At 72.7% G+C, this 57671-nt stretch carries 50 protein-coding genes (2 of these 50 running past the window's edge); 21 read left to right on the top strand and 29 right to left on the bottom strand.

The features are described 5' to 3' along the window. Positions 1-503 carry the 5' portion of a response regulator gene (locus FXF68_RS38320; protein ID WP_148767719.1) on the bottom strand. The gene continues 160 nt to the left of window position 1, outside the view, so only the first 503 of its 663 coding nucleotides appear in the window; the start codon lies at positions 501-503; its stop codon lies beyond the left edge, outside the window. Further along, the gene (locus tag FXF68_RS38325; protein ID WP_148767720.1) at positions 478-1650 is read right to left on the bottom strand and encodes a sensor histidine kinase; all 1173 of its coding nucleotides are present in this window, start codon (positions 1648-1650) and stop codon (positions 478-480) included. The genes FXF68_RS38320 and FXF68_RS38325 overlap by 26 nt, the downstream gene beginning before the upstream one ends. A gap of 175 nt (positions 1651-1825) precedes the next feature. On the opposite strand from FXF68_RS38325, the gene FXF68_RS38330 reads away from it, so the two are divergent. Further along, on the top strand, positions 1826-4078 hold the full coding sequence (locus tag FXF68_RS38330) for an MMPL family transporter (RefSeq protein WP_148767721.1): 2253 nt from the start codon (positions 1826-1828) through the stop codon (positions 4076-4078). Position 4079: 1 nt separating this feature from the next. Here the strand turns inward: FXF68_RS38330 and FXF68_RS38335 are convergent, their stop codons facing one another. The 4 genes from FXF68_RS38335 to FXF68_RS38350 all read right to left on the bottom strand — a co-directional run bounded on the left by FXF68_RS38335 (position 4080) and on the right by FXF68_RS38350 (position 6381). Further along, on the bottom strand, positions 4080-4271 hold the full coding sequence (locus FXF68_RS38335; RefSeq protein WP_148767722.1) for a hypothetical protein: 192 nt from the start codon (positions 4269-4271) through the stop codon (positions 4080-4082). Between the two features lie 356 nt (positions 4272-4627). Continuing rightward, complete coding sequence (locus tag FXF68_RS38340) at positions 4628-5134, bottom strand: hypothetical protein (RefSeq protein ID WP_148767723.1); 507 nt, start codon at positions 5132-5134, stop codon at positions 4628-4630. A gap of 22 nt (positions 5135-5156) precedes the next feature. Further along, complete coding sequence (locus tag FXF68_RS38345) at positions 5157-5504, bottom strand: GntR family transcriptional regulator (RefSeq protein WP_148767724.1); 348 nt, start codon at positions 5502-5504, stop codon at positions 5157-5159. 256 nt (positions 5505-5760) lie between these two features. After that, entirely contained in the window at positions 5761-6381 is a 621-nt protein-coding gene (locus FXF68_RS38350; protein ID WP_148767725.1) for a hypothetical protein, read from the bottom strand. A 530-nt stretch (positions 6382-6911) separates the two neighbouring features. Between FXF68_RS38350 and FXF68_RS38355 the strand changes: the two genes are divergently transcribed. Continuing rightward, the gene (locus tag FXF68_RS38355) at positions 6912-9722 is read left to right on the top strand and encodes an AfsR/SARP family transcriptional regulator (protein WP_148767726.1); all 2811 of its coding nucleotides are present in this window, start codon (positions 6912-6914) and stop codon (positions 9720-9722) included. Between the two features lie 97 nt (positions 9723-9819). On the opposite strand, the gene FXF68_RS38360 is transcribed toward FXF68_RS38355, so the two are convergent. From FXF68_RS38360 to FXF68_RS38400, 8 genes are all read right to left on the bottom strand, one after another. Beyond that, the gene (locus tag FXF68_RS38360; RefSeq protein ID WP_148767727.1) at positions 9820-10314 is read right to left on the bottom strand and encodes a hypothetical protein; all 495 of its coding nucleotides are present in this window, start codon (positions 10312-10314) and stop codon (positions 9820-9822) included. Positions 10315-10791: 477 nt separating this feature from the next. Beyond that, positions 10792-11340 (bottom strand): RICIN domain-containing protein, encoded by a 549-nt coding sequence (locus FXF68_RS38370; RefSeq protein WP_187438324.1) that lies wholly within the window; start codon positions 11338-11340, stop codon positions 10792-10794. A gap of 211 nt (positions 11341-11551) precedes the next feature. Beyond that, a complete protein-coding gene (locus FXF68_RS38375) occupies positions 11552-12586 on the bottom strand; it encodes a threonine aldolase family protein (protein WP_148767729.1) in 1035 nt (344 codons plus the stop codon). A 10-nt stretch (positions 12587-12596) separates the two neighbouring features. Then, positions 12597-13346: an SDR family NAD(P)-dependent oxidoreductase gene (locus FXF68_RS38380; protein ID WP_148767730.1), complete on the bottom strand. Its 750-nt coding sequence runs from the start codon at positions 13344-13346 to the stop codon at positions 12597-12599. 15 nt (positions 13347-13361) lie between these two features. Then, a complete protein-coding gene (locus FXF68_RS38385; protein WP_148767731.1) occupies positions 13362-14081 on the bottom strand; it encodes an MBL fold metallo-hydrolase in 720 nt (239 codons plus the stop codon). Next, positions 14071-15009 (bottom strand): succinylglutamate desuccinylase/aspartoacylase family protein, encoded by a 939-nt coding sequence (locus tag FXF68_RS38390; RefSeq protein ID WP_148767732.1) that lies wholly within the window; start codon positions 15007-15009, stop codon positions 14071-14073. The genes FXF68_RS38385 and FXF68_RS38390 overlap by 11 nt, the downstream gene beginning before the upstream one ends. Positions 15010-15023: 14 nt before the next feature. Then, the gene (locus tag FXF68_RS38395) at positions 15024-16133 is read right to left on the bottom strand and encodes an alanine racemase (RefSeq protein WP_148767733.1); all 1110 of its coding nucleotides are present in this window, start codon (positions 16131-16133) and stop codon (positions 15024-15026) included. After that, positions 16130-16876 (bottom strand): IclR family transcriptional regulator, encoded by a 747-nt coding sequence (locus tag FXF68_RS38400; protein ID WP_187438325.1) that lies wholly within the window; start codon positions 16874-16876, stop codon positions 16130-16132. Before FXF68_RS38400 ends, FXF68_RS38395 begins: the two co-directional genes overlap by 4 nt. Positions 16877-16984: 108 nt before the next feature. Between FXF68_RS38400 and FXF68_RS38405 the strand changes: the two genes are divergently transcribed. The 8 genes from FXF68_RS38405 to lexA all read left to right on the top strand — a co-directional run bounded on the left by FXF68_RS38405 (position 16985) and on the right by lexA (position 27455). Next, positions 16985-18550, top strand: a complete 1566-nt coding sequence (locus FXF68_RS38405) for an N-acyl-D-amino-acid deacylase family protein (protein WP_148767735.1) — start codon at positions 16985-16987, stop codon at positions 18548-18550. 37 nt (positions 18551-18587) lie between these two features. After that, entirely contained in the window at positions 18588-19934 is a 1347-nt protein-coding gene (locus tag FXF68_RS38410; RefSeq protein ID WP_148767736.1) for an ABC transporter substrate-binding protein, read from the top strand. 2 nt (positions 19935-19936) lie between these two features. Further along, positions 19937-20911: a carbohydrate ABC transporter permease gene (locus FXF68_RS38415; RefSeq protein ID WP_148767737.1), complete on the top strand. Its 975-nt coding sequence runs from the start codon at positions 19937-19939 to the stop codon at positions 20909-20911. Continuing rightward, positions 20908-21795 carry a carbohydrate ABC transporter permease gene (locus tag FXF68_RS38420; protein WP_148767738.1) on the top strand — a complete coding sequence of 296 codons (888 nt, stop codon included), beginning with the start codon at positions 20908-20910 and terminating at the stop codon, positions 21793-21795. Before FXF68_RS38415 ends, FXF68_RS38420 begins: the two co-directional genes overlap by 4 nt. A gap of 3 nt (positions 21796-21798) precedes the next feature. Beyond that, on the top strand, positions 21799-22896 hold the full coding sequence (locus FXF68_RS38425; protein WP_148767739.1) for an ABC transporter ATP-binding protein: 1098 nt from the start codon (positions 21799-21801) through the stop codon (positions 22894-22896). Continuing rightward, complete coding sequence (locus FXF68_RS38430; protein WP_148767740.1) at positions 22889-24361, top strand: aldehyde dehydrogenase family protein; 1473 nt, start codon at positions 22889-22891, stop codon at positions 24359-24361. Before FXF68_RS38425 ends, FXF68_RS38430 begins: the two co-directional genes overlap by 8 nt. 17 nt (positions 24362-24378) lie before the next feature. Continuing rightward, the gene (locus FXF68_RS38435) at positions 24379-26670 is read left to right on the top strand and encodes a transketolase-like TK C-terminal-containing protein (RefSeq protein ID WP_187438326.1); all 2292 of its coding nucleotides are present in this window, start codon (positions 24379-24381) and stop codon (positions 26668-26670) included. A 122-nt stretch (positions 26671-26792) separates the two neighbouring features. Next, a complete protein-coding gene (gene lexA / locus FXF68_RS38440; RefSeq protein WP_148767741.1) occupies positions 26793-27455 on the top strand; it encodes a transcriptional repressor LexA in 663 nt (220 codons plus the stop codon). 100 nt (positions 27456-27555) lie between these two features. Here lexA and FXF68_RS38445 read toward each other — a convergent pair whose 3' ends face one another. The 8 genes from FXF68_RS38445 to sfnG all read right to left on the bottom strand — a co-directional run bounded on the left by FXF68_RS38445 (position 27556) and on the right by sfnG (position 37128). After that, entirely contained in the window at positions 27556-28806 is a 1251-nt protein-coding gene (locus FXF68_RS38445) for a cytochrome P450 (RefSeq protein ID WP_148767742.1), read from the bottom strand. 294 nt (positions 28807-29100) lie between these two features. After that, positions 29101-29988, bottom strand: a complete 888-nt coding sequence (locus FXF68_RS38450) for an LLM class flavin-dependent oxidoreductase (RefSeq protein ID WP_148767743.1) — start codon at positions 29986-29988, stop codon at positions 29101-29103. Further along, positions 29979-31331: an FAD-binding oxidoreductase gene (locus FXF68_RS38455; RefSeq protein WP_148767744.1), complete on the bottom strand. Its 1353-nt coding sequence runs from the start codon at positions 31329-31331 to the stop codon at positions 29979-29981. Before FXF68_RS38455 ends, FXF68_RS38450 begins: the two co-directional genes overlap by 10 nt. A gap of 95 nt (positions 31332-31426) precedes the next feature. Continuing rightward, positions 31427-32584 (bottom strand): LLM class flavin-dependent oxidoreductase, encoded by a 1158-nt coding sequence (locus tag FXF68_RS38460; RefSeq protein ID WP_148767745.1) that lies wholly within the window; start codon positions 32582-32584, stop codon positions 31427-31429. A gap of 23 nt (positions 32585-32607) precedes the next feature. Then, positions 32608-33801 carry an SfnB family sulfur acquisition oxidoreductase gene (locus FXF68_RS38465; protein ID WP_148767746.1) on the bottom strand — a complete coding sequence of 398 codons (1194 nt, stop codon included), beginning with the start codon at positions 33799-33801 and terminating at the stop codon, positions 32608-32610. Positions 33802-33916: 115 nt separating this feature from the next. Beyond that, positions 33917-34423: a flavin reductase family protein gene (locus tag FXF68_RS38470; protein ID WP_148767747.1), complete on the bottom strand. Its 507-nt coding sequence runs from the start codon at positions 34421-34423 to the stop codon at positions 33917-33919. A gap of 161 nt (positions 34424-34584) precedes the next feature. Beyond that, the gene (locus tag FXF68_RS38475) at positions 34585-35856 is read right to left on the bottom strand and encodes an acyl-CoA dehydrogenase family protein (RefSeq protein ID WP_148767748.1); all 1272 of its coding nucleotides are present in this window, start codon (positions 35854-35856) and stop codon (positions 34585-34587) included. Positions 35857-35985: 129 nt separating this feature from the next. Continuing rightward, complete coding sequence (gene sfnG, locus FXF68_RS38480) at positions 35986-37128, bottom strand: dimethylsulfone monooxygenase SfnG (protein WP_148767749.1); 1143 nt, start codon at positions 37126-37128, stop codon at positions 35986-35988. Positions 37129-37221: 93 nt separating this feature from the next. On the opposite strand from sfnG, the gene FXF68_RS38485 reads away from it, so the two are divergent. Continuing rightward, positions 37222-38136 (top strand): LysR family transcriptional regulator, encoded by a 915-nt coding sequence (locus tag FXF68_RS38485; RefSeq protein WP_148767750.1) that lies wholly within the window; start codon positions 37222-37224, stop codon positions 38134-38136. A gap of 83 nt (positions 38137-38219) precedes the next feature. Then, entirely contained in the window at positions 38220-38723 is a 504-nt protein-coding gene (locus FXF68_RS38490; protein WP_187438327.1) for a GNAT family N-acetyltransferase, read from the top strand. An 82-nt stretch (positions 38724-38805) separates the two neighbouring features. On the opposite strand, the gene FXF68_RS38495 is transcribed toward FXF68_RS38490, so the two are convergent. After that, positions 38806-40329 carry a beta-N-acetylhexosaminidase gene (locus FXF68_RS38495; protein ID WP_148767752.1) on the bottom strand — a complete coding sequence of 508 codons (1524 nt, stop codon included), beginning with the start codon at positions 40327-40329 and terminating at the stop codon, positions 38806-38808. 106 nt (positions 40330-40435) lie between these two features. Here FXF68_RS38495 and FXF68_RS38500 point away from each other — a divergent pair, with 106 nt between their 5' ends. Beyond that, complete coding sequence (locus tag FXF68_RS38500) at positions 40436-41596, top strand: MFS transporter (RefSeq protein ID WP_222870292.1); 1161 nt, start codon at positions 40436-40438, stop codon at positions 41594-41596. Here FXF68_RS38500 and FXF68_RS38505 read toward each other — a convergent pair. Then, positions 41569-44058: a tetratricopeptide repeat protein gene (locus tag FXF68_RS38505; RefSeq protein WP_222870293.1), complete on the bottom strand. Its 2490-nt coding sequence runs from the start codon at positions 44056-44058 to the stop codon at positions 41569-41571. The genes FXF68_RS38500 and FXF68_RS38505 overlap by 28 nt on opposite strands. 179 nt (positions 44059-44237) lie before the next feature. Between FXF68_RS38505 and FXF68_RS38510 the strand changes: the two genes are divergently transcribed. The 4 genes from FXF68_RS38510 to FXF68_RS38525 all read left to right on the top strand — a co-directional run bounded on the left by FXF68_RS38510 (position 44238) and on the right by FXF68_RS38525 (position 46429). Further along, on the top strand, positions 44238-44693 hold the full coding sequence (locus FXF68_RS38510; protein ID WP_148767753.1) for a carboxymuconolactone decarboxylase family protein: 456 nt from the start codon (positions 44238-44240) through the stop codon (positions 44691-44693). Between the two features lie 8 nt (positions 44694-44701). Further along, positions 44702-45133 carry an iron chaperone gene (locus FXF68_RS38515; RefSeq protein WP_148767754.1) on the top strand — a complete coding sequence of 144 codons (432 nt, stop codon included), beginning with the start codon at positions 44702-44704 and terminating at the stop codon, positions 45131-45133. 197 nt (positions 45134-45330) lie between these two features. Then, a complete protein-coding gene (locus FXF68_RS38520) occupies positions 45331-46002 on the top strand; it encodes a TetR family transcriptional regulator (protein ID WP_148767755.1) in 672 nt (223 codons plus the stop codon). Positions 46003-46039: 37 nt separating this feature from the next. Next, a complete protein-coding gene (locus FXF68_RS38525; protein ID WP_246179171.1) occupies positions 46040-46429 on the top strand; it encodes a phosphomannose isomerase type II C-terminal cupin domain in 390 nt (129 codons plus the stop codon). Between the two features lie 108 nt (positions 46430-46537). On the opposite strand, the gene FXF68_RS38530 is transcribed toward FXF68_RS38525, so the two are convergent. Continuing rightward, positions 46538-49333, bottom strand: coding sequence for a family 20 glycosylhydrolase (locus FXF68_RS38530; RefSeq protein ID WP_148767756.1), 2796 nt, complete (start codon positions 49331-49333; stop codon positions 46538-46540). Between the two features lie 195 nt (positions 49334-49528). Further along, positions 49529-50086 carry a VOC family protein gene (locus FXF68_RS38535; protein WP_246179172.1) on the bottom strand — a complete coding sequence of 186 codons (558 nt, stop codon included), beginning with the start codon at positions 50084-50086 and terminating at the stop codon, positions 49529-49531. Between the two features lie 157 nt (positions 50087-50243). On the opposite strand from FXF68_RS38535, the gene FXF68_RS38540 reads away from it, so the two are divergent. From FXF68_RS38540 to FXF68_RS38545, 3 genes are all read left to right on the top strand, one after another. Then, positions 50244-52451: an anthranilate synthase component I gene (locus FXF68_RS38540; RefSeq protein WP_148767758.1), complete on the top strand. Its 2208-nt coding sequence runs from the start codon at positions 50244-50246 to the stop codon at positions 52449-52451. Positions 52452-52681: 230 nt separating this feature from the next. Beyond that, entirely contained in the window at positions 52682-52828 is a 147-nt protein-coding gene (locus FXF68_RS42840) for a GPGG-motif small membrane protein (RefSeq protein ID WP_187438328.1), read from the top strand. A 64-nt stretch (positions 52829-52892) separates the two neighbouring features. Next, positions 52893-53855, top strand: a complete 963-nt coding sequence (locus FXF68_RS38545) for an SDR family oxidoreductase (protein WP_148767759.1) — start codon at positions 52893-52895, stop codon at positions 53853-53855. Positions 53856-53961: 106 nt separating this feature from the next. On the opposite strand, the gene FXF68_RS38550 is transcribed toward FXF68_RS38545, so the two are convergent. Further along, a complete protein-coding gene (locus FXF68_RS38550) occupies positions 53962-54933 on the bottom strand; it encodes a helix-turn-helix transcriptional regulator (protein WP_148767760.1) in 972 nt (323 codons plus the stop codon). Positions 54934-55042: 109 nt separating this feature from the next. Between FXF68_RS38550 and add the strand changes: the two genes are divergently transcribed. Next, complete coding sequence (add, locus tag FXF68_RS38555; protein ID WP_222870294.1) at positions 55043-56068, top strand: adenosine deaminase; 1026 nt, start codon at positions 55043-55045, stop codon at positions 56066-56068. Positions 56069-56091: 23 nt separating this feature from the next. Here the strand turns inward: add and FXF68_RS38560 are convergent, their stop codons facing one another. Beyond that, on the bottom strand, positions 56092-57336 hold the full coding sequence (locus tag FXF68_RS38560; RefSeq protein ID WP_148767761.1) for a DUF1266 domain-containing protein: 1245 nt from the start codon (positions 57334-57336) through the stop codon (positions 56092-56094). Between the two features lie 52 nt (positions 57337-57388). Then, positions 57389-57671 carry the end of a GAP family protein gene (locus FXF68_RS38565; protein ID WP_148767762.1) on the bottom strand. It continues 344 nt past the right edge of the window, so the window shows 283 of its 627 coding nt (coding positions 345-627); its start codon lies off the right edge, out of view; its stop codon occupies positions 57389-57391.

Genomic DNA, 57671 nt, shown 5'->3' on the forward strand with positions numbered 1-57671 from the left:
GCGACGGCGAGGAGCACCTGCTCCTCGCGGGCGGTGACCGGGGAGACCGGCTGGGCCGCGGGCCGGCCGGCGGGCAGGTCCGCGAATGCCTGGAGCAGGCGGACGGTGACGCTGGGCGCAATGAGCGCCTCACCGTCGGACGCCGACCGTACGGCCTGGGCCAGAAGGTCTGGTCCCGTGTCCTTGAGGAGGAATCCGCGGGCGCCGGCACGCAGGGCGCCGTAGACGTACTCGTCGAGGTCGAAAGTGGTGATGACGACCACGGCCAGCGGGTCGGCGACGCCCGGGCCGGCGACCAACCGGGTGGCCTCGAGCCCGTCGGTCACCGGCATGCGGATGTCGAACAGGCAGACGTCGGGGCGCAGTTCGCGGGCAAGACGTACGGCCTCCCGTCCGTCGGCGGCCTCGCCGACCACCTCGATGCCGGGCTGGGCGTTCAGCATGATCCGCAGCCCGGTGCGGATGATCGTCTGGTCGTCAGCGACGAGGACGCTGATGGGCACCGCTTTCGGTCCTCCCTTTCGGCAGCTCGGCTTCGACATGCCAGCCCTGGTCGGCGCCGGGGCCGGCCTGTAGGTCGCCGCCGAGCAGAGCCGCGCGCTCGCGCAGTCCGGCGAGTCCGTATCCGGCACGGCCTCGGCCGGCGCGTTGGCCGTTGTCGCGCACACTCACCCGTACCGTGTCCCGTTCGCCGGTGACCCGGACCACGACCTCGGTCGCGCTGACCGCATGGCGCATCGCGTTTGTCACCGACTCCTGCACGATGCGGTAGACGGCCGCGTCCACTGCCGGGGGCAGCGTGTCCAACTCGCCGTCGAGCCCCAGGTCGACCTTGAGGTGAACACCCGGCGTGCGCACCAGGCGCTCCAGATCCGCGACGCCGGCAGGCGGCGCCAGCTCGGCGCCGACTCCGCGGTCGCGCAGCGCGGCGACCATGGCCCGCATTTCCTCCAGCGTGCGCGCCCCTTCCTCCTCGACCCCCTCCAGCGCCTCGACGGCGGCGGACGGGTCGGTGGCCGCGAGCACCCCGCCCGCCTGGGCGCGGATCACCATGGCCGACACGTGGTGGGCCACCGTGTCGTGCAGTTCCCGGGCCAGCTGCTCACGCTCGCGGGAGCGAACCTGCTCCAACTGCCGCTCGCGTGCGGTCCCCCAGAACCGCACGGCGGCCCCGATCAAGCCAGGCAGCCACAGGAAGACGAAGCCCCCGACCTGTTCGGCTGCCGGGACGTCGTACGTGATGGCGCACAGCGCGAAGGTCGCCAGGATCACCGCGCCGCCCAGCACGATCTCCCGTCCCGAGCCCCAGCGGAGCAGCGCGTACACCAGCACGAGCACGACCACGCCCATGTCCAGGCCGACGGGCTCACGCGATGCGGCGACGAGCGAGGCCACTTGGAGCAGGCTCGTCGAGCCGAACGCCAGCGCGACCATCGCCAGCGGGCGCGTCCGGCGCCACAGGGGCAGCAGGCACAGCCACACGGCGAACACCACCGCCACCGGCCGCCACACGACGTCCTCGCGCAGGGCGGCCTCCAGCACCACACCGCCGAGGCCCGCGGCGAGCAGCGCCCAGTCCCGCCACACCCGGGCGGGCGCGCCGGGCGGCCGGGGTTCGGTCCACAGGGTTCGCAGGTTCTCTCGCAGCACGGTTCTCAGCCTAGGGACCGCGCCGTGCCGCGCATCGGCCGAAAGGACGGGACGTCAGTCCGCCCTGGGGCCGACGAATCCGCAGCCCACGAGCCGATGCCGCAGAGCGCCGTGGCGACGAACCTCGGCATCGGCGGCCGTACAAGGACGGCCGACGAGGTGGTTGGAGGACCCGATGCTCTCGAAGGCCCTGTTGCGCCTGGGCGCAAGCGCCGCCCGCCATCCCTGGCGGGTGATCGCGGCATGGCTGATCGCCGCCACGCTCGCCGTCCTCGCCGCGAGCGCCATCGGCGGGCGGACCGCGGACTCGATGACCGCTCCGGGGCTGGACTCCCAACGGGCCGCGCAACTGATCGAGCGGGCCGGCACCGGCCAGGAGGGGATGACCGCCCAAGTGGTCGTCACCCCCCTCGACGACGGTGCGACGTTCTTCGACCCCGGCAGCGCGCGCATGGCTCTCACGCGGCTGCAGGCCGAGGTGCGGCGGCTGCCGCACGTGCTCGGCACGAGCGACCCGGCGGGGGTACTCGACGCAGGCGGGGACACCACCGCGCGCGGCGGCCTTGTCTCGGCTGACGGGCGGATCGCGGTCGTCCGGGTGCAGTACCCCGACCAGAGCCGGCTGTCGGCCAAGGACCTCGACGCCCTCGTCGATCTCGGCGACCGGCTGCGCGGCGAGCTGCCCCTGCGCATCGAGATGGGCGGAAACCTTTTCTACGCCTTCTCCGACCCCGACGGCGGCGCGAGCGAGCTGATCGGCATCCTCGCCGCGGCCGCGATCCTGTTCCTGGCGTTCGGCTCGCTCGTCGCCGCCGCGCTGCCGATCGGCATGGCGGTCTTCGGGCTGACCGTCGGGGTCGCCACGATGACGGTACTGGCGGGGGTGACGGACGTCCCGACCTTCGCCCCCGTCCTGGGCAGCATGGTCGGGCTCGGAGTCGGCATCGACTACGCGCTGTTCGTTCTCGCCAGGCACCGGGAGTACCTCGCGCGCGGGTTCGATCCCCGCGAGGCGGCGGCGCGAGCGGTGGCCACGGCAGGCAGGCCCGTGGTCTTCGCCGGCGGCACCGTCGTCGTATCGATCCTCGGCCTGGCGGTCGCGAACGTGCCGTTCATGACAATGGGCGGGCTCGCCGTCTCGATCGTCGTTCTCACCATGGTGGTCGCGTCGGTGACGCTGCTGCCGGCCTTCCTCGGCGCGGCCGGCCCCCGCCTGGCCCGGCCCGGCCGGATCGGCCGGGCTCTGCGGACCGGGACCCCGGGCCGGCTCGCGCGGCGGCGGGACCCTGACACCGCCCCGGCCGCCGGGTGGCGGCGCTGGATCGGGCACGTCAGCCGGCACCCGGTGCCGTACGCGGTCGGCGCGGCGGGACTGCTGCTGACCGCGACGCTGCCCGTGCTCGGCCTGCGCGTCGGCCTGCCCGACGACGGCTCAATGCCCCGCAGCCGCACCGAGCGCCGCGCCTACGACCTCGTCGCCGAGGGGTTCGGCCCGGGCACCAACGGTCCCCTCGTCATCGCCGCGGACCCCGCCGGTGATCCTGGGGTGCTGGACCGACTCGTCGCAGCGGTCGCGGCGGATCCGGGCATCGCATCCGTCGCGCCGACGCATATCGATCAGGCCACCGGCATCGCGACCCTCGCGGTGTTCCCGACCTCCAGCCCTCAGGACAAGGCCACGACCGACACCATCGCCCGGCTGCGCGCCGACGTGCTGCCCACGGCGATCGGGCACGGCCCGGCCAGGGCCCACGTCGGCGGCGCCGCCGCGAGCCTGTCCGATGTGGGCCAGCGCACCAGCCAACGCCTGCCGCTGTTCGTCGCCGCCGTGCTGGCGATGTCGTTCCTGCTGCTGATGCTGGTCTTCCGCTCGGTACTCGTACCGCTCAAGGCGGTACTGCTGAACCTGCTGAGCATCGGAGCGGCCTACGGCATCATGGTCGCGGTCTTCCAGTGGGGCTGGGGAGGCGCACTCATCGGGCTGGAAGCGACGGTTCCGATCGTGTCGTTCATCCCGATGTTCCTCTTCGCCATCCTGTTCGGCCTGTCGATGGACTACGAGGTGTTCCTCCTGTCCCGCGTGCGCGAGGAATACCTGCGCACCGGCGACAACGGCACCGCGATCGTCGAGGGCGTCTCGGGCACCGCCCGGATCATCACCTCGGCCGCTCTCATCATGGTGGCGGTCTTCCTGTCCTTCGCCGTCGCCGATGACCCCTCCGCCAAAATGTTCGGGCTCGGCCTGGCCACCGCGATCCTCATCGACGCCACGGTCGTCCGCATGGTGCTTGTACCGGCGACCATGACACTCCTCGGCCGGACCAACTGGTGGCTGCCGAGGTGGCTGGACCGGATGCTTCACCGCGGCCCGGTCGGCACCGACGACACCGACGCGGAATCCACGCGTCCACGGCTGGTTGACCGTTGACTCAACTCCCGCCCGCCCTGGGCGTCCAGATCATCGAGGCGCGCAGGTGGAGGCCGGCGAGGCCGGTCTTCTTCAGGCGGGCGGCGAGCAGTTCGTTGAGGATCGGCACCGGCGATGTCGGCGCGATGGCGAGCTGTTCGTCGAGGGCTGTCTCCCAGCGCTCCCGGAGCCGCGCCCGCAGTTCCTCGCGCATAAGCGCGGAGACGTGTGCGCGATCCCCGGCATCGAGTGGCCGAACCGGTCGTGAGCGAGAATCGCGTAGGTGCCGAGCTCGTCGATCACGACGCGGTGCGAGTGGCGGAGTTTGCGGGGGATGAGGTCTTGGCCGATCGCGAGCCACGACGCGATCTCAAGCCTGCGAACGGCCCGGCGGCGAGGGCGTCGCAGTGGGGGAGCCCGCCGCCCGGGCGTCCACGACCGGCTGGTCGTTGCGGGGAATGCCACGCACATGGGGGAGGTGGTGGCCGCCCTCTTGTTGAGGAACAGGAACCTGTCGCCGTCGCAGCCGTCTCTTGTGGGGCAAGGCGTTCTCGATGTCGAGTCGCGTTGTCAGGCGGAATTCGCCTCGCGGATGATCGCGATCGCGGCATGGGGGTCCGGCACGGTGATCGTCACGCTTCGGCCGGTACGCGTGGTCAACCGCAGGGCGGGTCCGGTCCGGACCGTGAAGTAGGTGTGGCGAGGGGTCCACCAGTAGCCGAGGGACATTCGCCACAGCGACGGCGACAGGTCGATCACCTCGGCGCGTTCGATCTCCTCCAGGCGGTAGGTGCGGCGGGGCCATCCGACCGCCCCGCATTGGACCGAGACCCCGTTGGGCCCCGCCGCCGTCTTGACGCTCAGCCCGGTCAGCATGGTGATAAGCGCAACCACGGCGCCGACCAGCAGTGGGATCGCCGGCCCGGCCGGGTCGAGCCAGCTGCCGTGCGACAGGCTCCCCAGGAGCAGCAGCGGCGCCAGCAGAGCGACGTGGACGGCCACCGCCAGCGGCCAGTTCGTCACTCGGCCGGTATAGATCGAGTAGCGGCCTGGGTCGGGTAGTGCGGATGCCGTCATCGGGCATCATCCTCTCGATGTGTCACGTCAACCTCTCGATAAGGCGAAGCAGGTCCTGGCTCCCCACGCCGTGCCGACGGGCGACGGCCACGAGCGCCTGAGCCGCCTCGACAACCGGAGCCGGCTCCGTGACGGCTGACGCGACCCGTGCCCCGCGACCCCGACGGAACTCCAGCACACCCTCGTCGCGCAGCCGCCGATAGGCGGCCAACACCGTGTTGCGGTCGACTGACAACGCCTCCGCCAGCTGGGCGGCAGGCGGCAGTTGCTCGCCGACGGCGAGCTCCCCCGAAGCCACGCCCCGGCGTACACACGCCGCGATCTGGAGCGGCAGCGCCTCCCGCGACGAATGATCAATCGCCCATCTCATAGTGCTAGTATTATTAGCACCATCTCGCCGGGTGGTCAACCGCACCGGGCTGCGGCCGGGCTTCGGAACCGTGCTCATCATTCCGCGGAGCCGGTACGCACTCTTCTCGGCATGAGGGAGCGCGACCGGCCGCCACACGCTGGGCGTCCAGAACGAGGCAGCTTGATCCATCATTCGGATCGCGGACGCCAATACACTGGTTTCCGGTACGCCTTAGGTCGAATACGCGGCGCTACGGGTCCATTTTTCGGGCGGCTCAGGTGAGTTCTTTATAGAGGAGCTGGGTCAATCCGTTGGGATCGGTGATGATCTGGCTTTTGCTCACTGTGCCCGCGTCCCATGCCTGCATGGCTTCCAGGCGGATGGTCGTGGGCCCGTCGATGTCGATGAAGGCGCGGCCGCTGGCGGTGGTGCCGTAATCGCGATTGATGGCGGGCGGGTGGTTGGCACTGCTGACGACCAGGAGATTGCTTTCCTTGACCGGGACGCCGGCGGTGAGGTTGAACACACGGGAGATGATCCAGGCGTGAGTGGGCCGGTTCCGTGCGGTGACGAACTGGCCGCGGACCTGTTGCGTCACCTCGTACGTCCCAGGCTTTTTCAAGGTGACGGTGGTGTGGGCGACAGGAGTCCATCGGCGGGTGGTGGTCGTCAGCGCGGTCGTGTGACCGATCGCTCTGCCGTGGTCTGGCACGGTGGCGGTCCTTTCGGCTGCGGCCGGCTCGCTGTCGTTGGCGGGGCCGATCAGGGAGGCCAATGGCGCGGTGATGACGGGCATGAGAGCCAGTCCGAACAGGAGGGCCACCGTTTCCAGTGCGGATCTGTCGCCGCGTATCAGCGGGCGGCCGGGAGCGGCGTGACTGTCGTGAGTGGTCATCGCGCTGTCAGGCCGCGGCCCGTTGCCGAGGAGGTCAGTGAGCGGTCGCCGGGCCGGTCGCAAGGGCGCGGACCGATGATGGCGACGGCGTTGGAGCGGCCGGGGGCGAAGGCCACGGCCAGGCACGTGAGTGGGAGCTGCTGGGGCCTTTCCATGCGAGAAGCTTGGCGGGCGCCGTCCATGTCCCGTCCATGCCCGGTCCATAGCAGTCAGGGGGCGGGACGACTAATGGTTCGGCGCGGCATTGGCGTAGATGCCCGAAGGGTGGACGAAATTACGCAATGAAATGAGATCTACAAAAGAAGAATTCTTCGCTTCCAGGTCTCCATACTGACGCCGCCAAGGCGGCGGTCTTCGCGCGCATGAGTTCGGCGGGTCACGGAGAGTCGTGAGGCGAGTCAGACCCTTGCCGTGCAGGTGAAGAATGCATTCATTCGCCTGCCGCGAAACCCGCAGTATTGTGTTCGAGGTCAGTGTCGAGTTGGGCGGCGACCGACCTTGCCTGCCGAGATGCCGAGAGTTGATGTCGTATGGCTGCAGAGTTCAAGATCTTGGGCCCGCTGGAGGTTTGGACGAGTGGGGAGCCGCTGCGCCTGAGCGGTGCCGGGCAGCGGAAGGTGCTGGCCGCATTGTTACTGTCAGCAGGTCAGGTGGTGCCGCTGAGCCATTTGGTGGATGCGGTCTGGCCGCAGGAGCCGCCTCCCACCGCGGAGAAACGCGTCCGCAATCTGGTGTCCGAGCTGCGGAGGCTGCTCGCCGACGGGGGCCTGGCAGGGCCGGTGGCGGCGGGCGCCGGGTACCGGCTGGACGTCGGAGAGGGCGAGCTCGACGCCGCCGTGTTCGACGGCCGGGTGGGGCGGGCCCGCCGGCATGCCGCCGACGGGCGACCGGCGGAGGCGGTCGCCGAGTTCCGCGCGGCCCTGAACCTGTGGCGGGGGCCGGTGCTCGCGGGGCTGGAATGCCCGGCGCTTCAGCCGCAGGTGGCCAGCTGGGAGGAGCGACGGACGGCGGCGCTGGAGGAGGACATCGGGCTGGAACTGGACCTCGGACGCCACCACAGCGTGATCAGCGAGCTGAGCGAGCAGGTGGCCGCGCACCCGCTCCGGGAACGGCTGGCCGGGCAGCTGATGCTGGCATTGCACCGAGCCGGTCGGCGGCCGGAAGCGCTGCGGGTCTTCCACGACACCCGCGAGACGCTGGCCGAGGAACTGGGCCTGGACCCCGGCGACCAGTTACGGCGACTGCACCAGCGGATCCTTTCCGATGACCCCGGCCTCGCGGCGTCGCCGCCGGATCGACGCGGGCGCGTCCACCAACTGCCTCGCGACCTCGCTGACTTCACCGGCCGCGCCACTGAGCTGAACCGGCTCGTCTCCGCCCTGCCGGTGGAGGGGGAGCCGACCACCGCGGTGGTGATCAACTCGATTGACGGGATGGCGGGGATCGGCAAGACCGCCCTCGCGGTGCACGCCGCACACCGGCTGGCAGAGCGCTACCCCGACGCGCAACTGTTCGTCGACCTGCACGCGCACACCGCCGGAGACGAGCTCGGCACCACGGCCGCCGCCTTGGAGACGCTCCTGCGCGCGGTGGGCGTGCCGGGGGAGCGGATCCCCGACGACCTGCATCAGCGGGCCGGGCTGTGGCGGGACGAACTGGCCGGCCTCAAGGCCCTGATCGTCCTCGACAACGCCACCAGCGCCGAACAGGTGAGGCCGCTGCTGCCCGGCGACCCGGGCAGCCTGGTGCTGATCACCAGCCGCCGCCGGCTCACCGATCTGGAGGCCGCCCGCACGCTGTCCCTGGAGGTGCTGCCGCCCGCCGACGCCGCCGCGCTGTTCACCCGGATCGCCGACGACGCGCGCGCCGTCACCGAACCGCGGGCCCTGGACGAGGTGGTGAGGCTCTGCGGCCTGCTGCCGCTGGCGGTCCGGATCGCCGCCGCCCGGCTCCGCACCCGCCCCACCTGGACCCTCGCCCACCTGGCCGAACGCCTCGGCGACCAGCGGCGGCGGCTGGGCGAGCTGGCCACCGGCGACCGCAGCGTCGCCGCCGCGTTCGCCCTCTCCTACCGGCAGCTCACTCCCGTCCAGCAGCGGCTGTTCCGGTTGCTGAGCCTGCACCCGGGTCCCGATTTCGACGCTCACGCCGCCGCCAGAGTCGCCGACATCCCGCTCCCGGAGGCCGACCGGCTCCTGGAGGACCTGCTTGACGTGCACCTGCTGCAGCAACGCACCGCCGGCCGGTACCGCTTCCATGACCTGCTGCACACCTACGCCGCCCACCTCGTCCTTGAAGAGGACACCGAGGCCGACCGTCGCGCCGTCCTGGACCGTCTCCTCGACCACTATCTCGCTTCAGCCCGGAACCTCTACCGGCTGATGCGCAACGGCTGCAAGCTCGCCGACGCGATGGCGGCCACCCACTCGGCAGGGGTCGCGTTCGCCGATGCGGCCGAGGGACAGACCTGGGTGCTGAACGAACTCGACGGCATCCTCGGAGCCGTCCGCGGTGCCGCCGTGGACCCGGGCGCGCCGATCGCCGTCGCCGCGGACCTGCTGCTCGCCCTCGATCCCCTGGGCGACGTCGCGTTCCTGTGGCCGCGGCTCAACGGTCCCGCCGCCGAGATCGCCGACGCCGCGGAAGCGCGCGGTGAGTTCCCCGCCGAAGCCCGGGCCCGTTACATGCTCGGCGGCGGGCTCTGGCAGGTCGACAGGCTGGACGGGGGCGAGAAGCAGATCCGCCGCGGCGTCCGGGCCGCCCACGACGGCGGGGACGAGGCGATCCTGGACCGGCTGCTCAACGTGTCCGCCCTGCTCGCCTTCCACCGGCACGACCATGAGGAGGCGCTCGCGATCTTCCAGGAGAGCCTGGCGGTCGGCGGTCGCTCCGGCGACTGGTGGTCGCAGCTGGAGGTGCTGAACAACATCGCCGCTCTCTACATCATCGGGTTCGGGCGTCCCCTGGAGGCGCTGCCGTGGCTGGAGCGCGGGCTGGCGCTGGCGGACAGGGTCGGAGGACGGCAGTCCGCCTGGCAGTACCTGATGATCAACCGCGGCCGGGCGAAGCGGGCGCTCGGCCGTCCGGACGAGGCCGTCGAGGACTTCCGCGCCGCGCTCGCCGCCAGCCGCGCGCTCGCCTCCCCCTTCCAGGAGGCGATGGCCCTGCAGGAACTGATGGTGACGACGCGTCGGCTCGGACGCCCGGAGGAGGCCCTCGAACACGCCGAGGCGAGCCTGGCCATCTGGCGGCAGCTCGGCCAGGAGGCCAGGGAGGCCGAGGTCAGGGCCGAGCAGGAGACGATCCACGCCGAGCTGGACGGATCGCGTCCATTGGCCTGAGCCGCTGCCGGGCCGGACCATGGCCGGGGTCGCGGGCGCTGTGCCGCGATCCCGGCCGAACCAGGCGCGAGAGGCGCGGACGGGGCGGGCCGCCGGGTCAGGCTCCGACGGTGTTCAGCGACATGTCCACGAAAATGGACTGGCCCTGGGACGAGGTACCGCAGATCCAGATGGAGCCGGGCAGGTTCGCGTCGCCCGCAGGCACTGTGACCTGGAAGCGGGCGGTGTGCTCGGAGCGGATGACGGTGGCGGCGGTGAAGAAGCTCGTGCCGCCCTGGGAGGTGATGACGTCGCCACGCCGGACCGTCCAGTCGATGGCGATGCCGCCAGGATTGTTGCGGTTGAAGGCGAAGCCGTTGGCCGCCAGGAACGATCCCGTGTCCGGGTGGACGTTCACCGGTCCGGCGCAGACGGTGGACCCTCGGGTGACGGTGCCCTGGGCGCTGGCCGCGTCCGAGCCGGTGGCGGCCGAGGAGACGGTCCCGAAGGCCAGGACGGCCGCGGCCGCCGTGACGCCGGCCGAGGCGGTGGCGATGGCCGCCTTGTGCCGGGAAGCGGTCGGCCGGAGCCGAGAGACTAAGCCAGGACGCATGATCGCGTCCCCCTTTCATGATGGAAACGGATGGGTTCGTGGAACCGCATCCCTTCACCACCTCCACGGGGCCCGAGCGGCCCGGGTTCGCCGCACCCGTTGTCCGGACGCGGCCACCGCCCGAGCCCCGCCGCCCCCATTCACCGAGGGCGGCGGCGCCGTCAGCCTCGGCATCGTCGTCGCCGTGCTCCGCAGCGTCCGAACCCGCGATGCGATTCTGAACCCCTGATCAGCCCGCGGGATGGCGGCCGACGATGAGTTCTCGACACTGCCGTGGTCGGTACCGGTGACGCATCGCCGTACGTGCAGGGAGGACGCCATGACGCTGAACCTGTTCGCTGGTATCCCCGTCACCGACTACGCCACGGCGTTGCCGTGGTACGAGCGGTTCCCCGGGCTGACGTCGAGACCGGGCGCCGAAGCCGCCTCTCGCTCCACGACGGCTTGCCGTGGGTGTGTTGTGGACGCTGTCAGCCCTTACTGCCACCATTGCTGGTTCCATGGACCGCAGTCCCACAGTTGGACTTTGCCGCCGTTTCCGCCCGTGTTGGTGTCGGCGTCTAGGCACCGCTGGAAGCGCACGTTGTAAAGGGAGCCGTCCGCGCGGATGACCCACCATTGCTGGTTCCAAGGGCCGCAGTCCCACAGTTGGACGATGCCGCCATTGCCGCCGGTGTTGGTGTCGGCGTCCAAGCATCGCTGGAAACGCATGTTGTAGATGGAGCCGTCCGGTCGGACCTCCCAGTCCTGCTGGTTCCAGGGCCCGCAGTCCCAGAGTTGGACTTTGCCGCCGTTCCCGCCGGTGTTGGTGTCGGCGTCCAAGCACCGTTGGAAGCGCACGTTATAGAAGTGCCGGACTGCCTGCGTCGCCTTGGCGGGCTGCTCGGCGGAGACGACCGAAGAGGCCGCTGAAGCAGATGAGACGGAGCTCAGCCCACCGAGCATGGTGATGGTCGGTAGGAGCACTAACGCTGTCGACCTACGCATCCTGGTCAGGCGTGTACGCGTGGAACTGGAGTAGAGCATCGGCATCCTCCTCTGGCGGATGTGTCCTGGGAGCCGCAGACCGCATCCACAGACCGCCGGTCGCGGCCGCATACCCTGTCGGATATCGACCGAATTGCGACCGACTGTCTGGAATCAACCGATTTCTAGACCCTGGGAGAGCGGCCCGCAAGGGGAGCGGCCGGGGTCGGCCGTTTCCCAGCCTCCGCCGGGGCCCGCCCGGGTCTGCGGTTCAGCCGGTGGTCAGGGCCTTCAGGGTGCGGGACGCGGCGGTGCGGACGTCCTCCTCGGAGCGTCCGATGAAGGTGACCGCGCGCAGCACGCCCGGATGATGCGCGTTCGACCACAGGACGCCGTGGGAGCGGAGCCGCTCCAGCGCGGCGCCGCGGTCAAGGCCGAGGGACGCGACGTCCAGGAAGACGAAGTTGGTGTCCACGTCGGCGGGGTCGACCGGTAGTCCGCCTTCGGCGAGCAGCGTGGCGAGGATGCGGGCGTTGGCGTGGTCGTCGGCCAGCCGGGCGATGTTGTGCTGGAGGGCGTAGCGCGCGGCGCCCGCGAGGACGCCCGCCTGCCGGAGCGAGCCGCCGAGCATCTGCCGGATCCGGCGGGCCGGGGCGAGGACGTCGGCGCGTCCGACGAGCGCCGCACCGGCCGGGCAGCCGAGGCCCTTGGAGAAGCAGACGGCGACGGTCCGCGCCCGCGCGGTGATCCGGTCGGGCTCGGCGTCCAGCGCCACGGACGCGTTGAACAGCCGCGCCCCGTCGATGTGGACGGCGAGCCCCAGCTCGTCGCAGGTGTCGTAGAGCTCGTCCAGGGCGGCGATGGGCCAGGCGCGTCCGCCGGAGACGTTGTGGGTGTCCTCGACCAGGGCGAGCGCGGTGCGGGGCCGGTGCTCGGAGTCGCCGAGCTGGGCGATCTCGCGGACCTGCGCCCCGGTGAACACCCCGGCCGTCCCCGGCAGCCCGGTGACGACGGCTCCGGCGAGGAAGGCGGGGCCGCCCGCCTCGTAGCGGAACATGTGGCTGTGCCGCTCGCCGACGATCTCCTGGCCGCGCTCCACCTGGCACAGCATCGCGATCTGGTTGGCCATGGTCGCCGACGGGACGAACACGGCCGCCTCCTGGCCGAGCATGCCGGTCAGGTCGTCCTCCAGGGCGCGGACGGTCGGGTCCTCGCGCACCTGCTCGTCGCCGAGCGGGGCGGTGGTCATCGCGCGCAGCATGCCCTCGGTGGGCAGCGTCATGACGTCGGAGCGAAGGTCGATCATGTGAGGGCCCCTATCCGGCGAGGTATCCGCCGTCGACGACGATCTGGGTGCCGGAGACGAACGACGCCTCCGGGGAGCAGAGGAACGCGACCACCTCGGCGATCTCCTCGGGACGTCCGCGCCGCCCGACCGGCGGCAGCCCCGAGACGCCCGACCGCGCCTCGTCGGCCTCGATGAGCTCGACGAGCCGGTCGCTGCCCGGCGTGCTGATGTCGCCCGGGTCGACTTGCACGACCCTGACGCCGGACGGCCCGAGTTCCATGGCGAGGGCGCGGGTGAGCCCGGTCATGGCCGACTTGCTGACGGTGTAGGCGGACGCGTCCAACTGCCCCCGGTGCGCGGCGATCGACCCGATGTTGACGATGACGCCGCCGCCCGCCGCGACCATGTGCCGTGCCGCCTCCCGGGCGCACGTGAAGGGCCCGACGGTGTTGACGGCGAGGATGCGCGCCAGCAGGTCGTCGGAGGTGTCGAGCAGGGGCGCCTTGGCCGGGACGCCCGTCACCGCCGCGCAGTTCACCAGGATCTCCGGCGGCCCGTGCTCGGCCGCGACCGCGGCGACGGCGGCGGTGATCGCGGCCGGGTCGCCCGCGTCGACCGTCCGCACCTCGGCCGCCGTCCCCAGCTCGGCGCGGGCGCGTTCGACGGCGCCCGGCCCGGCCTCGAAGACGACGACGGTCCGGCCGGGGGCGGCGAGCCGCCGGGTGATGGCGGATCCGATGCCGCCCCCGCCGCCGGTGACGATCACGCTTCTGCTCATGGGAGATTCCTCGGGTCAGGTGAAGGAGGTGGGCAGGCGGCCCAGCTCGAAGGCGGCGAGGGCCTGCTCGATGTGCCAGGACGCGTCCGCCATGACGGGCGTGCCGTGGCCGGGCAGCAGGACGTCCGGACGCGCGTCGCGGAGCCGTTCCAGCGACCGCCGCAGCTGCTGGACGTCGGCGTCCGCGGCGCCCGGCAGCACGATCCGGCCCCGGCCGAACAGCAGGTCGCCGGTGCAGGCGTAGGTCGTGCCGCCCGCGGTGAACAGGTAGGAGGTGTGGTCGGCGCTGTGCCCCGGCGTCGGCAGCGCGCGGAGCGGGCCGAGGTCGGCCGAGCCGGTCGCCCGCACCTCCGGGCAGGGCGCGAACCGGTAGTCGGAGGGGTAGATCCCGGCGCGCAGCGCGGCCGTGAGCCCGAGCGGGCCGGGGTCGCCGTCCCGCACCAGCTCGGCCGTGCGCGGACCCGCGACGACCGTGACGCCCCGCGCGGCGAGCCCGGCGGCGCCGCCCGCGTGGTCGGCGTGCGCGTGCGTGATCACGGCGCCGCGCAGCGGCCGCCCGCCGAGCGCCTCCCGGACGCGGCCGAGCAGCACCGCCTGGTCGAGGCCGCTCCCGGTGTCGACGAGCCAGCCGCCCCCCTCGCCGTGCAGCAGGTAGACGTTGGAGTCGTAGGCGTTGCTGAGCCCCGGTCCGAGCCGTCCGCCGCCGACCAGGTCGACCGACGCGTCAAGCCGCACGGCGGCCCGCTCCGGCGACGATCGCGGCGACCTCGCCGGGCGCCACGCGCAGCTCGTGGCGCAGCATCATGACGATGCCGGACGACGCGGCGCGCACGACCTCCGTCCGCCGCCCGGCGTCGTCGTACACGGCGCCGATCGGCTGCCCGGCGGCGACCGCGTCCCCGGCCGCGGCGGACGACGCGAACGCCCCCGCCGTGGTGAACAGGACGCCGGTGTCGGTGTCGCCGTCCCCGCCCGTGACGATCGTCTGGCGTCCGGGCGGCGGGCCCGCGAAGGAGACCGGCTCGACCGCGCCCACCGCTTCCAGGAGGCGCAGTACCCCTCGCACGTAGCGGTCGAGGTCGGCCTCGCGCAGCGCGCCGCCCCCGCCGCTCTCGAAGTAGGCCCACGGCTTGCCGAGCGCGTCGGCGTGGCTGACGGACCGTCCGGGCGCGACCGACGCGTGCGCCCACAGGTACGGGAACGGCGTGGTGCGGGCCGCGTCCAGCAGCGGACGGCCGCCGAGCGTCCGGTCCGCGCCGAACCCGCACATCGGCGGCATCCGGTAGCGGCGCCCGGCGGAGTGCAGGTCGATCAGCAGGTCGCAGGGCTCGATCAGCTCGCGGGCGATCGCGTGCGCGATGCGCGCGCTGACGTCGCCGCCGGGGTCGCCGGGGAAGACGCGGGCGAGATTCACGTCGCCCTCGCCGTGCCGGGTGCCCGCGGCGAGCGCGGGCGGGTTGGCGCGGGGCAGGACGGTCACCGTCCCGTGGACGTTCGCCGACGCCAGCTCGTCCGCCACCCGGTACGCGGCCAGGACGCCTTCCAGCTCGTCGCCGTGCACGCCGCCCAGGACCGTCACGGCCGGGCCCCCGCCGGAGCCGAACCGGACGACGTCGAGGTCCAGGCCGGGCCCGGCCGCGAGCCGCTCTTTCACCGCTGTCATGGTGGGTGCTCCTCTCAGACCCGGCGTGCCCGGATGGGCCAGGTGTCCACGAACGACGTCCCGTCGTACACCGCGTACTGGGCGAACAGGTTCACCGTCGTGCAGGCGTGGTTGGGCACGATGGCGACGCGGTCGCCGGGCGCCAGCCCGTGCGGCTCCGCCGACCCGGCGAGCCCGTGCTCCTCGTAGAGCTTGTCGATCACGATCCCCGGATGGCCGTCCACCAGCCCGAAGCCCGGCGTGAGCGGCGTCATCCGCTCGGCGGGAAGGCTCTTGGAACCGGCGTCCAGGACGAGCCGGTCCGGCGCCGGGACGTCCACCACCGTGCTGATCACCGCGAGCGCGCACTCGGCCGCGGCCGGGCCGCCGAGCGCGACCTGCGTCGCGTCGTAGAAGACGTAGTTGCCGTAGCGGTACTCGTCCGCGCGGCCGGACTCCAGGCGGGCCAGCGGGGTGACGCCGACGCTGAGCACGGGCGCCTCGGCACCGCGTTCGGCGAGACCGCGTTCGGCGAGCGCCTCGCGAGTGCTCTCCAGGGCGTCGTCCTGCTGGTCGCGGACGGCGGCCAGCCCGGCGGCGTCGGCGGCCGCGTAGGCGTGCCCGGCGAAGGTCAGCAGCCCGCGCAGCCGGACGCGGCCGCCGAACGCCGAGGCCGCGACCGCGTCGGCGGTGGCCCGGCCGGGCGCGGTGCCGAGCCGCCTCGTCCCGGAGTCGATCTCCCAGTAGACGTCGAAGTCGGCGCCGGTCGCCGCGAGCGCGGCGACGTGCTCGGGACGCGAGCACGTGACGGCGACCTTCCCCCGGTCGGTCAGCGCGGCCAGCGCCCGCGTGCGCTCGCCCGGGACGGGCGGGTACGCGACGAGCACCGACCCGAACCCGGCGTCGAAGGCCAGCCCGGCCTCGGCGGCGGTCGCGGCGGTCGCGCGGCTCGCCCCGACCGCGACCTGCGCCTTGGCGATCTCGGCGCTCTTGTGGGTCTTCTGATGGGGCGTGGACCGCCCGCCGTGTGCCGCCACCCGCGCGGCCACGTCGCCGATGTTCGCCAGCAGCCGCGGGTGGTGCAGCGCGAGGAACGGCGTCGGCGGCCCGCCGTCCGCGCACGCGGCCGTCCAGCCGCCGGTCACGAGCCCGCTCCCGGCAGTGCGGCCTTGCCGGTGATCTCCTTGGCCAGCTCGCTGACCGCGCGTCCCATCTCGCGCTCCAGGCCGGGCGACATCCGCTCGACCGACACGATCAGGCTGAGCGCGGCGGCCGGCTCTCCCGGCGGGCCGAGGGCCGAGGCGACCCCGGCGATGCCGTCGAAGAACTGGCCGCGGTCGACCGAGTAGCCGCGGGTGATGGACTGCTCGACGTCCTCGGTGATCTGGGCGCGGACGTCCGCGGGCAGCGCCGACCACCGGGGACCGGCGCACAGGTCGCGCCTGCGGGCGGCGTCCAGCCGGGCGAGGACGGCGCGGCCGGCCGCGCCCTCCCAGATCGGCGCGGTGCCGCCGAGCCGGGCGCTCGGCGCGAACGGGATGCTGCTGTCGGTGCGCTCGACGTAGACCATCTCGTCGCCGTTCGGGACGGAGAACGCGGTGGCGGCGTCGAACCGCCGGCCGAGCTCGACCAGCGCGGCGACCGCCTCCCGCCGCATGTTGCGGTGCGACAGCCGGATCGCGGCCAGCCGCAGCGGCAGCTCGCCGATCTGCCAGTTGCCCGCGGGGTCGCGCTCCACGAGCCCGATCTCGGCGAGCCCGCTCAGCAACCGGTGCGCCGAGCTCTTGCTGAGCCCCGCCCGCTCGGCGCATTCGGCCAGGCCGAGGACGGGTTCCTCCTGACTGAACGCGGCGAGCAGCGCACCGACGCGATCGACCACTTGCACCACGGACGCCTCCAAAGAATGCCTTGACCGGGGACCGGCAGCGACATTAGGTTGCCACAACATCCCATTGAGTGGAATCCGAAACCACAGAATGGAACGCAGAGGACAGTGGTGAAGATCATCCGTGGTGGTCGCGTGGTCGACCCCGGCACCGGGACGGACGCGGTGCTCGACCTGCTCATCGAAGGTGAGCGGGTGACGGCGCTGGCGGCGCGCGTCGAGCCGCCGCCCGGCGCCACGGTATTCGACGCCACGGGGCTGCTCGTCCTGCCGGGGTTCGTGGACATGCACACCCACAGCGACTTCACGCTCCAGCACGACCCGGACGCCCTGTCCCGCCTGCACCAGGGCGTGACCACGGACGTCACCGGGAACTGCGGCTTCTCGCCGTTCCCGCTGCCCGCGTCCAGCATCGGGTTCGGCTCGTTCTTCAGCTCCCGGCTCGACCGCGGGTTCGCCGACCTCGCCTCCTACGCCGAGCACCTGGAGTCGATCGGGACGGGCGTCAACGTCGCCCCGCTCGTCGGGCTCGGCGCCGTCCGGGAGCACGTCGTCGGCTCGGCCCCGCGGCCGCCGTCCGACGACGCCGTCGCCGCGATGCGGCGGCTCGTCGCCGACGGGCTCGACCAGGGCGCGTTCGGCGTCTCCAGCGGCCTCGTCTACACGCCCGGACGGTTCGCCGCCGCCGACGAGCTGCGCCGCGTCATCGCGCCGCTGCGCGGGACGGGCCGCTTCTACGCCACCCACCTGCGCGACGAGCGGGACGGCCTGGTCGCCTCCGTCGCCGAGGCCATCTCCACCGCCGAGGGCGCCGGAGTCGACCTGCAGATCTCCCACCACAAGGCGCTCGGCAAGGCCAACTGGGGACGCACCGAGGCGACGCTGGCGATGGTCGACGAGGCCAACGAGCGCGGCGCCATCGACGTCGCCGTCGACTACTACCCCTACACCTCGGGCAGCACCGGCGTCTCCAGCCTGCTCCCGCCCGGCTCGCTGGACGGCGGCTGGCGGCTGCTGCGCGAGCGGGCCGGGGAGGGCGCCGAACGGCTGCGGCTGCTCCGCCACCTGGACGGCGCGGCCCAGTTCCGCCCGGACGAGATCATCGTCGGCCGGTCCGGGACGCGGCCCGAGGCGTCCGGCCGGGCGCTGCCCGAGTACGCGGCCGATCTCGGCCGGGACGCCGTGGACGTCCTGCTGGAGCTGATCCTCGCCGAGGGGGAGAGCCTCACCATGACCGTCCCGGCCGCCTCGCGGGACGACCTCGCCCGCGTGTCCGCCCACCCCGCCGCCATGCACGGCAGCGACGGCTGGCTGATGACGGCCGAGCAGGCGCGGCACGAGCACCCGCGCAACCTGGCGAGCACGGCCGAGGTCCTCGCTCCCGCGCTGCTCGGCCGGACGCCGCTCGACCGCGCGGTGGCGCACCTCGCGACCCTCCCGGCCCGGCGGCTGCGCCTGGCCGGACGTGGAACGCTCCACCCCGGCGCGTTCGCCGACGTCGCCGTCGCCGACCCGTCCCGCGCCGCCCGGCACGCGGACCGCCTCTCCAACGGCGGCGCGGCCGCCGAATACGCCTATCCGGACCTCATGCGCTGGGTCTTCGTGAACGGCGAACCCGCCATCGACAACTTCCGCCCCACCGGTCGGCGCGCGGGGAAGGTCCTGCGCGCGGCATGAGAGTCCCCGACGCACCGAGAGCACAACGGAGCAGACCATGACAAGCAGGGCAACCAGCACGCCGGCCACGCGGCTCACCCGGCGTTCCTTCCTCCGCGGCACGGTCGCGCTCGGCGTCGCCGCCGGGCTCGGCCCGAGCCTGCTGACCGCCTGCGGGTCGGGCGACGACGGCGGCGACCCCAACGACCTCCAGATGCACCACGACGCCGCGGTCGGCCCGCTGTTCAAGCCGTACGTGGACTACTTCAACACCAACTACACGCCGCTCAAGCTCGGCACGTCCTACGTCGCGCAGGACTACCTCACGGTGACCAACCAGCAGCTCGCGGGCGGCAACGCCTCCTACGACGTGCTGTTCGCCGACGAGGGCTACCTGGAGTCGTGGTCGAAGAACCAGTGGGTCCGCTCGCTCAAGGACCTGCCCGGCCTGGACAAGCTCGTGGCGAACATGAACCCCGGCGTGGCCGACGCGCTCAAGGGCCCGGACGGCGAGATCTACGCCCTGCCCTACTTCCAGGGCGCCGAGCTGTTCGTGGTCAACACCGACCACCTGAAGAAGATCGACGCGTCCGCGCCCAAGACCTGGGAGGAGTTCCTGGAGCAGGCGCGGGAGCTGAAGTCCAAGGGGATCAGCCAGACGCCGTACTCGCCGTACTGGATCAAGTACGCGTTCCTGATGTGGCACCAGTTCGCCGCCGAGGTGGCCTCGGAGGGCGGCGGGTCGCTGTTCGACCCGTCCGGCAAGCCGGTCCTTCAGGGGAACGCCGTCGCGCGCGCCACCCTGGAGCGCTGGCGGACGCTGTACTCCGAGGGACTCGTCCCCAAGGACCTGTTCACCACCGACTACGGCGGCGTGACCAACATCTTCGGCGGCGGCAAGAGCAGCTTCTCGATGCGCTACCAGGCGCAGGTCGTCGGTTGGAAGGACCCCAAGCAGAGCTCGGCGGCGAAGGCCGTCAAGAACGTCGCCATGCCCGGCAAGACGCACCAGACGCACAGCTTCGGCGCGTACTGGATGCTCTCCTACGGGACGGAGGGCGAGAAGAACGCCGGGACGGTCATCGACTACCTCGGCGGCGCGGGCAAGGACGGCTCGTACCACGTGCCGAAGAACCTGGTCGCCACCGCGCTCGGGCTGTCCAGCGGGTACAGGAGCGTCGACACCGACCCGGCCGTCCTCAAGTCGTGGGCGAAGTGGGCCGACGTGGACGCCCTCACCGCGCAGCTCGCCAAGACCGTGCCCCTCGGCCCCGTCACCACTCGCGCCTGGTACCCCAAGTTCGCCGACATGGCGTGCGCGGTGCTGCAGGAGGTCGTCCTCGGGAAGAAGTCGTCCGACGAGGGGCTCAAGGAGCTGGGCGACTTCGCGGGATCGCAGAAGTAGCCGTGGCCACGACGCAACGGAACAGGCCCGCCGCGAAGGCGGCGGCGAAGCCCGCGGAGAAGCGCGGAGGGCGGTCCGGACACGGACGCGGCGAGGCCCGGTTCGGCATGGCGATGGCCGCGCCCGCGCTGGTCGTCACGCTGGTCCTGCTCGCCTACCCGCTGGCGTACTCGTTCTGGGTCAGCCTGCACGAGCAGACGCTCGGCAGCCGCGCCCCGGCCAAGTGGGTCGGCCTCGACAACTACACCGCCGTCCTGAAGGACCCGGTGTTCGTGCCGTCGCTGACCCGGACCGTCCTGTTCGCGGCCGCCGTCGTCGCGGGCACGCTGGTGCTCGGCATGGTGTTCGCGCTGGCCCTCAACCAGGACTTCCGCGGACGGTCGGTGGTGCGGGGCATCCTGGTCCTGCCGTGGTCGCTGTCCCAGATCACGCTGGCGCTGACCTTCGGCTGGATCTTCAACTCCACCTTCGGGCCGCTGAACGGCGGGCTGAAGCAGGCCGGGCTGATCGACAAGTACGTCGCGTGGTTCGCGTCCGGGCAGGTCGCGCTGACGGTGATGGCGATCGCGTTCGTGTGGAGCCTGGTGCCGTTCGCGACGCTGCTGATCCTCGGGGCGCTGCAGACCGTCCCGGAGGACCTGCACAAGGCGGCGCGGATCGACGGGGCCGGCCCGGTCCGGCGGTTCTTCTTCGTCACGCTGCCCTGGATCCGCGACACGATCCTCGTGGTGTCGGTGCTCGCGCTGATCAACGCGTTCCTGGCGTTCGCGCTGATCTACATCTTGACGGGCGGCGGGCCGGGCACCGAGACGACGCTGCTGTCCTGGTGGGGCTACACCACCGCGTTCCGCGACCTCGACCTCGGCAAGGGCGCGGCGATCTTCTACCTGATGACGCTGGCGATGGTGCTGCTCGCCGCGCTGACCGCGCTCGGCATCCGGGGACCCCGCCGGAACCGGGAGAGGAGGGCCGCATGACGGCCGCCGGAAACCGCAGGCGCTCGGCGAGGCGGACCGGGGTGCGCGCGCTGCGCACCGGGGTCGTCCTCGCGCTGCTCGCGTGGGTGCTGCTGCCGTTCTACTTCCTGCTGCTGGTGGCGCTGACGTCGAAGGCCGACTCGCTGCGGACGCCGCCGCGCTGGATCCCCGCGATGGACTTCGGCAGCTTCCACAAGATCTTCGACTCGGCGTTCAGCGGCGCGCCGCCGAGCAACCCCAGCGACCTGATCGTCCCCGGCATGCGGAACAGCGCCGTGGTGGCGGTGTGCGTCGCGGTGCTGAACGTCGTGATCGCAAGCACGGCCGGGTACGCGTTCGCGCGGTTCCGGTTCCCCGGCTCCCGGACGGTCCCCGGCCTGATGCTCGGCAGCCAGCTCGTCCCTGTGTTCGCGCTCGTCGTCCCCTTCTACGTGATGCTCCACTCGATGGGCCTCACCGACACGAGGACGGGCATCGTCATCGCCCACCTCGGCTTCACCGTGCCGTTCTCGGTGTGGATGATGCGGGCCTACTTCAACGGGATCCCCGTCGAGGTGGACAGGGCCGCGATGATCGACGGCTGCACCCGCTGGCAGGTGTTCGCCCGCGTGGTGCTGCCGCTGGCCCGTCCGGGGATCATCAGCGTCGGCCTCTTCTCGTTCATGGTGTCGTGGAACGACTTCCTGTTCGCGCTGGTCCTGAACTCGCGGACGGACGCGATGCTCATCCAGCCCGCCATCTCCGGGCTCTACAACGTGCGCGAGCAGTCCTTCGGCATCATGGCCGCCGGCACCCTGCTGGCCGCCCTGCCGACGATGCTGCTCGCCCTCGTCTCGCAGCGGTTCCTCGTACGCGGCCTGACCTCAGGCGTCGGAAAGGTGTGACGCGTGTCCAGTATCGAACTCCGGCAGGTCACCAAGCGGTTCGGTGACACGCTGATCGTCGACTCCATCGACCTGACCATCGAGGACGGCAGCTTCACCGTGCTGCTCGGCCCGAGCGGGTGCGGCAAGACCACCACGCTGAACATGATCTCAGGGCTGGAGGAGGTGTCGTCCGGGACGATCCTCTTCGACGGGAAGGAGGTCCAGGACGTCCCGCCGCACAAGCGCGACGTGGCGATGGTGTTCCAGTCGTACGCGCTGTATCCCAACCGCAGCGTCCGGGAGAACATCTCGTTCGCGCTCAAGCTGCGCAAGCTGCCCGCCGCCGACATCGCGGCGCGGGTCGCCGAGGTCGCCGAGATGCTCGACATCGCGGGGCTCCTCGACCGCAAGCCGCGGCAGCTCTCCGGGGGACAGCAGCAGCGGGTGGCGCTGGCGCGGGCGATCGTCCGGCGGCCGAACGTCTTCCTGCTGGACGAGCCGCTCAGCAACCTCGACGCCAAGCTGCGCGCCGACATGCGGATCAGCCTGCGCGAACTGCAGCGCGAACTCGGCGGCACGTTCGTGTACGTCACGCACGACCAGGGGGAGGCCATGAGCATGGCCGACAAGGTCGTCGTCATGAACGGCGGGCTGGTGCAGCAGGAGGCCCCGCCGCTCGACCTGTACCGGCGTCCGGCGAACCGGTTCGTCGCCGGTTTCGTCGGGACGCCCGGGATGAACTTCGTGCCCGGCGCGCTGGACGACGCAGGCTCCTTCGCGCACGGCGACTGGACCGTGCCGATCGGCTGGCCGGGCGCCGCGCGGGACGGGGTGACGCTCGGCGTCCGTCCCGAGGACGTGACCCTGGAGCCGGGCGGTCCCGGCGCGGTCGGACGGGTCCGGCTGATCGAGCGGCTCGGGGTGGAGGCGATCGTGGTGGCCTCGTTCCCGTCCGGGGACGTCATCGCCCGCGCCGACCCTGACGTCGAGATGGACGCCGGCGCCGAGGTCGCGATGCGCGTCCGTCCGGGGAAGGCCCATCTGTTCGACGCCGAGGACGGCGGCGCGCTCGCGTGGCCGTCGGCGCCGAAGGTCGCCGAGGAGGTCGGAAATGCCTGACCGGGGAACGCCTGACCAGGTCGCCTTGCGTATAGGGGGACGGGCGCTCGACGCCCATGGCGGCGCGGTCTACGACGCGGTGAGCCCGGCGACGGGGGAGCGGTACGCCGTCGTCGCGCGGGCCGCCGAGTCCGACGTCGACGCGGCCGTGGCCGCCGCGGCGGAGGCGTTCGAGGCGCACCGCCAGGAGAGCGCGTTCACCCGCGCGGACTGGTGCCACCGGATCGCCGCCGTCATCGACGAGCGCGCCGCCGCGATGGCCCGGCTGCTGGCCCTCGAACACGGCAAGCCGGTCGGCCAGGCCGAGGGCGAGATCCGGCTGGCCGCCGACGGCGTCCGGCTCGCCGCCGAGGAGGCCAAGCGGCTCGGCGGCGAGACCGTGCCCGTCCGGGACGGCGCCAAGCTCGTCCTGACCACCCGGAAGCCGCGCGGCGTGTTCGCCGTGATGACGCCGTTCAACTTCCCGGTGAACATCCCGGTCGAGTACCTCGGACCGCTGCTGGCCTGCGGGAACGCCGTGGTGTGGCGGCCCGCGCCGTCGACGGCGGCGATCGCGGGCGCGCTGTTCGACTGCGTCGAGGCCGCCGACGTCCCGCCGGGCCTGGTCAACCTGGTCACCGGTCCCGACCTCGGCCCGGCGCAGCGCCTGGTGTCCCATCCCGGCGTCAACGGCGTCGGGTTCACTGGCAGCTCAAAGGCGGGCGCCGAGATCGCCCGGCTCGCCGCCGGGAAGGCGCAGGTGATGGAACTCGGCGGCAACGGGCCGATCGTGGTCCTGCCCGACGCCGACCTGGACCGGGCCGCCCCGGCGATCGCGTCGGCAGCGTTCGCCAACTCCGGCCAGTCCTGCTCGGCGGCCGGACGCGTCGTCGCCGCCGCCTCGATCGCGGCGGAACTGGAGGAACGGCTGGTCGAGGAGGCCCGCCGCGAGGTCGTCGGGTCGCCCTTCGACCCGGCCACCACCATGGGCCCGGTGCACACCCGCGGCGTCGCCGACACCATGGCCCGGCACGTCCGGGACGGCGTCGCCCGCGGCGGCCGGACCGCGTTCGGCGGCGGCCCGCTCCCGGACCGCCCGACCGGGCTGTACTGGCGGCCGACCGTCCTCGTCGGCCTGGCCGAGGACGCCGCCGCCCTGAACGAGGAGACGTTCGGGCCGCTCGCGCCCGTCCTGCGCGTCCCCGACGACACCGAGGCGATCCTCGCCGCCGCGGCCCGCGGCCGCTACGGACTCAGCTCCGCGGTCTTCGGCCGGGATCTGGACCGTACGCTGGCGGTGGCCGGACGGCTCCGCGCGGGTCAGGTCACCGTCAACGACACCAGCAACTACTGGGAGCTGCACCTGCCGTTCGGCGGTGCGCCCGGCACCGCCAGCGGCCACGGCAGGCTGGGCGGACGCCACATCGCGGAGGCCGTCACCGAGATCCAGTCGATCTCGGTCGACCTGACCCCGCCGTGGCGCTGAACGCAGAGGAGCAGACGATGAGCGAACGGGTGGCGACGGCCGCGGAGTCCGGGGTGATGGAGGAGATCGAGCGGCGGGTGCTGTGGCTGGCGACCGCCGTCGTCCACCACGCGAACCGGGTGCGGCCCAACCCGTCGGGGCTGAAGGTGGGCGGGCACCAGGCGTCGTCGGCGTCGATGGTGTCGATCATGACGGCGCTGTGGTTCCACCACCTCGGCCCGGACGACCGCGTCTCGGTGAAGCCGCACGCGTCCCCGGTCCTGCACGCGATCAACTACCTGCTGGGCGAGCTGGACGAGCGGTACCTGACGACCCTGCGCGAGTTCGGCGGGCTGCAGAGCTACCCGAGCCGCACCAAGGACCCCGACCCGGTCGACTACTCCACCGGCTCCGTCGGCATCGGCGCGACCGCGCCGATCTGGGGCGCCGTCGCCCGCCGCTACACCGAGGGAGCCCCCGCCGGACGCCAGTACTCGCTGGTCGGCGACGCCGAGCTGGACGAGGGCGCGGTCTGGGAGGCCGTCCTCGACCCGGGCGTCGCCGAGCTCGGCGAGATCGTGTGGATCGTCGACCTCAACCGACAGTCGCTCGACCGGGTCGTCCCCTACCTGGCCGCGCACCGGCTGAAGGGCATGTTCGCCGCGGCCGGGTGGCAGGTGCTGACGCTGAAGTACGGCCGCCTGCTGACCGAGCTGTTCGGCCGTCCCGGCGGGGACGAGCTGCGGGCCCGCATCGACGCCATGTCCAACCCGGAGTACCAGCGGCTGCTGCGCTGCGACGCCGCCGAGCTGCGCGACCGGCTGCCCGGCGGCAGCGAGCCCGCCGCCGCGCTCGTCGCGACGCTCGACGACGCCACCCTCCTCGCCGCGCTGCGCAACCTCGGCGGCCACGACCTCGGCAGCCTCGGCGACGCGTTCGAGGAGATCGACGACACCCGGCCGACGGTGATCTTCGCGTACACGGTCAAGGGGCACGGGCTGCCCAGCGAGGGCCACCCGCAGAACCACTCCTCGCTGCTCACCGCCGAGCAGATCGACGCGCTCGCGGCCCGGCTCGGCCTCGACCCCGCCGACCCGTGGGCCCGCTTCGAGGACGGCTCCGAAGCCGCGCGGCTCTGCGCCGAGACCGCCGCCCGGCTGCGCCGCGAACCGGTCGCGCCGCAGGCGCCGCCCGCGCTGCCGGCCGACATCGGCCGCACCCCCAAGGGCACCGCCACCACGCAGGCCGCGCTCGGCCGCCTCCTGCTCGACCTCACCCGCGAGGCGCCCGAGGCCGCCGCCCGCGTCGTCACCGTCAGCCCCGACGTCAGCTCCAGCACCAACCTCGGCGGCTGGGTGAACAAGGTCGGCGTCTGGTCGACCTCCGAGCGCCGCGACTGGTTCGCCGACGACGCCGAGACGATCCTGCACTGGCGGGAGGGCCCGTCCGGCCAGCACATCGAGCTCGGCATCGCCGAGACCAACCTCGTCTCGCTCCTCGGCGAGCTCGGCGCGACCTGGAGCCGCTGGAACAAGCCGCTCCTGCCGATCGGGGTGCTCTACGACCCGTTCGTCGGACGCGCACTGGAACCCTGGTCGTTCGGCATCTACGCGGGCGGGCAGTCGATCCTGATCGGCACGCCGTCCGGCGTGACGCTGGCGCCCGAGGGCGGGGCGCACCAGTCGATCGTCACCCCGTCGATCGGGATCGAGCAGCCGGGCTGCGTCGCCTACGAGCCCGCGTTCGTCCTCGACACCGAGTGGACGCTGCTGGCGAGCATGGCGCGGCTCGGCCGCCCGGACGGCGGCTCGGCGTACCTGCGCCTGTCGACCCGCGCGGTGGACCAGCGGCTCGCCGCCGTCCCGGACGATCCGGCGGCCAGGGAACGCCGCCGCCGCCAGGTCGTCGCGGGCGCCTACCCGCTGCGCCGGGCCGAGCGCCCGGCGGTGACGGTGGCGGCGATGGGCGCCCTCGTCCCGGAGGCGCTCGCCGCCGCCGACCGGCTCGACCAGGTCGGCGTCGGCGCCGACGTGGTCTGCGTGACCAGCCCCGGCCTGCTCTTCGAGGCGCTCCGTTCGCGGCAGGGCCTCGGCGACGGGTCGAGCTGGGTCCTGGACCAGGCGTTCCCGGCGTCCCGGGCGACGCCGCTCGTCACCGTCCTGGACGGCCACCCCCACACGCTGGCCTTCCTCGCCGGGGTCAACAACGTCCCGTGCGTCACGCTGGGCGTCACGAAGTTCGGCCAGTCCGGCTCCATCGAGGACGTCCACCGCCACCACGGCATCGACACCGACTCGATCGTCCGCGCCGCCCTGGACGTCGCACCGTGATCCATCCCCGGAGGGTCGGCGGTGTGGGAACTGGGCGAGGAATCACACGCGAGGTCCGGGAGGGGCGCCGTGCGCCGCCGCTGAGCGACGGTGATGGGCCCGCTGGGCCTAGACTTTCGCAGGTGAACAGCGACGACTCTCTTGACGGGTTCGGGGGGTTGGACACCTCGGTTCTTCCGCCGCGCCAGCAGCGGATCTTGGCCGCCATCGCCGATTGGGTGGCCCGGTACGGATATCCGCCGAGCACGCGGCAGATCGGCGACATCGTCGGCCTGCGGTCCCCATCGTCGGTGTCACGGCATCTGAAGAGCCTGGAGGACAAGGGGTTCCTTCGACGCGGCGCTTCGACGGTCCGGCCGATCGACGTGCGGATGTTCCTCCAACGGAACCCCGGGGCGTCGCCGGCCGATGATTCGGTGACCGTGCCCATCGCCGGCGACATCGCCGCAGGGGTGCCCATCTCGGCCGAAGAACACGTCGAGGACGTGCTGTCGCTGCCCCGCGAGTTGACCGGGCGCGGTGAGGTGTTCGCCCTTCGCGTCCGCGGCGACTCCATGATCGAGGCCGCGATCTGCGACGGCGACCTGGTCGTGGTCCGCCACCAGCCCGAGGCCCATTCAGGCCAGATCGTCGCCGCGATGATCGACGGGGAGGCCACCGTCAAGGTGCTGCGGCGCCGCAACGGCCACGTCCATCTCGAACCCCGCAACCCCGCCTACGACGTCATCGACGGCGACCGCGCCGTCATCCTCGGCATCGTCGTCGCCGTGCTCCGCAGCGTCTGAACTGGCGATGTGATCCGACCTCGCTGTCGAGAGCCCGGCTTGGCAGGTGGAGCGACCGCTCTCGCCGGTCCCAGGGGTAAGCGGATTCGGCTGGCCTGGGTTAGGCGGCGACTCGGAGGAATTTGGGGGCTCTGAACTGGTTGAAGGGCTTGTAGGCGGGGGAGCGGGCGACATCTGCCAGGCGTAGGGCGGGATAGCGGGCGGCCAGGAGTTCGAGGGCGATTTCGAGTTCGAGCCTCGCTAGTGGAGCGCCGATGCAGTTGTGGATTCCGTGGCCGAAAGCCAGGTGCTTTTTCGCGTTCGTCCGGGCGAGCTGGAATTCGTCCGGCGCCGGGAAGTGATCGGCATCGTGGTTGGCGGAGGCGTAGAACAAGAAGAGCCGGTCTCCCGCGGCGAAAGTCATCCCGCCCACGGCCGCCTCTCGCGTGGCCGTACGAAAGAGGCCGAACACGGAGGTGTCGAATCGCAGGCCCTCGGCGACGACCTGGTCGACCGCGACCTCTCCGCGCACAAGGGCGGCCCATCGTGAAGGCTCTTCGAGAAGCGCCCCGACGATGTTGGTGATGGCGTTTCCGGTGGTCTCCCATCCCGCCGAGATGAGGCCCAGGGCCTGTATGACGACCTCGTCCGCGTTGAGGACGTGGCCGTCCGGGTCTCCGGTGACCATCAGCGAGATGAGGTCGTTCCGCGGACGCGCCCGCCGCGCCTCGACCAGCTCGCGCAGGTAGGCGACCCCTTCGGCGAAGCCCCTGCCGTGGGCGATCAGCTCCTTGTCGGTCAGCGCCGCCGTTCCGGAGAACAGGACCGTCTCATCCTCTATCCACCGCAGGAGGTCCCCGTTCTCGTCGAGGGGGAAGCCGGTCACCTGCGTGACGACCTCCAGCGGGACGACCGAGGAGAACTCGGTGACGAGGTCGAAGACGCCGGATTCGGGGAGCCGGTCTACGTGCTTCGCGATGATCCGCCTGATCGACGGCTCGAACCGGGCGATGGCGCCGGGCTTGAACCCGTCGTGCACGAGGCGGCGCACGGCCGTGTGCCGAGGCGGATCACCGATCGTGATGACCGTATGGTCGAACAGGAAGTCCGCCGCCCACTGTGCTTCCTCCGGTAACCCGACAGGCTTGGGGAACGCATCACTGGAGGAGAACGTCTTCCAATCGGATGCGATCCGCTTGATGTCGTCGTATCGAGTGACGCACCACGCCTGCAGCGGCTCGGAAAAGAAGATCGGCTCCCGCTCCCGGGCCTGCTCGAAGTACTCGTAGGCAGACCCGACATGTGGCCCGAACGGATTAAAGGAGTTCAGGTCGAGCATGTCGTCGATGTTCTCCTTTGCCGGAGTTGCCACCGGAACGCACGCTATCACCCGATTTTGCGATCTTCACGTGCCGTCAGGCGACACTGGCCATTGAGCAAGGACCATCCTTTCCGGTCTGTCGAAGGTCAGATAAAACGACTGTTCCGCTCGCCGTCGGCGGGTGGACGACGATCGTCGTGGCACCGTATGCCCGTCGCCGGAATATGTCGCCTTGAAATCCTCGGATCGGCAGTGCACGGAAAGGGCGTCCCGACGCGCGCGAAGGAGCCGGGGCCACCGCCCGGCCGGCGTTGGCCCCGCCGGGTCAACGCCGGCCGGGGGAGGTCACGGCGTCGCCTCCATGGCCGGTGTCCGGCGCGTCTGGTCGAGGGCGTCGGCGAGCAGGCCGATCTGCCGGGGATCGCCCGAGCAGGGCAGCAGTACCAGGTCGTCGGCGCCCGCCGCGGCCAGGCGCTCGATCTCCAGGTGTAGCCGGTCGGGATCGGTCAGCAGGTCGGGCAGGATGTGGGGAAGGTAGTCGGGGCCGTAGTAGTGCGCCACGTAGGCTTCGGCGGTCTGGGCCGCGCCGGGTCCCAGGCAGAAGTAGCGCTCGACGATGATGCGCGGTCTCCCGGGTCGTGCGGCCAGGGCCCATTCCCGGTGGACGGCCTCGACGCCCTGTTCGAGGGTTCGCAGGCCGAAAGAGGGTGCCACCCAGCCGTCGGAAAGGCGGGCGGCTCGGGCGAACCCGGCGGGTACCAGACCGGCCAGCAGCAGTCCGGGACGGCCCTCGGGGAGGGCGGGGACCGGGCCGGAGGCTCCGCTCGTCTCGCCGCGCCACACGGCGCGCATCGCCGCGAGGCCGGCCTCGAACGCGGCGCCGCGCCCGGTCGTCGGCGCGCCGCTGGCGGCGTAGTCCTCGGGCCAGCCGCCCATGCCCAGGCCCACGGTCAGCCGTCCGGCGCACAGCCGCTCCAGCGAGCCGATCTGCTTGGCCAGCAGTACCGGGTTGCCGCGGTAGCCGGCGTTGAGGACGGTGGTCAACAACTCGACGCGCTCGGTGCGGGCCGCCGCGGCGGCCAGCGCGACCAGCGGGTCCAGGTTGTCGTACACCAGCCGGTCGATCACCCCCAGCGAGGCGAAGCCGCGCTCCTCGCTCTCCGCGGCCCAGCGCCCGATGACCGTGGCGTCCGTGTCCGGCACGGCGGCGGGAAGCCCTATTCCTACTCGCACGACTTCCTCCCGTCCTTCGGGGGGATGTTGAAGTTGATGCGGAAGACGTTGCCGGGGTCGTAGGCGGCTTTGAGTTCGGTCAGGCGGGTGTAGTCGTCGGGACGATAGGCGGTGCGGACGATGGCCGGGTCGGTGTCCTCCACGCCGGCGAAGTTGATGTTGGTGCCCCCGGTGCTCCAGGGGCGCATGTCCGCCAGGAACCGGTCGCGCGACTCCCGGCTCCCGGGGTCGGGCGTCGCGCCGGTGAACAGGGAGTACGTCGCGTCCCTGCCTCCGACGCAGTTGGGGATCTCGGGCGGACGGGCGTAGGCGCCGCCGAAGTGCCGCAGTTCGGCGATGAACGGCGGCTGCGCGTCCGGTCCGGCGTGGTCGAGGAGGGTGTCGACCGCGTCCTTGCCCAGGTCGTGCAGGAGCACGTTGCGGTCATAGGCCACGTAGGGGGCATCGGTGGGGTCGTGGTGGATGGTGCCGACCTCGGCGTAGGGCATGTCCCGCAGCGTGTCCATCAGGGTCGGGCCGATCTCCCGCAGCGGCCGCACCAGGTCCTCACCGCCTTCGGCGCCGCTGAAGGCGATCCGCACGTGGGCGACGAACCTGCCGCGCAGCGGCTCCGGCACCGCGGGCAGGTCCGGGTTCTGGGCCAGCAGCACCGAGGAGGCCATGGACTCCGGCAGCGAACGGGTCCATTCGGTGTAGGCGTGCAGGACGTCGCCGGTGGCGTCCGCGGGGAAGTAGAGGCCGCCGCCGTACAGCCGCGGCACCGGGAACAGTTCGATCTCCATGCCGACGACGACGCCGAAGTTGTCCTTGCCGCCGCGCACCGCCCAGAACAGGTCGGGGTCGCTCTCAGGGCCGACCTCGCGCAGACGGCCGTCCGCGGTGACCACGCGCAGCCGCCGCACGTGGTCGGCGGCGAAGCCGAAGCGGCGGCCGAGCAGGCCCGCGCCGCCGCCGGTGGTGTACCCGACCGCGCCCACGTTCGGGCTGGACCCGTTGAGCGGGGCCAGGCCGTGCGGGGCGGCGCGCTCCACGACCTGCCGCCACCGCGTCCCCGCCTCAACCCAGGCGGACCTGGTCAGCGGGTCCACCTCGACACCGTTCATCCGCCCGGTGCTGATCAGCACGGCGCCGTCCGCCGCGACCGTGGGGCTGTGGCCGGTGGCCATCACGCCGACGGCCCGGCCCTGTGCGACCGCCGTCCGCACGGCGGCGACCACGTCCTCCTCACTGGCCGCGGGGATCACGCACGCCGGACGCGACTCCACGGCCCGGTTGAGCCCCAGCCGTTCCTCGTCATATTCGCGCTCACCAGGTCGAAAGACCCGGATCGGGGATACGTTCATGCAGGTCAACGTATCCACGCGTTGGATGGCGGTCTTGTAGAAAACGGACGCCGCGCGCCCGGCGAACCGGAGACGGGAACGGAGCGACGGCTACGTCAGGAAGCGGCGAAGGGAACGGCCGCCGGGGCCGCGGCGGACGGGTCCCCGGCGGGATGCGTCCAGAGTCCCCGGTCGCGCAGGATCGGCAGGACGCCCTCCCCGAACCAGTACGCCTCCTCCAGGTGCGGGTAGCCGGAGAGGACGAACTCGTCCAGCCCGAGCGCGGCGTATTCGGCGATGCGGTCCGCGACCTCCTCGTGGCTGCCGACCAGGGCCGTCCCCGCGCCGCCGCGGACCAGGCCCACGCCCGCCCACAGGTTCGGCGCGACCTCCAGTTCGCGCAGGCCCTTCGCGGACCCGCCGTGCAGTTCGAGCATCCGGCGCTGGCCCTCTGACTCGCTGCGGCGCAGGCCCGCCTGGACCTGCTCGATCGCCTCGTCCGATATCCCGGACAGCAGCCGCCCGGCCTGCGCCCACGCCTCCCCGGCGGTGTCGCGGGTGATGACGTGCAGGCGGATGCCGTACCCGATCCGGCGTCCCCGCTCGGCGGCGAGTCCCCGGATCCAGGCGATCTTGTCGGCGACGGCGGCGGGCGGCTCGCCCCAGGTGAGGTAGACGTCGGCGTGCCGGGCCGCGACCCGCCCGGCGGCCGGGGAGGAGCCGCCGAAGTAGACCGGCGGGACGGGGTCGGGGACGCGGCCGAGCCGGGCGTCCTCGACCTGGACGTGCGTCCCGTGGAAGTCGACCTTCTCGCCTCGCCACAGCGAGCGGACGACGTGCAGGAACTCGTCCGTCCGCGTGTACCGGGCGGCCTTGTCGAGGAAGTCGCCGTAGGCGCGCTGCTCGTGCGACTCGCCGCCGGTGACCACGTTCAGGAGCAGCCGTCCGCCCGAATGCCACTGGTAGGTGGCGGCCATCTGCGCGGCCAGCGTGGGGCTGAGCAGCCCGGGACGGAACGCCACCAGGAACTTCAGCCGCTCCGACATCTCCACCAGCGGCGCGGTGGTCAGCCACGCGTCCTCGCACCACGCCCCGGTCGGGGTCAGCGCGCCCACGAAGCCGATCTCCTCGGCCGCCCGCGCCACCTGCCCGAGGTAGCCGAGAGTCGCCGGGCGGTTCCCCGTCGCGACTCCGGCCTGCGGGCCGTGCGCGCCGCCGGCGATGTAGCGGCTGTCGCCATAGGTGGGCAGGAACCAGTGGAAGGTCAGGGTCACGGGGATCTCCCTCGTCGTGATTCTCAGATGACGCCGTGGCGCGGCGGGGGCGTGCCGTTGAGGACGTGCCGGCCGATGTGCTGGACCTTCCAGCGGACGGGGTCGTGCAGGGTGTGCGTGCGGGCGTTGCGCCAGTGCCGGTGGAGGTTGAGCTCGTCCAGGGCGGAGCGGGTCCCGGACACCTCGAACAGCGCGTTGGTGACCTCGACCGCGGCGCGGTCCGCGTACGTCTTGGCGGCGGCGACCGCGATGGAGGCCCGCGCCGCGTTCGCGTCGGTGAGGTCGTGCCTGGCGTGCTCGACCGCGCGTCCGGCCTCGGCGAGCAGGGCGCGCGCGGCGCGTTCGGTGATGGCCAGTTCCCCGAACCGCTGGACGAGCAGCGGGTCGCCGCCGGGCGTGTCCGCGCCGCTCTCGAACCAGGGACGGCTCGTCGTGTTGACGAAGTCCACGGCCTCGCGCAGCGCGCCCGAGGCGATGCCCACGTCGATCGCCGCGTGCAGCAGCTGCGCCGTGGACCCGTGCACCTGCGGGCCGGTGAAGGTCAGGTGGTGCGGCACCACATGGTCGGCCGGGACGCGCACATCCCGGAGGTGGACGGTGCCGCTGGCGGTGGTGCGCTGCCCCATGCCGTTCCAGTCGTCCACCACCTCCAGGCCGTCGGCGGTGCGGTGGACGTAGGCCACGTGCAGGCGGTCCTCACCGTCCACCTCAAGCTGTGCCAGGACGGGAACCCAGTGCGCGAACAACGCCCCGGTGCTGTAGTACTTGGTGCCGGTCAGCACGAACCCGCCCGACTCCTCCGGGACGAGCCGGGTCGTGTACTCCTGGACGTGCTTGGTGCCCCGCTCGGACTGCGCGTTGCCGAACCGCTTTCCCGCCAGCGCCTCGCCGAAGAAGAACTTCTGCTGTTCGGGCGTCCCCTGCTGGGCCAGGACGCGCAGGTACACGACATGGCTCTGGGGGATCTGCGCGATGTTGGGATCGCCCGCGGCCAGTGTCCGGAACACCTCGGCCAGCGTGTCGGCCCGCACGTCCGCCCCGCCGTACTGGGCCGGGACGGTGATCGCCAGGAGCCCGCTCGCCGACAGCCGCTCCAACTCGGCCTCCGGGAGGATGCGGTGCGCGTCGCGCTCGGCCGCGCGCTCGGCGAACTCCGCTCCCAGCTCGGCGGCCGTCTCCAGCGCCTCCTCGTCACTGCGGATCACTGTGGCGTCCATGGTCGCCCCCTCCGGTCGGGCCGCGAGCGGCGCGTACGCCTCCGCATAACCCTAGTTAATAGGTCGATTATAGGGAGATTGGGCCTGTGTTGGACGCCCCGCGTCGAGCCTCCCGTCACGGGGCGGAGGCACGTTCGCCGATCGGGCCGCCCGCCAGGTCGCGGAACGTTCCACCGTGGTAGATCAGCGGCGGCACGCCGGCTTGGGCGTCGAGGGCGTGGACGCGGAAGACGACGATGTCGTGGTCGCCGGAGCGGAACTGCCGCTCGATGGAGCAGTCGTACCAGGCCGCGGCGTCCTCGATGTGCACGCATCCGTCCGGGGTGGAGCGCCAGTCGACGCCGGCGAACCGGTCCGCCTCGCGGGAGCCGAGCCGCCGTCCGACGTGTCCCTGGTGGGCGGCCAGCACACTGATCCCGATCCGGGGCAGCGCGCGCAGCAGCGGCCAGGTCGTCGAGGTGTGCGCGACGCACACCGACACCAGCGGGGGATCCAGGGAGACCGGGACGAACGAGCTCGCGGCGAGGCCTGCGGGGTTTCCGCCGACCAGACCCGCGACCACCGTCACCCCGGTGGGATACGCGCCGTAGACACGGCGCAGGTCGACACCGACCGCCGTCATATCGATCACTCCTTCGACCGGAAAGGACAGGCAGGGAAGGGCGGACAGGGGAGGGAAGGCAGGGAAGTGAAGGCAGGGAAGGGAAGGCAGGGAAGGGAAAGCAAGGCAGAGGGGAGGCCCGGCCGCCTGCCGGACGGCGGCCGGACCAGCAGGTGGGGAGGTCAGCGGTAGAGCGAGAACTCGGGCGCGCGCCGGTTCAGGGTCCAGTCGCCGACCTCGCGCGCCTTGTAGGCGACGGGGTCGTGGACGGTGTGGGTGCGGAGGTTGCGCCAGTGCCGGTCGAAGCCGTAGGCGGCGGTGGTGGCGCGGGCGCCCTGGATCTCGAACAGCCGGGACGCCGCCGACAACGCGACCTTGGTGGACAGGTACTTGGCCTCGTAGACGGCGACGGCCGCCTCGGCGCGCTGCTCCTCGGTGAGCGCGGGGCCGGTGTCCAGGCCCTTCTGCAGGGCGTCGCCCGCGCGGTCGGCGAGCAGCGCGGCGGCGCGGAGCTCGCTGCGGATCTCTCCGACGGTCTGCAGGATGTAGGGGTCGTCGGTGGCGCTGTCCACGCCCGAGGTCTCCCACGGGGCGGCGTGCAGGCGGGTCCAGTCGAGCGCTTCGTCGAGTGCGCCCTCGGCCGTCCCGACGTAGAAGTTGACGAACGCGAGCTGCCAGTGCGGCGTGACGAGCGTCTGGTAGGGGGTGATGGCCCGTCCGGTGAGCGGGTCGGGTCCGAGGATCTCCGAGCGCTCGACGCGCGCGTTCTCGAACGCGACGCCGCCGGAGTCGGTGAGGCGCTGGCCGATGTTGTCCCAGTCGCCGAGGGCCCGGAAGCCCTCCCGCCCGGCGGGCAGGGAGAGGAAGACCAGCTCTCCCCGGTAGGCGGCGGTGACCGAGAGGTAGTCGCCGAGGCTCGCGCCGGAGGCGAACGACCGGCGCCCGTTCAGCCGGAACCCGTCGCCGTCATCGGTCAGGACGAGGTCGGAGCCGCCGCGCGGGTTCTGCACACCGCCCCAGAACAGCTTCTGCTCGGCGTTGCGGCGGGACAGCTCCGCCGCCTGCTCGGGAGTGCCGAACAGGGTCGCGACCCGGGTCTGCGCGAAGTGGTAGCCGATGAGGTGGGCGATGGAGGTGTCGCCGCGCGCGATCCGGCGGGTGATCTGGACGGTCTGCGCGTAGTTCAGGCCGTCGCCGCCGTACTCGACGGGTTCCTGCACCTGGAGGAGGTCGTGGCCGCGCAGCAGTTCGACCTCCGCGCGCGGGGTCCGGTTGGCGCGGTCCCGCTCGGCGGCGGTGGCGCGTAGTTCGGCAGCCGCGGTGTCGGCGCGCCGCAGCGCGGCGGCGAACCGCCCGTCGTCGGCGGCCCCGGGCCGGTGGACATCAGTCTGCTGGGTCTCGGTGTGCTGGGTCTCGGTGTGCTGGGTCTCGCTCTGCTGGGTCTCGACGGACATGCCGATGGTCTCCTTCGGGATGGACGTGTGCCGGTGGTGGACGGGCGGGGCGACGACGCGCCCGGCTACACAGCGCGCTGGACGACCTGAGCAGGTCGATGTAGCGGCGGCGGACGAGGATCATGCGGCTCAGGAACCCGCCCGCGCCGCCGAAACGCCGGCCTTGCCGGCCTCGGCGGCCTCCAGTTCCCGGACGAGGGGCAGCACCCGCTTGCCGAAGTACTCGACATCCTCCAGGTAGTGGAGGAAGCCGAGCAGGAACAGGTCCACGCCGAGCCGCTTGTAGGCGACGATCCGTTCGGCGATCTGCTCGGGCGTCCCGATCAGCCCGGTGCGGAAGCCGTCGTTGTACTGGACGAGGTCGGTGAACTCCGAGTCCTGCCACATGCCCCTGCCGTCTGCGGTGGACCGCCCGGCCTGCTTGACCGCGGCCCCGAACCCCTCGACGGCCTCCCGGTCGGCCTTGGCGACGATCTCGCGCAGCACCTCGCGGGCCTCGGCCTCGGAGTCGCGGGCGATCAGGAACGCGTTGAGGCCGAACCGGACGCTGCGGCCGTGCCGGGCGGCCTCGCCGCGGACGTCGCCGATCTGCTCGGTGACGCCGTCGAAGTCGTTGCCGTTGCTGAAGTACCAGTCGGACACGCGACCGGCCATCCGGCGGGCGGCGGTGGAGTTGCCGCCCTGGAAGATCTCCGGGTGCGGGCGGCCGGGCGCGGCGAGCGGCTTCGGCCGCAGGTCGAAGTCGTGCAGCCGGTAGAAGTCGCCGTTGAACTCCGCGTGCTCGGAGGTCCAGATCTCGCGCAGCACCCGGATGAACTCCTCGCTGCGCCGGTACCGCTCGTCGTGCTCCAGCCACGGCTCGCCGAGTTTGGTGAACTCGTCCTTGAACCAGCCGCTGACGACGTTGACGGCGGCGCGTCCGCCCGACAGCTGGTCCGCGGTGGCGACGAACTTGGCCAGCACGCCGGGATGCCACAGCCCGGGGTGGATCGCGGCGATCACCTTCAGCCGCCGCGTGGCGAGCAGCAGGGCCAGGCTGAACCCGGTGGACTCGTGCTGGTAGGCGGCGCCGTAGGAGGCGATGTAGCGGACCTGGCTGAGCGCGTAGTCGAATCCGTTGTCCTCGGCGAGGACCGCCAGTTCGCGGTTGTAGTCGTAACCCCAGTCGGTGCGCTGTTCGATCTTGCTCACCACCAGGCCGCCGCTGACGTTGGGCACCCAGTAGGCGAACCTCACCGCCTCCGGATCATTCTCGATATTTCCTACAGGCATGGTTAAGATTGTGAGCGTCGGTCCGCCCCAGGTCAATGTGGTGTTCCTGACGGGGTGATAGGCCGAACCTTGCAGGCGCGCCGAGGGGGAGCCATGCGGATCGAGCAGCTGGAGTGCGTCGCGGCCGTGACCCGCCTGGGTTCGATGCGCCGCGCCAGCGAGGCGCTGCACATGTCGCAGCCGGCGCTCAGCCAGACCATCGGCAACCTGGAGCGCGAGCTCGGCGTCACGCTGCTCGAACGGCACCGCTCGGGCGCCCGGCTCAGCTCCGGCGGGCGCGAGCTGCTGCCCGGCATCATCGAGGTCCTGGACGCGGTGCACCGGTTGCGCGCGGCGGCCGACGACAGGCACCGGGTCCGGCGGAGCATCCGCATCGGCACCGTGCACGCCGCCACCGTCCCGCTCGTGCTGCCCGTGATCAGCGGCTTCCGCGCGGCGCGGCCCGAGACGCAGGTCGAGCTGATCACCGCCCGGCAGGCCGACATCCAGGAGGCGCTGCGCGGCGGCGGGCTCGACCTCGGCCTGATCAACGTCATCGACGGCGACGACCCGCCTCCGGACCTGGCCACGGTCGAACTGCTGCGCGGCCGCGCCGCGGTCTGCTGCCGCACCGACAGCCCGCTCGCCCGGCTGCGCGAGGTGCCGCTGGCCCGGATCCTCGCCGAGCCGTTCGTCGCGATGCGCGCGGGCTACCTCATGCACCGCTATGTGCACCGCCTCCTGGACGGCCGCGAACCCGCCATCGCCTACTCCGTGGACGGCGCCGAAATGGGCAAGGTCATGGTGGCCCAGGGGCTGGGCGTCACACTGCTACCCGAATACAGCATTTCCGGAGACCCCCTCGAACGGAGCGGCGTCATCACCCACCGCCCGCTGGCCACCGAGGGCCCGGACGTCCTCCTCGTCGCCCAGCACTCCCGCACCCGCCAGCCGCCCGCCCAGGTCGGCCGCCTGCTCCGCCTGCTCAAGGCCCAGGCCGCACGCCTCCCGCACGACACGGAGAACTGATGTGCGTCACGGGTCGTCCGCAAGGACTGGGAAAAGCGCCCCTCGTTGATCATCAATTGGGAGAGATGGCCGACAATGAGCTGGTGAGTGGATATGTGATTCGGCCCGCGCGGCCGGGGGACGGCCGCGGAGTGGCCCAGGCGTGGCTGGACTTCGCCGAGTACTACCGGGAGATCGCGCCGGAGGCGTTTCAGGCGCCGCGTGCCGACGGGCTCGCGGAATGGCTGGAGGACAGGCTGCTGAGCGAGCAGGCGGACGTGTTCGGCCGCGTGTGCGACGACGGGGGAGAGGCGGTCGGGTTCGTCCGGGCCTCGTTCCTGCCGCCGCACGAGGACGCCGAACGGCAGGTGACGCGGGAGGTCGCGCTGCCCCGGATCTACGTCAACGCCATCGCCGTCCGGCGCGACCACTGGCGCGGCGGTGCGGGAACGGCGCTGATGAGGTCGGCGGAGGCGTGGGGCCGCGAACGTGGAGCACGGCTGATCAGCCTCGACACCTTCGCGGCGAGTCCCGTGTCCGTCCCGTTCTATGAGAAGCGGATGGGCTACGAAAGGCACGCGATCATTTTCAGCGGGTCGCTCGACTGAGCCTTTCTCAGAGTGACCTTTCTCAGACCGGCCCTTCTCAGACCGGCCCTTCTCAGACCGGCCCTTCTCAGACCGGCCCTTCTCAGGCGGTGTGCCAGGGGCGGCGGGGCTTGCCGTGCATCCGGCCGGGGACGCCGGGCCGCCGCTGCCACGGACGCGGCCCGGACGGCGGACGGTAGCCGACCCCGAGCGCGTCCAGGCGGGCGTAGTGCGCGCAGTCCATGCGGCGCTCGAAGCCCGCGACGTCGCGTTCGCCGGGGGCGGGCAGCGCCGACCAGGCGACCTCCGCGAACGCGGCCAGGCGGGGGAACACCTGGTAGTCGACGCGGGCTCGGTTCTCGGTCACCTCCGACCACAGGTTCGCCTGCGCGCCGATGACACTCGCCGCGTGCGGCGTCCCGGCGAGGCTCGGCGGGACGGGCTCGAACCGGTAGACGTCCTGGAGCGTGTGCACCCAGCCGAACGGGACGGGCTCGTCTGGCCCCGGGTCCTGGACGTGGTCGAGGTAGACCTCCTGCTGCGGGCACATCACCACGTCGTGCCCGGCCTTCGCCGCGGCGACGCCGCCCCGATACCAGCGCCAGCACATGACGGCCGCGCCGTCCGCGAGGCCGCCCTCCAGGATCTCGTCCCAGCCGATGAGGCGGCGGCCCCGGTCGGCGAGCCACCGGTCGAAATGGCGGATCATCCAGGACTGCATGCCGTCCTCGCCCGCGACCCCCAGTTCGCGGATGCGGGCCTGCGCGGTCGGCGAGCGCCGCCACTGGTCCTTGACGCACTCGTCGCCGCCGATGTGGACGAACCGGCTCGGAAAAACGTCCAGGACTTCTTCTAGGACGTCCTCGAAGAACGACACCACGGCCGCCGTCGGGGCGAGGACGTGGGGGTTGATGCCCCAGTCCGTCTTCACCTCCAGCGCGCCGGTGTCGACCACGTCGGCGTTCCCCAGCCACGGGTAGGCCGCGATGGCCGCCTGCGTGTGGCCGGGCAGGTCGATCTCGGGGACGACGGTGACGTGCCGCTCCGCCGCGTACGCGACGATCTCGCGCAGGTCGTCGCGCGTGTAGAAGCCGCCGTGCGGGCGCTCGTCCCACATCGGCGGGTCGCCCCAGCCCATCCGGGTGCGGCGCCGCCACGCGCCCACCTCCGCCAGCCGCGGATACCGCTCGATCTCGACCCGCCACCCCTGGTCGTCGGTGAGATGCAGATGCAGGACGTTGAGCTTGTGGACGGCCAGCAGATCGATGTACCGGAGGACGTCGTCCTTGGGCAGGAAGTGCCGGGCGACGTCGAGCATGAGGCCGCGCCAGGCGAAGCGCGGAGCGTCCTCGACCGTCAGGTACGGGACGGTGACCGGCTCCTGTTCGATGGGGGCGCGGCGGAACGCGTCCAGGCCGCGAAGCTGCCGGATGGTCTGGCTGCCCCAGAACACGCCCGCGTCGTCCCCGCCGGTGATCTCGGCGCCCTCGGGCGACACGGTCAGCCGGTACGCCTCGGCGGCCAGGGACGGATCGAGCGACGTCCGCACGCGCCCGGTGAACGGCCCGGACGTCCCGTCCCATTCGACCTTCGCCGGAAGCGGAATGAGGTCCACCGTGGTCGCCATTCGCCCGCCTCCGGACTCGGCCGTTCAGGTAAGGGACCCGACGACGATACCTTGGCCCCGTCGCGACACCCGCGGAGGTGCAGATCGTGATCCCGGAGCCGGGCTTATGACGCGCGAGGCCCTGCCCGCCGGGCGGATGTGGCCGCTGTACGCGGCGGGGTTCACCACCGCCTTCGGCGCGCACGGCATCGCCGCCAACCTCGGCGGCTTCTCCGGCGACGCCGTCACCTCGCTGCTGGTGCTCGGCGGGCTGCTCGCCCTGTACGACGGCGCCGAGGTGCTGCTCAAGCCCGTGTTCGGGACGCTCGCCGACCGGATCGGGGCCCGTCCCGTCCTGGTCGGCGGGCTGGTCGCGTTCGCCGCCGCGTCCGCCGTCTACGTCGTCGCCGACAGGCCCGGCTGGCTGTGGGCGGCGCGGCTCGGCCAGGGCGCGGCGGCGTCGGCGTTCTCCCCGTCCGCGTCCGCGCTGGTCGCCCGGCTCAACCCGGCCGCGGAGCACGGCCGCGCCTTCGGCGGCTACGGCTTCTACAAGTCGATCGGCTACACGCTCGGCCCGCTCCTCGGCGGCGTCCTCGTCTGGGCCGGGGGACTGCGGCTGCTGTTCGCCGTGCTGGCGGCGCTCGGCTCGGCGGTCGCCGGGTGGGCCGCGCTGGCGGTGCCCGCCGTCCCGCCGCTGCCGAAGGCCCGGCAGACCGTCGTCGACCTCGCCCGCCGCCTGGCCGATCCCGCGTTCCTCGCGCCGACCGCCGCGCTCGCCGCCGCGACCGCCGCGCTGTCGGCGGGCGTCGGCTTCCTGCCCGTGTCCGGACGCGCCGCCGGGCTCGGCACGGTCGTCACGGGCGCCGCCGTGTCCGTGCTCGCCCTCTGCGCCGCTATCGTCCAGCCGCGCGCCGGACGCGCCCTCGACGACGGGCGCCTCACCGCCCGCTCCGGCGTCACCGCCGGGCTGCTGGTCACCATCGCCGGGCTGGGCTGCGCGGCGCTGCCCGGCCTCGCGGGCGTGCTCGCCGCCGCCGCGCTGATCGGCGCCGGGACCGGGCTGATCACCCCGCTCGGCTTCGCCGCGCTCGCCGCCGCCACGCCGCGCGAGCGGCTCGGCCAGACGATGGGCGCCGCCGAGCTCGGACGCGAGCTGGGCGACGCGGGCGGGCCGCTGCTGGTCGCCGCCGTCGCCGCGTCCGCCGGGCTCCCGTGGGGGTTCGCGGCGCTCGCCGTCGCCCTCGCGGCGGTCGTCCTCGCCTATCGCCGCGCCGCCGCCTCGCCGTAGGCGTCCAGCAGGGCGCGCGCCGCCGCGCGGTGCTCGGCCGCGGCGGACGGGTCGGCCTCGTCGAGGACGGCGGCGATCCCCTCGTGCGCCAGCGCCTCGGCGTGCCGGTTCCCGAGCCGCGGGGCCAGCTCCAGCGCCTCCCGGTGCAGCCGCAGCGCCTCGTCGGGCAGGCCCGCGAGGCGGCAGGTCTCCGCGTAGCCGTCCAGGAAGCGGATCTTCCAGTGCTCCTCGAACAGCTCGTCCAGCAGGGCGAACGCCTCGCGGTGCGCGGCGAGCGCGGCGTCGAACCGGCCCATCCGGCGCAGCGCGACGCCCAGGCAGTTGAGGCACCACGCCTCGTTGTGCCGGTGGCCGTCCTCGCGGGCCAGCTCCAAAGCCTCCCGCAGGTGCGCGACGGCCCGGTCGGGCTCCCGGTCGGCGACGGCCATGCCGAGCGTGATGCGGGCGGTCAGTGTGGGCGGCCACGCGGGGTCGGCGTGCGGGACGTCCAGCACCGCGCGGGCCAGCCGCGCCGCCTCCTCCCAGCGGCCGAGCTGGAGCATCGCCCAGCCCTCGTCCGCGGTCGCGTGCGCCGCGCCCGCCGGGCAGCCCGCCTCCGCGTACAGCTCGCCCGCCCGCCGGAACAGGCCGAGCGGCTCCTCGACGCGGCCCTCGTCCCACCGCAGGTGGCCGCGCCGCAGGGTCAGGTCGGCCGCCGTCCGCGCGTCCCCGGACGCGGCGACGAGCGGCGCCGCCGCATCGTACGCGGCGTCCGCCTCCGCCATCCGCCCGGCGTTGTACCGGGCGAAGCCGAGGTCGCTGTGCGCCTCGGCCAGCCGCAGCGGGTCGCCGAGCCGCCGCGCGGCGTCCAGCGACCGCTCGAACAGGACGTTCAGGTGCGTCGTCCCGCACCGCCGCGCGAAGAACGCCCGCATGAAGCGCGGCAGCTCGGACACGTGGTCGTCGGCCCCGGCTGCGGCCGCCGCCTCGAAGACGGCCATCAGGTTGGTGTACTCGGTGCCGAACCAGAGGAGCGCCGCGTGCTTGCCCGCGAACTCCGGCACCTCGGCGGAAGGCCCGCCCGCGGACACGTCCCGGTTCGGCGGCTGGTACGACATCGCCGCGTCGGCGGCGGCCGCCGCGCGCAGGTAGTAGCCGAGGACGCGGCCGAGCGCCGCGTCCCGCTCCGCCTCCGGGTCCTCCTCGGCGGCGGCCTGGCGGGCGTGCCGCCGCACCAGGTCGTGCAGGCGGTAGCGGCCCGCCGCGGGCTGCTGGACGAGGTGCGCGTCGAGCAGGTCCTCCAGCGTTGTGCGGGCGGTGCGCGGCGGGACGTCGGCCAGCGCCGCCGCCACGTACTCGTCGAACGTCGAACCGGGCAGCAGGCCCAGCAGCCGGAAGAACCGGCGGCCCGCCCGGTCGAGCTGCCGGACCGACATCGCGAACGCCGTGTCGAACTCGTCCGCGCCCTCCGCCATCCGCTCGACGAGGATGCCGACCGTCCAGCCGGGGCGGTGCCGCAGCCGGGCGGCGGCCAGCCGCAGCGCGAGTGGCAGGTGCCCGCACAGCCGCAGCACCTCGGCGGCGGACTCCGGCTCGCGGGCCAGCCGCCCCGCCCCGCCGGGGTCGCCGCTGGCGCGGGCGAGCAGCTCGGCGCTCTCCGCCGGGGACAGGACGTCCAGCGAGACCGGGGGCGCCTCGTCCAGGTCGAGCAGCCGGTTGCGGCTGGTGATCAGGGCGACGGACGGCCCCGCGCCGGGCAGCAGCGGGCGGACCTGGTCGGCGTCGGCGGCGTTGTCGAGGACGACGACGGCCCGCCGGTGCGCGAGCTCCGACCGCCAGCACGCGGCCAGCGGCTCGACGCCGCCCTCCTGCGGGATCCGCTCGGACGGGACGTCCAGCGCCGCGAGCAGCGTCCGCAGCACCGGGTCGGCGCCGAGCGGCTCCCGGCCGTCGGTGAACCCGTGCAGGTCGACGTAGAGCTGCGCGTCGGGGTAGGCGGCGGTGAGCCGGTGCGCGGCGTGCACCGCGAGGCACGTCTTGCCGACGCCCGCCATGCCGTCGACGGCGACGACCCCGCCCGCGTCCACCGCCGCGAGCACGGCGGCGAGCTCGGCCCCGCGCCCGGTGAAGTCGGGCACGTCGCGCGGCAGGTCGTTGCGGGGCGGGCGCGGCGCCCCGGCGGGCGGCGCCGGCGGCTGGACGTGGCGGCTGCTCTTCGGCGGCGCGGGCAGCGTGCTCGACGCCCGCTCCCACAGCGGGCGCAGCGGCCGGGGGTCGCGCTTGACCAGGCGGCAGAGCGCGAGCACCGCCGACCACGGCGGCACCGTCCGCCCGCTCAGGTAGCGGGACAGCGACGACGAGCTGAGCTCCGTGTCGCGGGCGAGCGCCCGCACCCCGCGTCCGGACAGCTCCTGGAGCAGGCGCAGCCGTTCGGCCAGCTCGTCGCCGGGGTCCGCCCGCTTCGTCCCGTGCTGTTCCACCACCGTGTCCCCGCCCCCTTCTGTCCCACCGCGAACGAAACTTAGTGGGACGAATCCGCGCAGGTCAAAGCCGTGCCGGGTGTCCCACGGTGTCCCGCCGCCCTCGCCGCGCCGGGCCCGGTCGGCTGTTCTTGAGTCACGCCCCGCAGGGAAGGGGCGGTGACCGGGAAGAGGAGAAGGACATGCAGGCTCGGATGCAGAACCCCGCGATGGTCCTGTCGGACGCGATGCAGCCCATCCAGCAGGTGTTCAAGGCCGCGCACGGCGGCGGCGTGGACGCGCAGACCCTGGAGCTGGTGCACCTGCGGGTCAGCCAGATCAACGGGTGCAGCGCGTGCGTCGACGCGGGCGCGAAGACGTCCCGGAAGGCGGGCGTGAGCGACGACCGGCTCGCCGCCGTCGCCGCGTGGCGCGAGGCCCCCTACTTCACCGACGAGGAGCGGGCGGCGCTCGCGCTGGCCGAGGCCGCGACGCGGCTGGCCGACCGTCCGGACGCGGTGAGCGACGAGGTCTGGGACGCCGCCGCGACCTACTACGACGAGAAGCAGCTCGCCGCGATCGTCCTGATGATCGGAGTGACGAACATGTTCAACAGGCTCAACGCGACCACCCGGCAGATCGCCGGGGCGTGGGGGTGACCGGCGCCATGACCTACGACGGATTCACGGCCGACGAGCGCGCCGCGATGAAGGAGCACGCCGGCGAGCTGAAGAAGGCCGCGCGGCGCGCCCCGGGAAAGGCCAAGGCGGACGGTGAGCAGGACGTCCGCGCGAAGATCGCCGAAATGGAGGAGGCGGACCGCGTCCTCGCCGAGCGGGTGCACGAGATCGTCCGGGAGGCCGCGCCGCACTTGATCCCGAAGCTCTGGTACGGGATGCCCGCCTACGCCAAGGACGGCAAGGTGCTCTGCTTCTTCCAGACCGCGCAGAAGTTCAAGGCGCGGTACGCGACCCTCGGCTTCAACGACGCGGCGAGCCTGGACGACGGCGCCATGTGGCCGACCGCCTTCGCCCTGACGAAGCTGACGGCCGAGACGGAGGCGAGGATCACCGCCCTGGTGAAGCAGGCGGCGAGCTGACCGTCCTGCCGCGAGGAGTGGCCCGGGGAACAGTCCCCGGGCCACTCGCTGTCCCCGCCCGGCCCCGTCGCGTCCTGCGACGTCACGCCCGGCACCTTCTCTTCCCGCGCCACCACCCGGGCCCCGCGCCGGGGCCTGACCGGCGGCGCGGCGCGGGAGTGTTGTCACCGGGTAACACCGCCGATACCTTGCTGTCCATGACGAGCGCGGCGCGGGGCCGGACGCGACCGGGGGCGAGACGCGACCCCGGTCGCCGGCGCGCCCTGCTGGAGGCCGCCGACCGGGTCATCCAGCGGGAGGGCCCGGAGGCTTCCATGGCCGCGATCGCCGCCGAGGCGGGGATCAGCAAGCCGATCCTCTACCGCCACTTCGGCGACAAGAGCGGCCTGTACCAGGCGCTGGCCGAGCGGCACACGCGCAAGCTGGTCGAGGGGATCCGGGAGGAGTTCTCGCGGGGCGACCCGGTCCGGGAGCGCACCCGCTCCACCATCGACACCTACCTGGCGACGATCTCCAGGAACCACAACCTCTACCGTTTCCTGATGCACCGGGCGAGCGCCGAGGACACGGCCACGCACAGCGCGATGAGCACGATGATCCGCGACGTCGGCCGGGAGCTGGCCGAGGTGATGATCGCCGAGGGCGAGCCGGCGGACCGGACCCGCGCCTACGTGTGGGGCCACGCGATCATCGGCATGGTGCAGACCGCGGGCGACTGGTGGCTCGACCACGCGGAGGTCCCCCGGGACGCCGTCGTGGACGGGCTCGTCGACCTCGTCCTCGGCGGGCTCCCGGCCGCCGCGTCCGCTTCCGCCGCGCCCGGGGCCGCCCGGCCGCACTCCGCTCCGCGGTCTCCCGACGAGCCGTGATCGCGCATAATTCGCAGGACGACCCGACCAACCCGAGGTGACCGTGCAGACCGACGAGCGCGTGCAGACCGATGTGCGTCCCGAGCCCGCCGTGGAGACCGAGCGGCGGCCCTGGGGGAGCTTCGAGCGCTTCACGCTGAACGAGGCGTCCACCGTGAAGATCATCCACATGGCGCCGGGGCAGCGGCTCAGCCTGCAGCGGCACCGCGACCGCGACGAGCTCTGGGTGGCGCTCGACCCCGGCGCGGTGTTCGAGGTGGCCGGGCGGCGCATCCTGCCGGAGGTGGGGGAGCGGGTCCTGATCCGGGCGGGCGACACGCACCGGCTCGGCTCGACCGGCCCGGCGGTCCGCGTCATGGAGATCGCGTTCGGCCGCTTCGACGAGGACGACATCGAGCGCCTGGAGGACGAGTACGGCCGCGCCTGACCACGTGCCCCGACCCCGCGCCGGAAACAGGGGCCTGACCCGCGCCCGGACACACGGGCCGGGGAGGGCCCGGCCGCCCGGAAGGGACGGGCGGCCGGGCCGCGGCGGCTACTGGAGGAGAGTCCAGTAGCCGGCGTCCTGGCCGGGCACCTTGCCGGTGCCGGCCCGGGCCGCCCGGAACAGCTCGCCCTGGTAGCGGACGAGCGCGCCGGGCTGGTAGGACGTCCCGCTCTCCCAGGCGGGCAGGCCGACCTGGGAGATGCGGCTGGTGCGCCCGTCGGCGGCGCGGGTGCGGGTCAGCGCGTACGCGCCGACCTTGACCGGGCCGGTGTAGGGCAGCCACTTCGCGCCGTCCGTCGAGTACTCGAGGGCGAGGCCGGGGTCACGGACGTTCGCCGACAGCGTCCCGCCGTCGATCTTCGCCCCGGGCGGCGGGACGCGGTAGTTCACGCCGGTGCCCGACAGGCCGACCGGCCGGTAGAAGGACAGCAGCGGGAACGTCTTCTGGCCGAGCGTGTTGGTGAAGACCTTCCACGCGGCGTCCATCTTGTCCGGCGCGGGCGTCTCGCGGTTCCAGGCGCGCTCGGCGGCGCCGAGGAGCTTCGGGAACGCCTGGTACTCGCGGATCCCTGGGGCCTTGCCGTTCTCCGCCCAGAGCTGCGCCTCCAGGCCGAGGATGTTCTTCCTGCCCTCGGGGGTGAGCTTCGTCCAGGACGGGTTCGGCGTGATCGGGTTGCCCCAGCGGTCCTCGGTCGCGTTCGCGTAGACGTCGTACGGCTGGTAGGTGAACGTGCTCTTCTCGTCGACGTAGGCGGCCCAGTAGTAGCCGGGCTCGTCCGGGTCCTTGTTGTAGGCGAGGTCCATGTAGAGGTTCGTCGCGTGGGCGAGGATCACCGGGGTGCCCTCGTTGGCGAACCGGTACGCCCAGTCCTCGCGTCCCCAGCCCCAGACGTTCTGCCAGGGCAGCGGAGCGAAGCCCTTGAGCCGGAACTTCGTGGTCGGGTTGGTGATGTCCTCCCACCCGGCCGTGCTGGCGGCGACGCCGTGCGCGATCTCGTTGTACCGCGAGAAGAAGAGCTCCTTGAGCTCCTCACCTGACTTGCCCGCCGTCTCGGGGTTGGCCTTGCACGCGGGCGACCCGGACCACCAGTTCTCCTGCGGGCCCGGCGGCTCGTCGCCGCCGAGGTTCAGCCGGTTCAGCGGGACGCCCGCCCGCTGGTACATCTTGCCCACCTCGGAGACGACCAGGGACAGGAACTTGTACGTGCTGTCCAGGCAGGGGTTCGCGAGGTTGTCGTTGTAGTACTGGACGCTGACGTGCTTGCTCGTGTCCGCCGGGTCGAGCAGCCGGTAGGTCGAGTCCTGCGTCCGCTGGTACCGGCGCTCCATCGACTGGACGGCCGCCCGCGCGTGCGCGGGGAAGTTCAGCTCGGGGACGACGTCGATGTGCCGCTCGGCGGCGTACCGCAGGATCTCCTCGAAGTCCTTGACGGTGTAGTAGCCGCTGCCCTTGCCGACGAAGTTGAGCGTGTTCTGCTCGAAGCCCTGGTAGGCGGGGGCGCGTCCGAGGTTGGCCTCGGTCTCGTTCTTCGCCTTGCCGGAGACGCCGTCGCCGCCGCCGAGGTCGTTGACCGACCCCATGCCCTGGTGCAGCGCGCCGGTCTCCTTGAGGTCGAACGCGCGTTGCGACCCGAAGTCGGTCAGCTCCGGCAGGCCGGGGATCTGCAGCCGCCAGCCCTCGTCGTTGGTCAGCCCGAGGTGCAGCCTGTTGAGCTTGGTGAAGCTCATCAGGTCGAGGAACTTGAGGATGGTCTGCTTGGTCTCGAAGTGCCGTCCGGTGTCGATCTGCAGGCCGCGGTAGCCGAACAGCGGGGCGTCGGCGATCTCGGCCAGCGGCACGTCGACGGTGGCCTTGCGGTGCCTGCCCGCGGCCGCCTTGTAGCTCGCGGCGGGGATGAGCTGCCGCAGCGTCTGGACGCCGTACAGCACGCCCGCCTTGTCGGTCCCGACGATCTTGACGCCGTCCTTCGTGGTGGAGAGCGTGTAGCCCTCGGCGTCGGGCTTGCCGTCGCGGTCGACGTCCAGCTTCGGGTCGACGGCGAGGGTGATCGGGGCGCCCTTGTCGCTCGCGACGTCGGTGAGCGCGGAGCGCAGGTAGCCCGCCTCGCCGTCCAGCGAGTCGGGGGCGGAGACGGGGGAGCGCCCGCCGATCGCGACGCTGCCGCCGGACGCGCGGGCCGACAGCGGCTGCGGGACGATGCTCTGCCGCAGCGTGAGGTCGAGCTTGGGGGAGGTGTTCGCCGCGTACCGGGTGCCCGCAGTCTCGACGGGGCGCTTGTCGCCGGACCACGCGGTCGTCTGCTTGGGGTCGGCGGGGTCGAGCAGCGTCTTGGCGGGGACCCAGGACGGCTTCCCGTCGCCGTAGGCGATCGTCCATCCGGCGGGGGCGTCGGACTTGTGGATCGCCCACACCTCGAACGTGATGGCGATGTCGCGGTGCTGGCCGGGCCCGATCGGCTTGAACCCGGCGGCCGGTTTGAGGGTGTAGAAGTCGCCGCTCTGCGCGGCGTCCGCCCGGGCCACGGACAGGCCCTGGTCGGCGAGCTGCTTGCGGGCCGTGTCGCCCGCCGTGCCCCCGAGCACCGCGCCCGGCTGCCGGACGGCGTTGAAGTACAGCGCCCATCCGGCCGCGTCGAGGGCGCAGCGCTTGTCGTTGTTGTCGATGGTCAGCCGCGCGAGGTGGTACTGCGCGTCGGCGACGGTGTGGTCGACCGGTTGGTAGGTGATCCTGAGATCGCGAGCGTCGGGGTTGCAGGCCGCCGACGCCGGACCGGGCTGGACGGCCACCGCGAGGGCGGCCGTGAGCGCGGCGGCCGTGAGCGCGGCCGTGTGTCTTCTCGGCATAAATAGGAAAGTAACCTAATAGTTTTGCTTGATCACGACCCCTGATCCGGCCATTCGCGTCGCCGCAGGCAGCGCCGCCCGGCCGTGTCCGGTCAGCCGGGGGATCTTGACGGGGCCCGCCGTGTGCGGAGCCCGGCGCGCCGCGTCACAGGGGGTCAGCGCCGCGGCGCGGGGCCGCGCGGGTCGGCGCGCGGGTCAGACCGTCCGGTCGGCGGCGGTCCTCGGCTCGTGCCGCACGTCGGACGGCGGGTCGAGCTCGCGCGTCCAGGCGGCGAACTCGACGAGGACGCCGTCCGGGTCCTTGAAGTAGATCGACCGGACGAACACGCCGTCGTGGTTCTCGGGGGCGACGCCGAACTCGCTGTCGTCGTGGTTGAGGATCACGCCGACGTCCACGCCCTTCGCGACGAGCCGGTCGCGGTACTCCTCGATCCGCTCCGGCGGGACGTCGAAGGCGACGTGGTTCATCGACCCGACGGCCGACAGCAGCTCGCCCCGGTCCGGCAGGTCCTTCGGGGCGGACACGCCGGGAACGCCCTCGGGCGCGTCCGGGAACCAGAAGAACGCGAGCGCGTCGCCGCCGCCGCAGTCGAAGAAGAAGTGCTGCCCCCAGCCCATCGGCAGCTCGATGGTCTTGATCAGCGGCATGCCGAGCACGCCCTGGTAGAAGTCGACGGTCCGCTTCATATCGGCGCAGACCAGCGCGAGGTGATTGACTCCGCGCAGTTCGAACTCGGTGTTCTTCCTGGTCACGGAGCTGCTCTCCCTCATGTAAGCGAATGCTTGCGGCACCGCCATGGTAGCCTTCGGCCCATGAGAACCGCACCCTCCCAACGGTGGTGGCGCCGCTAGGCGGCGCCGGTTCTCACGCGATCATCAGGCGACCGCCCTCACCGGCGGTCGTCTTCCCATGTTCCCGCCTGGTGGGGGCCCGACACGAGGGGCCACCGCGGTGGAGACCGTCTCACAGCAGCCGCAGACCAGGCAGTTCGCCACGGCCGGGGGCGTACGGGTGACCCGTACCGCCGCGCCGGTCGACTCCGAGCGAAAGTCGGACGTCCTCAACGCGCTCGTCGCCGCCGTGGCGGAGCGGCGCGGCGGGGTGCTCAGCTCGGGCATGGAGTACCCGGGCCGCTACAGCCGCTGGCACATGGCCTACGTCGACCCGTGCCTGGAGTTCGTCGCGCGGGGCCGGGCCGTCGCCGTCCGCGCGCTCAACGAGCGGGGGCGGATCGTCCTGCCCGCGGTCGCCGGGGCGCTGCGCGGGGTCGGCGCCGTCCGCGCGGACGAGCCCGGCCTGTTCGAGGTGTTCGTCCCGCCGGGGGAGGGCCTCTTCACCGAGGAGGAGCGCAGCCGCCAGCCGACCGTCTTCACCGCGCTGCGCGCCGTGGTCGACCTGTTCGCCTGCGACGACCCGCACCTCGGGCTGTACGGGGCGTTCGGCTACGACCTGTCCCTCCAGTTCGAGCCGCTGCGGACGCGCCTGGAGCGCCCCGCCGACCAGCGCGACCTCGTCCTGCACCTGGCGGACGAGATGGTCGTCGTCGACCGCAAGCGCGAGACGTCGCACCGCATCTCCTACGACTTCGCCGTCGGCGGGGAGAGCACGGCGGGGTTGTCGCGCCGCACCGAGCCGACGCCCGTCGCCGAGCCGGCGGAGCTTCCCGCGCAACCCGTCCCCGGCGTGTACGCGCAGATGGTGCGGGACGCCAAAGAGAAGTTCATCAGGGGCGACCTGTTCGAGGTGACGCCCGGCCACGCCATGTACGGGCGGTGCGACTCGCCCGCCGCGTTCTTCGAGCGGCTGCGCGAGACCAACCCCGCCCCGTACGAGTTCATGTTCAACCTCGGCGACGGCGAGTACCTGGTCGGGGCGTCGCCGGAGATGTTCGTCCGGGTGACCGGGGACCGGATCGAGACGTGCCCCATCGCCGGGACGATCAAGCGCGGCGGGGACGCGCTGGAGGACGCCGAGCAGATCCGCGCGATCCTGTCGTCCGCCAAGGACGAGTCCGAGCTGACGATGTGCACCGACGTCGACCGCAACGACAAGTCGCGGATCTGCGCGCCGGGCAGCGTCCGCGTCCTCGGACGGCGGCAGATCGAGATCTACTCCCGGCTGATCCACACCGTCGACCACATCGAGGGGCGGCTGCGTCCCGGGTTCGACGCGCTGGACGCGTTCCTCACGCACATGTGGGCCGTGACCGTCACCGGCGCGCCGAAGGCGTGGGCGATGCAGTTCATCGAGGACCACGAGGAGTCGCCCCGCCGCTGGTACGGCGGCGCGGTCGGGTTCGTCGGCTTCGACGGGTCGATGAACACCGGGCTGACGCTGCGGACCGCCCGGATCCGCGACGGGGTCGCGACCGTCCGGGCCGGGGCGACGCTGCTCTACGACTCCGACCCCGACGAGGAGGAGCGCGAGACGCACCTCAAGGCCAGCGCGCTGCTCGGCGCGCTCGCCGAGTCGCAGCGCGCGGACGGCGGCGCCGCCGCCGGTACGCGCGAGGAGCAGCGGGCCGGACGGGCCGGAGACGGCATGAAGGTGCTGCTGGTCGACCACGAGGACTCGTTCGTCAACACCCTCGCTGACTACTTCCGCCAGCAGGGCGCCGACGTGGTCACCCTCCGGCACGGGTTCCCGCCGGAGGTGCTGGACGAGCACGCGCCCGACCTGGTCGTGCTCTCGCCGGGGCCGGGGCGTCCCGTCGACTTCGGCACCCGCGCGCTGCTGGACGCGCTGGACGCCCGTCCCGCCGCCGTGTTCGGCGTCTGCCTCGGCCTCCAGGCGATGGTCGAGCACGCGGGCGGCGAGCTGGCGCTGCTGCCCGAGCCGTCGCACGGCAAGCCGGGCCGGGTGAAGGTGAGCGGCGGGGCGCTGTTCGACGGCCTGCCGGACGAGTTCACCGCCGCCCGCTACCACTCCCTGCACGCCACGCCCGACCGGGTCGCCGGATACCAGGTGACGGCCCTGACCGGCGACGTCGTGATGGCGATCGAGGACCCGGAGCGGCGGCGCTGGGCGGTGCAGTTCCACCCGGAGTCGATCCTCACCGCGGCGGGCGGGGCGGGGCACCGGATCGTCGCCAACGTCCTCAGGTTGAGCCGGTCCTAGTCCCCGAGCATGAGGGCGGGGCGGCCGAAATGGTCCTTTGGGTCCTTTCGCGGCCCACCCCCGGAAGAGAGACTGTGAGCGGCCACCACGTCGCCCGTCCGCGACGTCGGTGATCGCCGTTATCCCGGCGGAGAGGGGAGTCCCTCCCCTCTCCGCACATAACGGCCATTTCGGTCATCCGAAACACGGGATCAGTTTTCGGGGCGAGCCCCTCGGGGATCCCGCACGCCATGGTGACAATTCTCTGGCTCATCGCAGTGATCATGGTGATCGCCGGGATCTATGTGATCCTGGCCCGCCGGGAGCTGATCTTCGGCATCATCCTCATCGTCGTCGGGTTGCTCGTCGGCCCGGGCGGATACAGCATCTTCACCTGACCCGGCCCTTCCGGGGACGGAACGCTGACGCGGGCTGTCAGGTTTCGCTGCCAGCATCGTCCCCATGAGCAGTGCCGACACAGCTGGCAACGCAACAGCTGACAACGACAACGAGAACGCGCTGACGGGGAAGATCGCGCTGGTCGCGGGCGGGACGCGCGGCGCGGGCCGCGGCGTCGCCGTGGAACTCGGCGCCGCGGGCGCGACCGTGTACGTGACCGGGCGGTCCACCCGTGCGGGCCGGTCCGAGATGGACCGGCCCGAGACCATCGAGGAGACCGCCGAGCTGGTGACGGCGGCGGGCGGCGAGGGCATCGCCGTCCAGGTCGACCACCTCGACCCGGCGCAGGTATCCGCCCTCGTCGCCCGCATCGACGACGAGCGCGGACGCCTGGACATCCTGGTCAACGACGTGTGGGGCTCCGACCGCTACTTCGAGTTCGGCAAGCGGCTGTGGGAGCAGTCGCTCGACGCCGGGCTGCGGATGCTGCGGCTCGGCATCGAGACCCACGCCATCACGAGCCACCGCGCGCTGCCGCTGCTGATCCGCGAGCCGGGCGGGCTCGTCGTCGAGATGACCGACGGGACCGCCGAGTACAACGCGGCCTACCGCAAGGACGTCGGGTACTTCTACGACCTCGTCAAGAGCGCCGTGATCCGGATGGCGCTCGCCCAGTCCGAGGAGATCGGGCCGCTCGGCGCGACGGCCGTCGCGCTCACGCCCGGCTGGCTGCGCTCGGAGGCGATGCTCGACAACTTCGGCGTCACCGAGGAGAACTGGCGGGACGCGACGAAGACCGTCCCGCACTTCGCGATCTCCGAGTCGCCCGCGTTCGTCGGGCGCGCGGTCGCCGCCCTCGCCGCCGACCCGGACCGGGCCCGCTGGAACGGGGCGTCCCTGTCCAGCGGCGGGCTCGCCAAGGAGTACGGGTTCACCGACGCCGACGGCAGCCGCCCGGACGCCTGGCGCTACATCGTGGAGGTCGAGGCGGCGGGGCGTCCCGCCGACACCACCGGCTACCGGTGACGCCCGTCCGCGACCTCGAAGACGACCAAGGAGCAGCTCGCCTCGGCGATCGCGCGCGAGCAGGACCGGCGGAACCGGACGGCGAGCCGACGCGACGAAGGCCGGGTCAGTCCGGCGCGTAGAGGTTCGCGAGGCGGGCGGCGCGGTCGGCCATCGCCGTCCGCAGCTCCGGCGGCGCGAGCACCTCGGCCTCGGCGCCGAGCCGCATCAGCTCGGACGCCGCGACCACCGCCGACTCGACGGGCAGCGTGGTCACCACCCAGCCGTCCGGGCCGGGGTCGCCCGCGTCCGCCGCCGCCCGCTCGGCCGCGTACGGCTCGACCGCGTACCGAAGGAGCCGCATCCCGGCCGGCGACAGTCTGATCGTGATCTCTTCGCGGAGCATCGAGCGCAGGAAGGCGGCGGCCTGCTCCCGCCAGTGCGCGGCGAGGTCGAAGCCGTCGTCCCGGTCGAAGCGCTCGCCGGACGGGCGGACGTCCGTCACCCGGTCGACCCGGTAGGTGCGGTGCGCGCCGCCGACCCGTGCGACGAGGTACCACGTCCCGTTCTTCAGGACGAGCCCGTACGGCTCGGCCGTCCGGGCGACCTCGTCGCCGCGGCGGCGGTAGCGCAGCTCGACGGTCTCGTCCTCCCAGACGGCGCGGGCCAGGTCGCGCAGCAGCGGCGGCGGGCCCGACTCGCCGAACCAGCCGGGCGCGTCCAGGTGGAACCGCTGCCCGGCCCGCGCGGGCGCGTCCCGGAGCGAGGCGGGCAGCGCCGCGAGGACCTTCAGCTCGGCGGCGGCCACGGCCTCGCCGCGCCCCATGTCACCGGCCGGGCCCGGCAGCCCGGACAGGAACAGCGCCTCCGCCTCCTCGCGGGTGAGGCCGGTGAGCCGCGTCCGGTAGCCGCCGACCAGCCGGTACCCGCCGCGCCTGCCCTGCTCGGCGTAGACCGGGACGCCCGCCGCCGACAGCGCCTCCATGTCGCGGTAGACGGTGCGCTCGGACACCTCCAGCTCCCGCGCCAGCTCGGCCGCCGTCATCGTCTCCCGCGACTGCAGGAGCAACACCATCGAGATCAACCTGGCCGCCCGCACCGGTCCTGTCTACCAGCACCGGACGACACCGGCGAGTTTCTGACAATTCCGTGGCAGGTTCGCCGTCTTCGCCTGTCGCGCGGGGCGTTCCGGCTGTTAGCTTCGCGGCGTGCTGACCGAGATCACGTCCATCGAGGCGTTCATCCAGGCCCTGCCGAAGGTCGAGCTCCACGTGCACCTGGTGGGCTCCGCGTCCGTGCCGACCGTGCTCGAACTCGCCCGCCGCCACCCGGACGGGCCCGTCCCCGTCAACGAGCGGGAGCTGCGCGCCTTCTACGAGTTCCGCGACTTCCCGCACTTCGCGGAGGTGTACGAGGCGGTGTCGAGCCTCGTCCGCACGCCCGAGGACGTCGCGACGCTCGTCACCGGCGTCGCCCGCGACCTCGCCGCGCAGAACGTCCCGTACTTCGAGCTGACCGTCACCCCGTACACGCACCGGCGGGCCGGGATGCCGATGCCCGCGATCACCGAGGCGCTCGACCTCGCCGCCCGCGACGCCCGCGACCGGCTCGGCGTCCGCATCGCCTACGTCTTCGACATCCCCGGCGAGTTCGGCGCGGAGGGCGCCCGCGGCACCCTCGACCAGGCGCTGCGCCACCCGCCCGAGGCGCTCGTCGGCTTCGGGCTCGCCGGGATCGAGCAGTGCCGCCCGCCGCACCGGGACGCCTTCCGCGACGCGTTCGCCGCCGCCCGCGCCGCGGGCCTGCGCAGCCTCCCGCACGCGGGCGAGATGTCCGGCCCGGAGACGATCTGGGAGGTGATCGAGGGGCTACACGCGGAGCGCGTCGGCCACGGCATCAGCTGCCTGGACGACCCCCGCCTCGTCGCGCACCTGCGGGAGACGCGGCTCCCGCTGGAGGTGTGCCCGACGTCCAACGTGTGCACCGGGCAGGTCGCGGACCTCGCCGCCCACCCGCTGCCCCGGATGCTGGACGAGGGCCTCTTCGTGACCCTGAACAGCGACGACCCGCCGATGTTCGACACGACCCTCAGCGGCGAGTACCTGGCCGCCGCCGAGGTCTTCGGCCTGGACCGCGCCGCTCTCGCCGCCCTCGCCCGCAACGCGGCCGTGGCCTCGTCCATGGACGAGGACGCGCGGCGCGCCGTCATCGCCGGCATCGACGCGCTCGTCTGAGCGCGCTCGTCTGAACCGGGAGGTCAGCCCCAGGCCATGCGGCGCCAGGGGCTCTCCGGATCCTCGGCGAGGACGCGGTGCCCGGCGAGCGACCGGTCGTACCACTCGCCGAACGCGCCCTCGTCGAACCGGAGCATCCGGCCGAGGACGTACCCGGCGGAGAACGACCCCCACGACGTGTAGACCTGGTGGGCGCGCTGCCCGGCGGTGAGGACGCACTTCTCGGCCTCGTCCGCGTCGCAGTACCCGGCGTTCAGGCCCCAGCGGGCCATGTTCACGCCGCGTCCGAAGTCGTAGCCGTAGACGCTCTCGACCCGGCCGTCCGGCGGGAGCAGGCCGTCCGCGCGGAACCGCGCCTCGTACCGCAGGACGAGGTCGGACAGCTCCACCACCTCGCGGACGGTCTTCTCCGCGATGTCGCGTTCCCGGCACCACTCGACGATCGCGGCGTGCCACGTCCGCCGGTCGGTGCCGCGCCCGCGCCGGTCGAGCACCATCTGGATGGCGGGGTCGCTGTTGCTCGCGTCGAGGAGCGCGTCCATCTGCTCGCGCCAGCTCTCGTGGTCGGTGACGCCCCAGTCGCGCTCCAGGAGGACGCGGTCGTCGCCGGACGACTCGTCGTGGTCGTTCAGCGTGTTCCACGCGACGCCGTTGCCGACCGCGAGGTGGGCGCCGACGGCGAGGGCGGCGGCGAGCCGTCCCCACGCCGCGCTGTCCGGATCGGTGACGAGGATGTCGTGGTCGCGGTCGGGACGGCGCTCGGCGTCGGCGAGCAGCTTCGCGACCTGGCGGCTCCCGTCCCCGCCGGGCGGCAGCTGGGCGAGCAGCTCGCGCAGCGGCCGGAGCGCGGCGCGCGGCCCGGCGTCCCTGACGATGAGCCGCGCCGCGTGGACGCCGGCCGCGTCGGCGCGCTTCGCGTCGTGCAGCGACCAGAAGCCGCTCATCGCCGCCCACGCGCGGCGCGCCGCCTCGCCGGTGCGCCCGGCGGCGGCGAGGACGTGCGCGGCCTGCGCGTCCAGGCCCGCTCTGACCTCGGGCGGCATGGACGCGGCCGCCCGGTCGAGCGAGTCGAGCAGGCGGTGCGCCTCGCCGGTCCGCCCGGCGGCGGCGAGCGCGCGGGCGCACCGGGCCCGCGCCGCGACGGCGGACGTCCGGTCGCCGTGCGCCTCCATCGCCTCGGCCGCCTCGGCGAACGCGGCCGCCGCCGCGCCGTGGCGCCCCTGCCGCTCGAACTTCCTGGCCCGGTCGAGTATGGGCTGATACGTCATGGTCCCTCCGCGGAAACCACCGTATCGGCTCACGCCCGCGCGACGATCTCCGTCACACGATGAGCAGGATGAAGATCGCGCAGCAGACGATGTTGATCAGCCAGCTGTGGGTGTCCATCCACTCCCGCACCGCCGGCATCGCGCGCTTCGCCCGCCGGTGGAACAGCAGGAGCGCGAGCAGCGGCAGGGCCGCGATCAGGACGGTGGCGCCGATGAACGCCGCCGCCGAGCCCACGCCCGCGTGGTTCTGCTCCAGGTTGGCCCCGACGGTCAGCATGACCATGACGTCCGACGGCATCAGCAGGATCACCAGCAGCCCGGTCTTGAGCGCCCTG

This window comes from Actinomadura decatromicini, assembly GCF_008121305.1.
Taxonomy (GTDB): Bacteria; Actinomycetota; Actinomycetes; order Streptosporangiales; family Streptosporangiaceae; genus Spirillospora; species Spirillospora syzygii.

What these genes read in the sequence shown, in the direction of transcription:
- FXF68_RS38390 (WP_148767732.1), bottom strand. Translation starts at nt 15,009, where the DNA reads ATGACAGCGGTGAAAGAGCGGCTCGCGGCCGGGCCCGGCCTGGACCTC.
- FXF68_RS38360 (WP_148767727.1), bottom strand. Translation starts at nt 10,314, where the DNA reads ATGCGTCCTGGCTTAGTCTCTCGGCTCCGGCCGACCGCTTCCCGGCAC.
- FXF68_RS38410 (WP_148767736.1), top strand. Translation starts at nt 18,588, where the DNA reads ATGACAAGCAGGGCAACCAGCACGCCGGCCACGCGGCTCACCCGGCGT.
- FXF68_RS38495 (WP_148767752.1), bottom strand. Translation starts at nt 40,329, where the DNA reads ATGGCGACCACGGTGGACCTCATTCCGCTTCCGGCGAAGGTCGAATGG.
- FXF68_RS38470 (WP_148767747.1), bottom strand. Translation starts at nt 34,423, where the DNA reads ATGACGGCGGTCGGTGTCGACCTGCGCCGTGTCTACGGCGCGTATCCC.
- FXF68_RS38500 (WP_222870292.1), top strand. Translation starts at nt 40,436, where the DNA reads ATGACGCGCGAGGCCCTGCCCGCCGGGCGGATGTGGCCGCTGTACGCG.
- FXF68_RS38330 (WP_148767721.1), top strand. Translation starts at nt 1,826, where the DNA reads ATGCTCTCGAAGGCCCTGTTGCGCCTGGGCGCAAGCGCCGCCCGCCAT.
- FXF68_RS42840 (WP_187438328.1), top strand. Translation starts at nt 52,682, where the DNA reads ATGGTGACAATTCTCTGGCTCATCGCAGTGATCATGGTGATCGCCGGG.
- FXF68_RS38435 (WP_187438326.1), top strand. Translation starts at nt 24,379, where the DNA reads ATGAGCGAACGGGTGGCGACGGCCGCGGAGTCCGGGGTGATGGAGGAG.
- FXF68_RS38355 (WP_148767726.1), top strand. Translation starts at nt 6,912, where the DNA reads ATGGCTGCAGAGTTCAAGATCTTGGGCCCGCTGGAGGTTTGGACGAGT.
- FXF68_RS38530 (WP_148767756.1), bottom strand. Translation starts at nt 49,333, where the DNA reads ATGCCGAGAAGACACACGGCCGCGCTCACGGCCGCCGCGCTCACGGCC.
- FXF68_RS38465 (WP_148767746.1), bottom strand. Translation starts at nt 33,801, where the DNA reads ATGGACGCCACAGTGATCCGCAGTGACGAGGAGGCGCTGGAGACGGCC.
- FXF68_RS38370 (WP_187438324.1), bottom strand. Translation starts at nt 11,340, where the DNA reads ATGCTCTACTCCAGTTCCACGCGTACACGCCTGACCAGGATGCGTAGG.
- FXF68_RS38375 (WP_148767729.1), bottom strand. Translation starts at nt 12,586, where the DNA reads ATGATCGACCTTCGCTCCGACGTCATGACGCTGCCCACCGAGGGCATG.
- FXF68_RS38515 (WP_148767754.1), top strand. Translation starts at nt 44,702, where the DNA reads ATGACCTACGACGGATTCACGGCCGACGAGCGCGCCGCGATGAAGGAG.
- FXF68_RS38475 (WP_148767748.1), bottom strand. Translation starts at nt 35,856, where the DNA reads ATGTCCGTCGAGACCCAGCAGAGCGAGACCCAGCACACCGAGACCCAG.
- FXF68_RS38560 (WP_148767761.1), bottom strand. Translation starts at nt 57,336, where the DNA reads ATGACGTATCAGCCCATACTCGACCGGGCCAGGAAGTTCGAGCGGCAG.
- FXF68_RS38380 (WP_148767730.1), bottom strand. Translation starts at nt 13,346, where the DNA reads ATGAGCAGAAGCGTGATCGTCACCGGCGGCGGGGGCGGCATCGGATCC.
- sfnG (WP_148767749.1), bottom strand. Translation starts at nt 37,128, where the DNA reads ATGCCTGTAGGAAATATCGAGAATGATCCGGAGGCGGTGAGGTTCGCC.
- FXF68_RS38520 (WP_148767755.1), top strand. Translation starts at nt 45,331, where the DNA reads ATGACGAGCGCGGCGCGGGGCCGGACGCGACCGGGGGCGAGACGCGAC.
- FXF68_RS38545 (WP_148767759.1), top strand. Translation starts at nt 52,893, where the DNA reads ATGAGCAGTGCCGACACAGCTGGCAACGCAACAGCTGACAACGACAAC.
- FXF68_RS38420 (WP_148767738.1), top strand. Translation starts at nt 20,908, where the DNA reads ATGACGGCCGCCGGAAACCGCAGGCGCTCGGCGAGGCGGACCGGGGTG.
- FXF68_RS38510 (WP_148767753.1), top strand. Translation starts at nt 44,238, where the DNA reads ATGCAGGCTCGGATGCAGAACCCCGCGATGGTCCTGTCGGACGCGATG.
- FXF68_RS38340 (WP_148767723.1), bottom strand. Translation starts at nt 5,134, where the DNA reads ATGACGGCATCCGCACTACCCGACCCAGGCCGCTACTCGATCTATACC.
- FXF68_RS38350 (WP_148767725.1), bottom strand. Translation starts at nt 6,381, where the DNA reads ATGACCACTCACGACAGTCACGCCGCTCCCGGCCGCCCGCTGATACGC.
- FXF68_RS38430 (WP_148767740.1), top strand. Translation starts at nt 22,889, where the DNA reads ATGCCTGACCGGGGAACGCCTGACCAGGTCGCCTTGCGTATAGGGGGA.
- FXF68_RS38485 (WP_148767750.1), top strand. Translation starts at nt 37,222, where the DNA reads ATGCGGATCGAGCAGCTGGAGTGCGTCGCGGCCGTGACCCGCCTGGGT.
- FXF68_RS38345 (WP_148767724.1), bottom strand. Translation starts at nt 5,504, where the DNA reads ATGAGATGGGCGATTGATCATTCGTCGCGGGAGGCGCTGCCGCTCCAG.
- FXF68_RS38335 (WP_148767722.1), bottom strand. Translation starts at nt 4,271, where the DNA reads ATGCGCGAGGAACTGCGGGCGCGGCTCCGGGAGCGCTGGGAGACAGCC.
- FXF68_RS38455 (WP_148767744.1), bottom strand. Translation starts at nt 31,331, where the DNA reads ATGAACGTATCCCCGATCCGGGTCTTTCGACCTGGTGAGCGCGAATAT.
- FXF68_RS38540 (WP_148767758.1), top strand. Translation starts at nt 50,244, where the DNA reads ATGTTCCCGCCTGGTGGGGGCCCGACACGAGGGGCCACCGCGGTGGAG.